Below are 54732 nucleotides of genomic sequence, written 5' to 3' on the forward strand. Positions count from 1 at the left end.
CAACTCGCTACGACAAGCTGGCCGAAAACTTCCTCGCCATGGTCCAACTGGCCTCAATGCGGCTGTGGCTCCGTGTTTATGAGTCTACAGCCTAGCAACACTGCTCCTTGCGCAATCCGCCATCCAGAAGTTTTCCCTTAACCTGATCCAGTTAGGCAGTGTTGTGCGTTAAGTTTGGGGGTGGCAGTGAAGACTTCGTTGGCTCTTGCTTTGGTTGGTTCTTGCTTGATGGCGGTGCCATCTTGGCAGGCTGTTGCTACGACAGCGGGGGACTCGAGCCCCAACCCGCTCGCTTCGCGGTTGGTCGCCCTGACATTTCCAGCCGAAATGATCCGGCGAGACACCGCAACGACTTATGCGACAAACTTCCGCGCATCCATGCTGCGAAACCCTCAGGTGCAAGCGGCCATGCAGCGTACGCCCGGCCTGCTCGATACAATCGTCAACGCAGTGTCCATGAAGCTGGACCAAGTGCTTACAGCCCTTATTCCATCGTTGGAGAGCAACGCTGCCGCATCCTATGCTGCCAAGATGTCGCCGGCGGAGCTTCAAGCCGCAATCACATTTTACTCTGGCCCAGTTGGCCGGAAACTGGTGACGGCCACTCCTTCGGTCGTAATGGGCGACGATGTCCGAAAAATCCTTAGTTCTGCTGAGCTTGCTGAGTTTGCGGCTTTTTCGCAGTCATCGGCAGGGCAAAAAATGGGAGCGTTGAGGCCCCAGCAAACCAACGACATGCGCATGGCGGTCAATCATGCCCTGGAAGCTGCCGAGCCTCAAATAGACGCTGCTGCTAAATCCGCTGGCCAGGCGTATATCCGTGCGCACCAGCCAAAAAATCACTGAGTCTCGTTATCGACGGCAAAGAGAAACCTGGGGCCCCATCAGCGGCCTCTGGACCTGTCCGCGCGGCCTCGTCATGATCCTGTCGCAAAGCCTGTCCAGGGCGCCCATGGCATTGGCAAAAGGATGAACCCCATGACTGTTTCGCGCCGTTCGATCCTGGCCATGGGGGCCGGCGCGGCCATGCTACCCGGCGCCCGCGCTCTGGCCAGCACCTTGGCCCAGCGCCATGGCCGCCACGCCCGGCCGGCGCATCCCCTGGTGCTGGGGCATCGCGGCGCCTGCGCGCACCGGCCCGAACATACGCTGGCATCCTATCAACGCGCGGTGGCCGATGGCGCCGATTTCATCGAGCCCGATCTGGTTCCCACCCGCGATGGCGTGCTGGTGTCGCGCCATGAACCCAATATCGTCGACACCACCGACGTGGCCGCCCACCCCGAATTTGCCGCGCGCAAGACCACCAAGGTCATTGATGGCGAGCGGCAGGAAGGCTGGTTCGTCGAGGACTTTACCCTGGCCGAACTCAAGACCCTGCGCGCCAAGGAGCGGCTGGGCACGCTGCGCCCGGAGAGCATGGCGTTCGACGGGCAGTTTCCGGTGCTGACGTTTGACGAGATCGTGGCCTTTGCCGCCAAGGCCGCGCGCGGGCGCAAGCGGCCGCTGGGGATCATTCCCGAAATCAAGCATTCCAGCTATTTCCACAGCCTGGGCCACGATATGGAGGCCAAGCTGCTGGCGGCCATTCGCGCCCATGCCTGGCTGCAACAGGCCCCGGTGATCGTGCAGTCGTTCGAAGTGGCCAATCTCAAGCGGCTGCACGGCATGCTGGCGCCCTGGCGCAACATCGCGCTGATGCAACTGGCCGATGAGCCCGAAAAGCGCACGGGTGACGCCATCGCCAGCGGCGGCATGCTCACCTATGGCGCGATGCTGTCGGCCAGTGGCCTGGCCGATGTGGCCGGCTATGCCGATTGGATCGCGCCGTGGAGCCGGACCCTGATGCCTGAAACGGCAGACGGACGCCTGGCGCCGCCGCAGCCGATCATTGCCGATGCGCACCGTGCCGGGCTGCTGGTGGGTGCCTATACCTTCCGGCCGGAACCGCAGTTTCTGCCCGCCAGCCTGCGCCAGTGCGGCACCGCGCTGCGCTGCGAAAGCGGCAGTGTGGCAGAAATCCGCGCCTATCTTGCCGCCGGGCTGGACGGGTTCTTCACCGATGATCCTGCGCTGGGCCGTCGCGCGGTCGACGGGGTCTGATCATCCAGGGCAAATCCGCCCGTCTGTAATTTCCTGCGGCTTGGCGCTGGACTTTTTGCATTGCAGCGTATTTTATTGCGCTGCGACGGGCATCGCCAGGCCGCGCGCCGGATGCGGTGCGTGCGCCCGGCTCACCACATGCCTGCGCAGGGTTCATGTGGAAGGGAATGCGGTGAGCCAGCCAGCCGTGCTGTTTGTTTGCCTGGGCAATATCTGCCGCTCGCCGTTGGCCGAGGCTGCGTTCCGGGCCGAGGCCGTCAAGGCGGGCCTGGCCGTGACCATCGATTCGGCCGGCACTGGCGGCTGGCACGCTGGCAATCCGCCCGATCCGCGTGCGCAGGCGGTGGCCTTGCAACACGGCATCGACATTTCCCGCTATCGTGCCCGCCAGGTGACCGAGGCCGATTTCACCCGCTTTGGCCAGATCTATGCGCTCGATTCGCAGAACCTGCAGGATCTACGGCGCATGGCCCCGCGCCGCACCCTGGCGCGGATGGGCCTGTTGATGGATCTGGTGCCGGGCCGGGAAGGGCAGGCGGTGATCGATCCTTATTACGGCGACGAGCAGGATTTTCTCGAAGCCTGGGACGACGTAAGCGAGGCGGCCCGCCGCCTGGTGGCGCGGATGTTGCGCTAGGTTCTGGTAGTTCCCTTATCCCTCTTGATTTGCGCCGCGAAACGCACGAAAGCACCGCCCATGCCTGCACGCATCTATCAGCGCCCGAAAAATGCCATGCAGTCCGGCAAGGCCCGGACTGCCGACTGGCTCCTGGAATTCGCCCCGGCCGAGGCCAAGCGCCCCGATCCCCTGATGGGTTGGGCCGGTTCCGGCGATACCCAGCAGCAAGTCATCCTCACGTTCGAGACCGAGGCGGACGCCCGCGCGTATGCCGACAAGTATGGCATTGCCGTGCATGTCACGCCCACGCCGCCGCGCCGGCTCAAGCTGCAAAGCTACGCTGACAATTTCCGCTGATTGATCAAGCCGGCGCTTGCAATCGGCGCGCGCCGGCGCCATAGGGCGGGCCGGGAGTCGGGCGGACGTTTGCGTTCGCCAACCTGGTCAGGTCCGGAAGGAAGCAGCCACAACGGATTGCGGCGGGTCGCCCGGCTCCTTCTTAGCCCCACATTGTAATGCGCCGCCGCCTGGTCGATCGGATCAGGTCTGGTGCCCGGATGCCTTCATCCGCTCGCGCGCCGCCTCGCGCCCTTCCGTCGCCGGTACCAGGCCCATCGCCTTGCCCAGGCCGAAAGCGGGCATGTCCACATAGATGGTTTCGCTGCCGCCGGCTGGCACGGCATAGGTTTCGTGAAAAATGCCCACGCCACCGCGTTGCTGGCGCGCTGCCTTGTTGAACGCGACCCAGGCTGGCCAATGCGTGCGGTCGCGGCTGCGGGCATAGGCTTCCAGGCTGTCGAAATCGCGCCAGTATTGCACCAGCATGATCGTGCGCAGCCCCCGCAGCATGGGCTCATACCCCAGAAAGCCGCTATCGGGCGCAGCGGAAAGCTCGGCCAGCATCGGTCCCATGGCGCGCGACACAGGCAGCCATTCGCGCACGGCGCGGAAGCGGTTGATGCGCATGCCGATCAGGAACACGACCAGCGGCGTGGTGGTCTGGGCGGTGCGGCGGCCGGGCAGGATCGTGGGCATCACAAATTGGTATCAAATCAGAATCGCGGCGCAAGCTTGCGGGAAACCGCCTTGCCCCCGTTCGACATTTGCAGCCTTTGCGCCTACCTATGGGCGCGATGGCCGATTCAACCGACATGTTTGGGCACGAACCCGAAACCCCCGATGCCCCGCCGCAAGAGGCTGCGCCCAGCGCGGCCGAACTCGAAGCGGCCGGCCAGGGCGCGATGTTCGGCGATCCCGCGCCCGTGGCCAAGCCTGCGCCCGTTGCGCCCCAGCCTGTGCCAGCGCCTGCCGCTAAGCCAGCACCGGCCGCTGCGCCGGCACAGCCCTATCGCGTGCTGGCGCGCAAGTATCGCCCGCAAACCTTTTCCGCGCTGATCGGCCAGGAAGCCATGGTGCAAACCCTGGCCAACGCGATCCGGCGTGACCGGCTGGCCCATGCCTTCTTGATGACCGGCGTGCGCGGGGTGGGCAAGACCAGCACCGCGCGCCTTATCGCCAAGGCGCTCAACTGCATCGGCCCGGACGGGCAGGGCGGCCCGACGATCGACCCGTGCGGCCAGTGCGAACCGTGCCAGGCCATTGCCGAAGGCCGCCATATCGACGTGATCGAGATGGACGCGGCCAGCCACACCGGCGTGGACGACGTGCGCGAGATCATCGAGGCGGTGCGCTATGCCGCCGTCTCGGCCCGCTACAAGATCTACATCATCGACGAAGTGCACATGCTTTCGCGCAACGCGTTCAACGCGCTGCTCAAGACGCTGGAAGAACCGCCGGCGCATGTGAAGTTCCTGTTTGCCACCACCGAGGTGGACAAGCTGCCGGTCACGGTGCTCTCGCGCTGCCAGCGGTTCGATCTGCGGCGCATCCCGACCGCGCTGCTGGCCGATCATTTCGGCCACGTCTGCAAGGCCGAAGGGGTCGAGGCCGAGGCCGAGGCCCTGGCTATGGTCGCCGCCGCCGCCGAAGGCTCGGCGCGCGACGGGCTTTCGATCCTCGATCAGGCGATCAGCCATGCCGATCTGGCGGGCAGCGGCGATGGCTCGGTGATCACGGTTTCGGCCGCGCAAGTGCAGGACATGCTCGGCCTGGCCGACAAGACGCTGCAACGCCGCCTGTTTGCCGCCATGCTCAAGGGCGATGGCGCCGCGCTGCTGGCCGAAGTGGCACATCAATATTCCTTGGGGATCGAGCCGGTGGCCATGCTGCGCGCGCAGCTTGATCTGGTCCACAAGGTCACCGTCACCCAGATCAGCGGCCCTGAGGGTGAGGCCCGCTCGGCCGAAGAGGCTGCGGCGCTGCAGGGCTGGGCCGGCGATCTGGCGCCCGGGCAGTTGCACCGCCTGTGGCAGTTGCTGCTTAAGGGCCATGACGAGGTGAAGACCGCGCCCGATCCGCTGGTGGCGGCGCAGATGGCGCTGCTGCGCGTGCTGCACGCGGCCGACATGCCCGATCCCGGCGGCCTGGTGCGCAAGCTGGAAGAAATGCTGGCGCAAGGGCCCGCCCTGGCCGCGAGCATGGCCGCGCAGCCCGCGCCCGATGGCGCCCCGGCTGCAGCGATGCCGTCGGCGCCCGCCACGGGTATCGCCATGGATTGGCAAGCCCTGGTGGAGCAGGTGGAAGAAGTCTCGCCGCTCACCGGCGCCACCATGCGCCTGTCGGTCCGCCTGATCGAATTGCGCATGGGCACGCTGCGCTACCAGCTGGCGCCTGGCCTGCCGGGCGATCCCACGCCCGATATCAAGAAAGCGCTGCAGAACATCACCGGCCAGGCCTGGCTGTTGGAACGGCTCGACGGCGAAGCTGCCCAGGGTGCGCAGCCCAGCCTGGTGGAAGCCAAGGCTGCGCTTGAGGCCGAGGCCGAAGCCGCGATGCGCGCCGATCCGCTGGTGCGCGCTGCGCTTGAAGCCTTTCCCGGCGCTGAAATTCTCGACGAATCCAACCCCGCCACGGCTGAACGCCGGCCGTGGTCGCCTGCGCGGAGCAGACAAGCATGAAGTCCATGGAAGAAATGATCCAGGCGGCACAGAAGGCCGCCGAAACCATCCAGAAGCAGATGGAGGATGCCCAAGGCCGCCTCGACGCGATCGAGGTGGAGGGCGCTGCTGGCGGTGGCCTGGTCACCATCAAGGCTTCGGCCAAGGGCCGCGTGATCGGCGTGTCGATCGATGACAGCCTGCTTGTTCCGGCCGACAAGGGCATTCTCGAAGACCTGGTCGCTGCCGCCTTCAACGATGCGCGGGCCAAGGCCGATGCGGCCGCTGCCGAAGAAATGCAGAAGGTGCAGATGGCGGCCGGTATTCCGCCGGGCTTCAAGCTGCCGTTCTGAGCGACGGCGCAACCTTTCAAGATTACCGTTGTTTTCCCAGGGCTGCGCGCCTGATCGGCTTTTCGTTCAGCGCCCAGTCATGGTGAGACCGACTACGGGGACATGATGATCGTATTGCTTGCCGCTGCGTTGGCCGGGACCACGCCGATAGATGATGGCGCGCCGCCGCAGCCGGTTGCGGGCAGCCCTGCCGCGTCTGCCTCTGCCGTGACCGCGCCTGCCGCTCCTGCGACCGCGTCGGCCGTACCTTCTGCCCCCGAACAAGCGCCCGCCCGCGCACCCGATGGCCAGATTCTTCCCGTCATCGTGCTGCCCACGGTCACGCCGGTTGCCGCCAACGATACCGCTGCCGAGACGCAGCCCGCTGACGAAGGCGCCATTGTCGTCAACGCGCGGCGCGGCCCGCCGCCCGGCGACCCGGTCATCGCGCTCAACAAGGTGACCTTTGCCGCCACCCAGGCGGTTGATCGCGCGGTGATCGGGCCGGCCGCCAAGGCCTATGGCTCGATCGTGCCAGCGCCCATTCGCACGGGTTTCCGGCATTTCTTCACCAACCTGACCGAGCCGGTCATCGCGCTTAACTTCCTGCTGCAGTTGAAGCCGGGCAAGGCCGCCGAAACGCTGGGCCGGTTCGCCATCAATTCCACCATCGGGGTGGGCGGCCTGCTCGATGTGGCCGTGGCCAAGCCGTTCAAGCTGCCTTATCGCCGCAACGGCTTTGGCTATACCCTCGCCTATTATGGCGTGGGGCCAGGGCCGTTCCTGTTCGTCCCGCTGGTTGGGCCCACCACCCTGCGCGACGTGATCGGCCTGGGCCTCGATCGTGCGTTCCTGCCGGCGATTGTGGGCGGCCCGCTACGCAGCCCGGCCTATGTCACCGGCAGCTTCGTGGTGCGTTCGCTCAACGATCGTCTTGACGATGACCGCCGCATCCAGGCGATGCGCAAGGCTGGCGATCCCTATCTCGCCGCCAAGGAAGGCTATCTCGCCGCCCGCCAGGAGCAGATCGACGAGCTTAAGGGGCACAAGCACAAGGAAAAGGCCGCCCCGGCGCCCGATGCGCAGACGCCGCCTGCCGCGATGACTCCCGCGGCACCGGCACCGGCGCCAGCGCCCGCCGGGCCAGCGCCCACCGGGCCGGCGCATGCCCCGGATGGCCAGGTGCTGCCCCCGATCGTGCTGCCGGCGCCCGCGCCGGCCGCTACCCCGGCAACGGCACCAGCCACCACTACCCCCTGATCGGCGCACCGCCACCCCACAGGCCAAGTCCCGCGCAAAAAGGCTGAAAACCGGCAATCCCCAACCGTCTTGGCGCTTGGGCATTGCGGGGCGGCGCCTTGCACCCCATATCTGCCTCAAGCCCTGCCGGTTTGGGTTCATGTGCGGCAGGTGGGACGGACATTTGCACTTATGACTTTGTATCCCCTGCTGCCCTTGCGCGATATCGTGGTATTCCCCGGTATGGTCGTGCCGCTGTTTGTCGGCCGCGAAAAGTCGGTTGCCGCCCTGGAAACGGCCATGGCCGGGTCCAAGGACATCTTCCTGCTGGCCCAGCTTGACCCCGGCTGCGACGATCCCGATCGCGATGATCTCTATGAAACCGGCGTGATCGCCACGGTTCTCCAGCTGCTCAAGCTGCCCGACGGCACCGTGCGCGTCCTTGTCGAAGGCAACCAGCGTGCCGAGCTCAAGACGCTCAACGCGGAAAGCTCCAGCCACGGCGACATGCTGATGGCCGAGGTCGAGCCGATCGAGCCGGGCAGTGTCTCGGGCACCGAAGTGTCGGCGATGATGCGCTCGGTGGTCGATCAGTTCGCCGAATATGCCAAGCTTTCCAAGAAGCTGCCGCAGGATGCCGGGCAGCAGCTGGGCGATATCGAAGATGCCGGCAAGCTGGCCGATGCCGTGGCTGCCAACCTGGCGGCCAAGGTGGCCGACAAGCAGGCCGTGCTTTCGGAAAGCGACGCGCTCAAGCGCCTGGAAATGGTGCTTTCCTTCATGGAAGGCGAACTGGGCGTGCTCCAGGTGGAGCGCAAGATCCGTGGCCGCGTGAAGCGCCAGATGGAAAAGACCCAGCGGGAATACTACCTCAACGAGCAGCTCAAGGCGATCCAGTCGGAACTGGGCGGCGGCGACGGCGAGGAAGCCAACGAGATCCAGGAACTGCAGGACAAGATCGACAGCCTCAAGCTGTCGAAGGAAGCCCGCGCCAAGGCCAATGCCGAGCTGAAAAAGCTCAAGACCATGCAGCCGATGAGCGCGGAAGCCACTGTGATCCGCAACTATCTCGATGTGCTGCTGGGCCTGCCGTGGGGCAAGCGCTCCAAGCTCAAGAAGGATATCCCGGGCGCCCAGGCGGTGCTTGATGCCGATCACTACGCGCTGGACAAGGTCAAGGATCGCATCGTCGAATACCTGGCCGTGCAGGCGCGCACCAACAAGCTCAAGGGGCCGATCCTGTGCCTCGTTGGCCCGCCGGGCGTGGGCAAGACCTCGCTGGGCAAGTCGATCGCCAAGGCCACCGGCCGGCAGTTCATCCGCCAGTCGCTGGGCGGCGTGCGCGACGAGGCCGAAATCCGTGGCCACCGCCGCACCTACATCGGCTCGCTGCCGGGCAAGATCGTCACCAACCTGCGCAAGGCTGGTGCATCCAACCCTCTGTTCCTGCTCGACGAGATCGACAAGCTGGGCCAGGATTTCCGCGGTGATCCCGCTTCGGCCCTGCTCGAAGTGCTCGACCCCGAACAGAACGCCAAGTTCCAGGATCACTACCTGGAACTGGACATCGACCTGTCCGACGTGATGTTCGTGTGCACGGCCAACAGCCTCAACCTGCCGCAACCGCTGCTCGATCGCATGGAGATCATCCGCCTCGAAGGCTATACCGAGGATGAGAAGGTCGAAATCGCCGAGCGGCACCTGGTGAGCAAGCAGGTGGAAGCACACGGCCTGCGCAAGGGCGAGTTCACGCTGACGCAGGACGCGCTGCGCGATCTGATCCGCTATTACACCCGCGAAGCGGGCGTGCGCACGCTGGAGCGCGAAGTGGCCCGGCTCGCGCGCAAATCGTTGCGCAAGATCCTGGAGGGCAAGGAAAAGAGCGTGACCATCACGCCTGAAAACCTGGCCGAGTTCGCCGGCGTGCGCAAATTCCGCCATGGCGTTTCCGACGAGGAAAACCAGGTTGGCGCGGTAACGGGCCTGGCCTGGACCGAAGTTGGCGGCGAATTGCTGACGATCGAAAGCGTGACGGTGCCCGGCAAGGGCGCGGTGCGCACGACGGGCAAGCTGGGCGAAGTGATGAGCGAAAGCGTCCAGATGGCGTTCAGCTTCGTCAAGGCGCGCAGCCCTGCCTATGGCATCAAGCCGTCGATCTTCCAGCGCAAGGATCTGCATATCCACCTGCCCGAGGGCGCCGTGCCCAAGGACGGGCCGAGCGCGGGCATCGGCATGGTCACTGCGATGGTTTCGACGCTGACCGGTGTTCCGGTGCGTGCCGATGTGGCGATGACCGGGGAAGTGACGCTACGCGGCCGTGTGCTGGCGATCGGAGGATTGAAGGAAAAGCTGCTCGCCGCGCTGCGCGGTGGCATCAAGACGGTCCTGATCCCCGAGGAAAACCGCAAGGATCTGGCGGAAATCCCCGCCAATATCCGCGAAGGGCTGGAGATCGTGCCGGTGTCGCATGTCGACGAGGTGCTGGCACGCGCGCTGGTTGCCCCGGTGGAAGCGATCGAATGGACCGAAGCTGACGACCTTGCCACGCAGCCGGCGGCGGCCCCCCTGGGCGGCAGCCCGGCAGCGGCACGCACCGCGCACTGAGCGCAGTTTCTACCGTAGTTTGACGGGAGCCGCGCGCAACATCGTTGCGCGCGGCTTTTGCTTGCCCACAAGGTCGGCCACTATCGGGGATAAATTGCGGGTTTTGCGTGCTTTTGCCTTTGACAGCGCTTTTTTTCTCGGCTCTTTTCCGCCGCACCCGAAATCACGATTTTCCAACATTTGCTGTCCAGTAGATTGGTAGGGGGTTTCCGCACATGAACAAGAACGATCTGATCAGCGCCGTCGCCGATGTCAGCGGCCTGTCCAAGGGCGATGCCATCAAGGCTGTCGAAGCCGTGTTCGAATCGATTTCCGGCGCGCTGGCCAAGGGCGAGGAAGTGCGCCTGGTCGGCTTCGGCACGTTCTCGGTTGCCAAGCGCAAGGCGTCGACCGGCCGCAACCCCCGCACCGGCGAACCGATGGCCATCAAGGCTTCGGCCCAGCCCAAGTTCAAGGCCGGCAAGGGCCTTAAGGACGCGGTGAATTGACCCCATCGCGCCGCAAGGCAAAAAAAGAGGCCGCGTCGCATGCCGACGCGGCCTTTTTTGTGGAAAAAGAATTCCCGTGTTCCGCACAAAGGCGGTTCAGTCGTCCACGCCCGGGCGCGTGGCGGCGGCATAGAGGGCAATGGCGGCCGCGTTGGAGACATTGAGGCTTTCGATCGCACCGCTGATCGGCAGGCGGGCAATGGCATCGCAATGCTGCATCACGTTGTGCCGCATGCCTTCGCCCTCCGCGCCCAGCACCAGGGCCACCGGGCCGGCGGGCAGGGCATGGGGAAATTCCGCCTCGCCTTCGCCATCCAGGCCGATTCGCCAATAGCCGGCCTCGGAAATCGATTCGAGCGCGCGTGCCAGGTTCACCACCCGCACCCACGGTACCGATTCCAGCGCGCCCGATGCCGATTTGGCCAAAGTGCCTGATTCGGGCGGGGCATGGCGATCCTGCGTGATCAGCGCGGCCACGTCGAACGCGGCACAGCTGCGCAGGATGGCGCCCACGTTGTGCGGGTCGGTCACCTGATCCAGCAGCACCAAGGTGCGGCCCTCGGCCTCTTCCAGCACATCGTCCAGCGCCACGTCGTCCAGCGGCAGGCATTCCAGCACCAGGCCCTGGTGCGGCGCATCACGCGCCACCAGGCGCCCCAGATCCACCGCCTGGGCATATTCAACCGGCAGATCGCGCGGCAGCTCGGCGTCATGATCGTCCAGCATTTCCTGGATCGCCTCGCGCGTGCCCCACAGCTTCTTGGCGGTGCGGTTGGGGTTGGTCAGCGCTGCTTCCACGGCATGGCGGCCCCACAGCCGCACCGTGCCGGTGCTGCCACGGCCCGATCCGCGCCCACCCTGGTTGCGCCCGGCCCGGCCGCGCAATGAGCGGCTCTTCTTGCCACTGTCGTGGCGCTTGTCTTGGTCATCATCGTGGCGGGGCATTGCGAACACCTGTGCATAAAAATCGAAAACTGCATCGCCCTTAGCCAGCCCCCCCATTGACAGGCAAGCGATGGTTCGCCAAAGGGCCTCTCACTCGGCCGGACGGACCGGATCGCTTGCAGCGAAACGGCCCATTCAAATGCAGGAAAGCCTTGGAAAAGGCGCTCCTCGCACCGGCAAATCTGGTGTGGACAGGTGGCCGAGTGGTTAAAGGCAGCAGACTGTAAATCTGCCCGCGCAAGCGTACGCTAGTTCGAATCTAGCCCTGTCCACCACCAGTACTCAATTTCCTTAGTTTTCACGGGATATACCTCGTTTTGAGGCGGGCCTCACGGCCGCCCCGGCCTTTGCGGCAGCGTCACCTGCGGGTTTGGCGTGGCGCTGGGCACCAGGCCATAGTCGTAGGTCTCGCTGGCTTTCCAGGTATGGCCGCAAACCACATTGGTGCACTGGTAATAGATCTCGCGGTGGGTGTCGGTAACCGGCCGGCTCGATCGCCGTTGACCCGGTTGGTGGCAATGGGGGCAATGCAGGCGCCCGGTGCGCGGCTGCCCCGTGGTGGGGGATGGCATGGTGGATCTCCATTTATATCGATAAATCTATAATGCACCAATCTATCGTCTGGGCAATAGATAAATGAATTGCCGATTTATAGTTTAATCTATAAACCTCTATCCATGACACTGGGTGATCGCATTGCCGCGCGAATCAGCGCGTTGGGCCTGTCGCAGGCGGAACTGGCGCGCCGCGTCGGCATTTCACAGCCGAGCGTGAACCACCTCATCCGCAAGGGGGCGCAAGGGTCGCGCCATATCCACGCCATAGCCCGCGCTCTCGAAACGAGCGTGGAATATCTCACCGGTGAAACCGATGACCCCGCCAACGATGGTCGCCGTGCGCCATCGGTTTCGGTAGTTGCCGGAGCCATGGGCCTGGTTGCCGTGCGCGAGGTCGATCTGGCGATCGGCCTGGGCGCCGCCTATATCGACCAGCCTATCGCCGATGTGCAGCGCATGTTTCCGCGCGAATGGCTCGATCTCTATACCCGTGCCCCGGCGGAAAGTCTGATCATTGCGCGCGGTTCCGGGGACAGCATGATCCCCACTATTCTCGATAACGATCTGCTGCTGATCGATACCAGCCAGGCGGTGCCGCGCCTGGCCGATCAGGTCTGGGCGGTCAGCTATTGCGGGCTGGGCTGCGTCAAGCGTCTGCGGCCCAGCAAGGATGGCGGCTGGCTGCTGATGGCCGATAATCCTGCCATTTCCCCAATCACCGCCTATGACGGGGAATTGCACGTGCTGGGCCGCGTCGTGGCCTATTTCCGCAAGATGTAGCACGCCATGGTCCGTGCCAGCCGGGGATAGCCGGGCAGGGCCAGCGCCATCGCCAGCAGCGCTGCTGCGGCCGGCTGCCATTGGTGCAGGCCGGCATAGCAGGCTGCCACCGTGGGAAATACCGGCAGGGCGAGGCATTCGCGCCATACCAGCCCATGCCGGCCGGCGGGCCAAAGGCGCAGCCCCAGCCGGGCAATCGTGATCGTGCAGGTCGCTGCCAAGCTGATCAGCCAGCAGGGCCAGAACGGGGTGTGAAGGGGGATCATTGCGTGGTTCCTTTTGCGGTTGCCTCACCACAAAAGCCCAATTTGCCGCCCGGCGCGATGCCACCCTGTTGTGCAGTTTCCTTATACAACAAGGCTTTGCATGTAGTTGGGACGGCGCTGGTCGATCCCTGACAGCGGTTGGTGGCACTGGTGTGCGCCATACGCTTGCCGCGCGACGCGCCAGCGCCTAGACCGGCGGCATGCCTGGTGACATTTTTGACAATCGCGGACGCGGCAATGCCGGTTGGTCCTGGCCCTCCATCCATCCCGAAGGACGCAAGTTCGGCGCCATTGCCGGTGGCATCGCGCTGATCGCGGCCATTTTCGGCGGCAGCATCGTGGCCTGGCCGTTCGTGTTCCTCACGCTGGGGGTGCTGGCGTTCTTCCGCGATCCGGTGCGCGTGACCCCGCGTGACGATCGCTTTGTGGTGGCGCCGGCCGATGGCCTGATCACGCTGATCCAGAAGGTGGCCCCGCCGCGCGAGCTTTCGGCCGACGATGGCAGCGGCCTTGCCGCCATGGACCCGACGCCGGTTACCCGCGTGTCGATCTTCATGTCGGTGTTCGACGTGCACGTGAATCGCACCCCGATCGGTGGCACGATCCGCCGCGTGGTCTATATTCCTGGCAAGTTCCTCAATGCCGATCTCGACAAGGCGAGCGAGGAAAACGAGCGCCAGCACTTCCTGGTGGAACGCAGCGACGGCGTGAAGATCGGCTTTACCCAGATCGCCGGCCTGGTTGCGCGGCGCATCGTGCCGTTCGTCAAGAGCGGAGACATCGTCGCCGTGGGCCAGCGGGTTGGCCTCATTCGCTTTGGTAGCCGCGTTGACGTTTACCTGCCCGTCGGCACGGAGCCCAAGGTGCTGATCGGCCAGCGCGTGGTGGCCGGCGAAACCATCCTGGCCGAAATCGGCGATGCACCGCTGATCGAGGGCATCAGCCAGTGACCTTGCCGGCAGAGGACGAAGAGGCATTTTCGGGTGAAGACTTTGGCCGCCACCGGCTGCCGCGCGGGCTTACCCTGCGCGCGCTGGTGCCCAATGCCATTACCTCTGCTGCGCTATGCTGCGGGCTGACCGGTATTCGCTTTGCCATTGGTGGTGATTTCCGCGGCGCGGTGCTGGCGGTCATTCTTGCCGGCATGCTCGACGGCATCGATGGCCGTGTGGCGCGGCTGATGAAGGCGCAATCGCGCTTTGGCGCCGAGCTGGACAGCCTGTCTGACGCCATCTCGTTTGGCGTGGCGCCGGCGCTGATTCTCTATTTGTGGTCGTTGCAGCAGATGCCGCGCTTTGGCTGGTTTGCTGCGTTGGCGCTGGCGGTATGCTGCGCCCTGCGCCTCGCCCGCTTCAACGCCCGCATCGACATGGAAGAGCAGCCCCACAAGTCTGCCGGCTTTCTTACCGGCGTTCCCGCCCCGGCCGGCGCCGGCCTGTCGTTCCTGCCGCTTTACCTGTGGGTGGCGAGCGGCCGCGACGAGTTTCGCCAGCCGATCTTCGTGGCGATCTGGGCCGCGCTCATGGCCTTCATGATGATTTCCAACTTGGCGACGCCGGGCTGGTCATCGTTCCGCCCGCGCAAGACTATCCGGTTGGAACTTATCGCGCTGACCGGGCTGGTCTTTGCGGCCTTACTGACCGAACCCTGGCTTACGCTGGTGGGAATTTGCGCACTTTATCTGGTGCTCATTCCGGTTGGCGTGGTGCGCTATGCCCGGCTCAAGCGGCAGCGCGCCGCGCCGCTTTCGTAACCACGCCAGCAGCCGGGCGCGGCGAGGGGCGGCGCACCGTGCTGCGCACCATCGGCGGCAGGGCAGGGGTCGCCGGCGCTGCAGTGGCCAGCGGGCTGTCGATCAGCCGCGCCAGGAAAGCGCGATCGAGTTCCAGCGCATCGGCCTGTTCCAGCGCGCGGGCATCGGCCAGCAACTGGCGAATGGCGCCAAGCTGGCCGCGCCAGGTGGCCGCAACGGCAACCAGGGCTGCAACGCCGGCGCCGGCAATGACGAGCGAAGCGAGAATGGCGAGCATGGCGATGCCTTTCCGAAGACAAGAGGGCAGGTGCCAAGCAGGGCGTCCTGTGCCCAAGGCTTGACAGCAAGCGCTTGTGTTGTGGATAACTCGATCGTTCCTGAACGGTTCCTGTTTGGCCCGTCGACGCCCCAAATGTTCCACTTTTGTTCCGGTGCGTCAACTGGAATTTCAAACACATCTGCGCTCATGCTAAGTGTTTGTGCTTATGTCGAAAATCGATGAAACAGTGTTCGCGGCGCGGTGATTCGGGCGTGGAACAGCTGCGCCAGGGCGTGTTTTGCCTGCGCCGGGCAGGTTATCCCCGCGAATCACTGCTAAGGGCATTTCCGGTGGCATTGCCGCTTTGCGCGCGCTATGGGCGCCGCAGCCCAGCGGTGATTCGCGGCATTTCCGCCGCCATCATGACAGCAGGGCCAGTCCACATGGGGCGCGCACATACCGGTGCCAGCTGCGGGTTCTCCGCGCGGTTCCAGCGCTCCAGAGGTGAAACCGGAAGGAAATGATTATGGCGGCTCCCGTCGTCACCATGCAGCAACTGATCGAGGCCGGTGCCCACTTCGGCCACCAGACCCACCGCTGGAACCCGCGGATGAAGCCGTACATCTTCGGCGCCCGCAACGGCATCCACATCCTCGACCTGTCGCAGACCGTTCCGCTGATGTCGCGCGCGCTCGAGTTCATCTCGGCCACCGTGCAGGCCGGCGGCAAGGTGCTGTTCGTCGGCACCAAGCGCCAGGCGCAGGAACCGATCGCCCAGGCCGCCCGCGCTTCGGGCCAGCACTATGTCAACCACCGCTGGCTGGGCGGCATGCTCACCAACTGGAAGACCATCTCGGGCTCGATCAAGCGCTTCAAGGCGCTGGAGGAACAGCTTTCGGGTGACACCGCCGGTCTCACCAAGAAGGAAGTGCTCCAGCTCACCCGCGAGCGTGACAAGTTCGAATTGTCGCTCGGCGGTATCCGCGACATGGGCGGCATCCCCGACGTGATGTTCGTGATCGACGCCAACAAGGAAGAACTGGCGATCAAGGAAGCCAACGTGCTGGGTATCCCAGTCGTGGCGATCCTCGACTCCAACGTTTCGCCCGAAGGCATCGCGTTCCCGATCCCGGCGAACGACGACGCCAGCCGCGCCATCCGCCTCTATTGCGAAGCCGTGGCCGCCGCTGCCACCAAGGGCGGCCGTGACGCTGCCTATGCTTCGGGCGTGGACCTGGGCGCGCTGGACGAGCCGGTTGCCGAAGAAGCCGTCGAAGGCTGATTGCAGGCTGACATGACGGGGGCGGCGCCGCGATCGGCGCCGTCACCGAATTGTCCCGTTTCATGAAGTAGGGCCGCGGCGCGTGCAGCCGCGGCCGCACCGTTTCAGACAAAGGACAAACGCGATGGCTTACACCGCCGCTGACGTGAAGAACCTGCGCGAGCGCACTGGCGCCGGCATGATGGACTGCAAGAAGGCGCTCGACGAAGCTGCCGGCGATTTCGAAGCCGCGGTTGACGCGCTGCGCGCCAAGGGCCTTGCCGCCGCCGCCAAGAAGTCGAGCCGCACCGCCGCCGAAGGCCTCGTGGGCGTGGCCGTTTCGGGCACCAAGGGCGTCGCCGTCGAAGTGAACTCGGAAACCGACTTCGTCGCCAAGAACGACCAGTTCCAGGACTTCGTGCGCAAGTCGACCGAAGTGGCGCTGGAAACCGGCGCGGCCGACGTGGAAGCTCTCAAGGCTGCTGCCTATCCGGACGGCGGCACCGTGGCCGACAAGCTGACCAACAACGTTGCCACCATCGGTGAAAACCAGCAGCTGCGCCGCATCAAGCACGTCGCTGTGTCGAACGGCATCGTCGTGCCCTACATGCACAACGCCGCTGCCACCAACCTCGGCAAGATCGGCGTGCTCGTCGCGCTCGAATCCGAAGCTGGCGCCGACGTGCTCGAGCCGCTCGGCAAGCAGATCGCGATGCACATCGCCGCTGCTTTCCCGCTGGCGCTCAATGCCGAAGACCTCGACGCCGAGCTGATCGCCCGCGAACGCAAGATCGCGGCTGAAAAGGCAGCTGAAAGCGGCAAGCCCGCCGAAGTGCAGGCCAAGATGGTCGATGGCGCCGTGGCCAAGTATGCCAAGGAAAACGCCCTGCTGTCGCAGCTGTTCGTGATGGACAACAAGACCCCGATCGCCCAGGTCGTCGAAGCGGCTGGCAAGGCTGCTGGCACCAAGATCGCCCTCGTTGACTACGTCCGCTTCCAGCTGGGCGAAGGCATCGAAAAGGAAGAGACCGACTTCGCCGCCGAAGTGGCGGCCGCTGCCGGCATCAAGTAAGCATCGCTTTTCGCGTCCCCGCGCAACCGGGGCCTGGCCTTGCCCGTGCGGCAATGCGCCGGGTTCCTGTTGCAGCGGGGACGTTTGCGTTTGCGAAAACCGCAGCGGCGCCCTTGGCAGGGCCTGTGCGCTGCGTATAAGGGCGCGACCAGGGGTGGAGGGGCCGCCGGTTGCGCGCCAACCCGCCTTCATCCCGACCCTTTTTTGCGAGACCCGGACGCCCCATGACCACCCCTGCAAAGTTCAAGCGCATCCTGCTCAAGCTTTCCGGCGAAGTGCTCATGGGCAACCAGCAGTTCGGCATCGATACCGATTTCGTCGCCGCGCTCGCCGCCGAAGTGAAGGCTGCCAAGGAAACCGGCCTCGAAATCTGCCTGGTTATTGGCGGCGGCAACATCTTTCGCGGGATGGCTGGCGCTGCCAAGGGCATGGACCGCGCCCAGGCCGATTACATGGGCATGCTGGCCACGGTGATGAACGCACTGGCGATGCAGTCCGCCCTCGAAAAGCTGGGCGTCGACACCCGCGTGCAATCGGCCGTGCAGATGGACCAGGTGTGCGAACCCGTCATCCGCCGCCGCGCCGAACGCCATCTGGCCAAGGGCCGCGTGGTGATCTTTGCCGCCGGCGTTGGGGCGCCCTATTTCACCACCGATTCCGGCGCAGCGCTGCGTGCGGCCGAAATGCAGTGTGATGCGCTGTTCAAGGGCACCAGCGTCGATGGCGTCTATAATGCCGATCCCAAGAAGGACGCGGCGGCCAAGCGCTTTGACACCATCGACTATGACACCGTGCTGGCGCACAACCTGCAGGTGATGGACGCCTCGGCCGTGGCGCTGTGCCGCGACAACAATATTCCCATCGTCGTGTTCTCGATCCGCGAGCAGGGCAATCTTGCCCGCGTGCTGGCCGGAGAGGGCACGCAGACCATCGTTCGGAAGGAAGCCTGATCCATGGCAAAGTATGACAAAGGCGATCTTGAGCGCCGCATGAAGGGCGCTGTCGAATCGCTCAAGGGCGATCTCGCCGGCCTGCGCACTGGCCGTGCCAACACCGCGCTGCTCGATCCGATCACGGTCGAAGTCTATGGCAGCCACATGCCCTTGAACCAGCTGGCCACCGTTTCGGCGCCCGAACCGCGCCTGCTTTCGGTGCAGGTGTGGGACAAGTCCAACGTCGGCCCGGTGGAAAAGGCGATCCGGTCTGCCGGCCTTGGCCTTAACCCCATCAACGACGGCAACAACCTGCGCCTGCCGATCCCGGACCTGACCGAGGAACGCCGCAAGGAACTGGCCAAGCTGGCCAGCAAGTATGCCGAAGGCGCCCGCATTGCCGTGCGCAACGTGCGCCGCGATGGCATGGAAGCCTTGAAGGCTGACGAGGCCAAGAAGGAAATCTCGGAAGACGAGCGCAAGCGCCTGGAAACCGAAGTCCAGAAGCTGACCGACGAGACGATCAAGGCCGTGGACGACGCTGCCGCCCATAAGGAAAAGGAAATCCTGGGCAAGTGAGCGCCGCGCCGGTTCCCGTGCCGCAGGTTCGCGACGGGGGCGATGGCGCCCCCTTGGCCCGCCACGTTGCCATCATCATGGATGGCAACGGGCGCTGGGCCAAGAAGCGGTTCATGCCCCGTGCGTTTGGCCACAAGCGCGGCGTGGAAGCCGTGCGCGCGGCCGTGCGCGCCGCGGGCGACCTGGGGCTCGAGGCGCTGACGCTCTATGCCTTCAGCTCAGAGAACTGGAAGCGCCCGGCCGACGAGATTTCCGATCTCATGGGCCTGCTGCGCGCGTTCATCCGCAGCGATATCGACGAGATCGACCGCAATGGCGTGCGGCTCAAGATCATCGGCGAATATCGCGCGCTAGCGCCCGATCTGGTGCAACTGATCGATGATGCCGTGGCGCGCACCGCCGGCAATACCCGGCTCACGCTGGCAATCGCGCTCAACTATGGCTCGCAGCAGGAAATTGCCCGCGCCGCCGCCCGCGCCGCTGCCAAGGGCGAGATCACGCCCGAAACCATCGCGGCCGAGCTTGATACGGCAGACCTGCCGCCGCTCGACCTGCTGATCCGCACTTCGGGCGAGGTGCGCCTGTCGAATTTCCTGCTGTGGCAGGCCGCCTATGCCGAAATGGTGTTTACCCCGGTGTTGTGGCCCGATTTCACCCCCGATCACTTGCGCGCCGCGCTTGATCAGTTTGCCGAGCGGGAGCGGCGCTTTGGCGGACGTTGATCCCGCCGTGGCCGCACAACCGCAACCGGCCAAGCGTTCCGACCTGCCCGTGCGCCTGGCATCGGCCGTGGTCATGCTGGGCGTGGCTGGCCTGGCCGTGTGGCGCGGCGGGGTGGCGCTCGATGCCTTCATCGCGGCTGTCGGCCTGGTCGTATTTGGCGAATATGTTCGCCTGGTGGCACGCATCGCGCCCGATCCGGCGCGCATGGTCGCCGGCGTCATTACCGGCGCGGTCTATATCGGCTGGGGCGCCCTGGCGCTGATCGTGATGCCCACGCCCTTGCTGGTGGCGGTCATGGGCCTGGTGATCTGCACCGATACCGGCGCCTACTTCACCGGCCGTGCGCTCGGCGGCCCCAAGATTGCGCCGCGCATCAGCCCGTCGAAAACCTGGTCGGGCCTGGCTGGTGGCATGGCCGCTGCCGGGCTGTGGACCGGGCTGTTCACGCTGGGCGGCGCCTGGCTGATCAGCGGCCTTGGCCCCACCGGGCCGAGCCTGGCAGAGGCGTTGCACATCGCGAACCTGGGTGTGGCAGCCCTGGCCGGCGCCGTGTTGGCCGTGGCGGCGCAGGCGGGCGATTTCTACGAATCGTGGCTCAAGCGGCGGGCGGGGGTCAAGGATTCCTCGCGCCTCATCCCGGGGCACGGCGGCTTTTTCGATCGCGTTGACGGGCTGTTGCCGGTGGCCATCATCGTCGGCACGGCCTGGGCGCTGGGGGCACCGGCATGACCGCGCAACGTTCCATCACCATCCTGGGCGCGACCGGTTCGATCGGCACGTCGACGCTCGATCTGGTGCGCCGCAATCCGGCCGAGTTCCGTGTCGAGGCGCTGACCGCGCATGCCCAGGTGGCCGAACTGGCCGCGCTCGCCCGCGAATTTTCCGCGCGCCTGGCCGTGGTCGGTGATCCTGCCCGCCTGGCAGAGCTGCGTGCGGCGCTTGCCGGCACCGATGTCGCGGTGGCCGCCGGCCCCGACGCGTTGGTCGAGGCGGCCGCGCGTGGCGCCGATATTACCGTGGCCGCGATCGTTGGCTGTGCCGGCCTGGCGCCTACCATGGCGGCGATCGAATGTGGCCGCACCGTGGCCTTGGCCAACAAGGAAGCGCTGGTTTCCGCAGGCGAGGTGATGACCGCGGCCGTGGCGCGCAGCGGCGCAACGTTGCTGCCGGTCGATTCGGAGCACAACGCGATCTTCCAGTGCCTGGCGGGCAATGCGCCCGAGCACGTGCGGATGATCACGCTGACTGCCAGTGGTGGCCCGTTCCGCGATTGGGCGGCCGATCGCCTGCCCCATGCCACCCCGGCCCAGGCGGTAAAGCATCCCAATTGGTCTATGGGCGCCAAGATCAGCGTCGATTCGGCCACGATGATGAACAAGGGGCTCGAGTTCATCGAGGCGTTTCACCTGTTCCCCGTAGGCGTGGAGCGCCTGCGCATCTTGGTCCATCCGCAATCGATCGTGCATTCGATGGTCGAATATCGCGATGGCTCTACCCTGGCGCAGCTTGGTCCTTCAGATATGCGCGTGCCGATCGCCTCGTGCTTGGCCTGGCCGGCGCGGATGGACACGCCCTGTGCGCCGCTCGATCTTGCCGAGATCGGCGAACTCACGTTTCGCCAGCCCGACGAATCGCGCTTTCCCGCCACCCGCCTGGCGCGCGAGGCGGTGATCGCCGGCGGCGCTGCGCCGGCCGTGCTCAATGCCGCGAATGAAATCGCGGTGGCTGCGTTCCTGGCTGGTAAGATCGGGTTCACGCAAATCGTGGCATGTGTACAGGCTGTGCTGGATCGTGGCCTGCCGCCGCCGCCTGCCTGCCTGGCAGATGTGATTGCGGTTGACCACGAAGCCCGCTTGCGCACACATGCGCATATGGAGCCCGTTCGTTGATGCAGACCCCCGGCCTATTGATCAGTTTTCTGGGCTTCGTGCTCGTGCTGGGGCCACTCGTCTTCCTTCACGAACTGGGTCACTATCTGGTTGGTCGCTGGTGCGGGGTAAAGGCCGATGTCTTTTCCATCGGCTTTGGCCGCGAACTGATCGGCTGGACCGACAAGCGCGGCACGCGCTGGAAGCTCTCGCTGCTGCCGCTGGGTGGTTATGTCCAGTTCGCCGGAGACATGAGCCCGACGAGCAAGCCGACGTCGGAATGGCTGGCATTGCCGGCGGCAGAGCGCAACCGCACGTTCCAGGCCAAGGCGCTGTGGCAGCGCGCGCTGATCGTGCTGGCGGGCCCGGTTACCAATCTGCTCGTCGCGCTGGTCATCCTGTCGGGCTTTACCATGGCCTATGGCAAGCTCGTGGTGCCGCCCGTGATCGGCGTGGTGCAGCCCGGCTCGGTGGCGGAAAAGGCTGGCGTGCGCGTGGGCGATCGCGTCGTGGCGATGCGCGGAAGCGCGGTCGATACTTTCCTCGACGTCAAGATGACCGTGGCGCAGCATCCCGGCGAACCACTTGACCTGGTGGTGGAACGCGGTGGCAAGCGCCAGACGCTGCCCGTGGTTGCCGGCACCCGCGCGGATTCCGATCGCTTTGGCAACGTTCAGAAAATCGGATTTATCGGGGTGGGCCCGGCCAGTGTCGAACTGGTCCGTGTCGGCCCGCTGGCGGCAGTGGCCGATGGCGCACGGCAGATGCGCGGCATTGTCGACACCATGGTCACCGGCATCGTGCAGATCGCAACAGGTCGGCGCGAGGTGAAGGAACTGGGCGGCCCGATCAAGATCGCCAAGTTTTCCGGCGAGCAGTTGGTCTCGGGCTGGCAGCCATTCGTGTTCTTCGTCGCGCTGATTTCGATTAATCTGGGATTCATCAATCTCTTGCCAATTCCCGTGCTCGACGGGGGGCATCTGGCCTTCTACCTGGCAGAGGCGGTGCGCCGCCGGCCGGTCAGTGCGCGCGGCCAGGAATGGGCGTTTCGCACCGGCCTGGCGCTGGTGGTGGCCCTGATGCTGATCGTCACGGTCAACGATGTTGCCTCGCTCGACCTGTTCGGTGCGCATGGCCTGTTTGGAGCAAAGGTTTTCGGCGGCTGACCGGTTTGGTTGGCGCCGCATGGGCGCAGGATGATCGGCCAGCGGCCGGGCAGGGGGCTCGGCAGGCCGAAGGCGCATTATTTTCCACAATATGCGGGGTGAATGCGGTGCCTTGCACCATGCTTGCTTGATTGGCACAGCGGCATCGGGCACAGGGCTGCGGTGCCGAAAATCCGGCAACCGCCATCGTGGCGGAACATTACGAATTCAGACGGGATGGCGCTTGGTGATGAATGAACGGTACGCGAGCCTGACCGCCCCCGCCGCAGCGCGGGCATCGAACCCGGCAACGGCGCGGGTTTCGACTCTCGCGGTGGCGCTGCTTGCCTCGACCACGCTGGGCAATCCGGCCCTGGCGCAGAGTGCGCCCAAGGCAAAGGCCGCGTCTGCTCCGGCACCTGCCACTGCCCCGGCCAACGCTCCGGCCGCGCCCGCCGTGGCTGCGCCGGCCGAACCGGTGCAACTGGTGCGTTCGATCACCATCGACGGTGCCCAGCGCCTCGAACCCGATACGATTCGCTCCTACATCCGCCTGCGCGAAGGCGATCGCTATACCCAGGCCGCGGCCGACCAGGTGCTCAAGGACCTGTTCGCCACTGAACTGTTTGCCGACGTGCAGGTGCGCAACAACGCGGGCGCGGTGACCATCCAGGTCAAGGAAAACCCGGTCGTCAACCGCATCATCCTGGAAGGCAACAAGCGCCTCAAGGAAGACAAGATCCTGCCCGAGATCAAGCTCTCGGCGCGCCAGATCTTCACGCGGTCCAAGGTGCGCGCCGACGTGTCGCGCATCATCGAGCTGTACAAGCGGCAGGGCCGATTCGCCGCCTCGGTCGAGCCCAAGATGGTCATGCTCGACCAGAACCGCGTCGATATCGTGTTCGAGATCACCGAAGGGCCCAAGTCCAAGGTTCGCCAGATCAACATCATCGGCAACCAGCAGTTTTCCGATACCGAACTGCGCACCGAGATGGTGACCAAGCAGGCCCGCGCGTTCCGCCTGTTCTCGTCGGGCACCAGCTACGATCCCGATCGCCTCGCGTTCGACCAGCAGAAGCTGCGCCAGTTCTACCTGACCAAGGGCTATGCCGATTTCCGCGTGGTTTCGGCCGTGGCCGAACTGACGCCGGACAAGAAGGACTTCATCATCACCTACGTGGTGGAGGAAGGGAAGCGCTACAAGTTCGGCGACGTGAAGGTGGACAGCCAGCTGCGCGAGATCGACGGCGACAGCCTGGTCAAGAAGCTGCCGATGAAGGCGGGTGACTGGTACAACGCCAAGCTGGTCGAAGACACCGTCGACAGCCTGAGCGAGACGGCCGGCAGCCTGGGCTATGCCTTTGCCAACGTGCAGCCCGATTTCGCGCGGAACAAGGATGACCTCACCATGGGCATCACGTTCCGCATCGCTGACGCGCCGCGCGTCTATGTTGAACGTGTCGATGTCAACGGCAACACGCTGACCCAGGACAAGGTGATCCGTCGCGAATTCCGCCTCGCGGAAGGTGACGCGTTCAATTCCTACCAGATCAAGCGCTCGTCCAACCGCATCAAGTCGCTCGGCTATTTCCAGGAAAAGTTCGAGGTTGAGCAGAAGCCGGGCACCACGCCCGATCGCATCGCGCTCGAAGCCAACGTGGAAGAAAAGCCCACCGGCGAACTGCAGCTCTCGGCCGGTTTCTCCAGCCTGGAAAGCTTCATCTTCCAGGCCTCCATCCGCCAGAACAACTTCCGTGGTCGCGGCCAGACGCTGGGCCTCTCGGTCGATTATTCCTACTATTCGCGCAGCGTCCAGCTGAGCTTTACCGAGCCCTATCTGTTCGATCGCAACATCTCGATGGGCGTTGACGTCTATCGCCGCGATTACAACAGCTTCAACTACCTCAATTCCAACCGCAACACGACGTACAAGCAGACCACGACCGGCTTCCAGATCCGCGCCGGCGTGCCGCTGACCGAGTACATGTCGCTGATCGGCCGCTACACGTTCAACATCGATGACGTGACGCTGGACGAGGCCACCTATTACCTCAACGGCACCTGCAGCCCGCTGCTGGCCGGTCGTTACCTGTGCGATGCCATTGGCCACCGCACCAGCTCGATCTTCGGCACCTCGGTGGTCTACGACACGCTCGACAACCGCCTGCGTCCCACCAAGGGCACCTCGTGGCTGCTGAGCGGCGACATCGCGGGGCTGGGTGGCTCGGTCAAGTATGCCCGCATCACCGCCAATGCTGCGCACTATTGGCCGGTGGGCAAGGGCTTCGTGTTCAGCCTGCGCGGCGAAGGCGGCGCGATCGAGCCGCTTGCCAGCCGTTCGTCGGATCCCACCGTGGACGATGTGCGCCTGACCGACCGCTTCTTCCTCGGCCAGCCGCAGATGCGCGGCTTCGACATTCGCGGCGTGGGCCCGCGCGTGCTGCGCAAGTACTACTCGCGCAATTCCGATGGCACGTTCGGCGCGATTACCACCGACCGCAATTCGTGGGCGGACGACGCCCTGGGCGGCCGTTACTACTATATCGGCCATGCCGAGCTTGAAATTCCGCTTGGTGCCGGTGCCCGCGAAATGGGCCTGCGTCCGTCAATCTTCATGGACGCCGGTGCGGTGTGGGGCGTGCGTCGCCCGGCCACCAGCACGGGCGTGGTGCTCTATACCGATGCGCTTACCGGCAAGATCACCACGGCCGCCAATGCCTCTGACGGCACGGCCAACAGCACATACCAGAAGTACGACGAAGTCTTCGTTGGCAACTCGCCGCAGCCGCGCATTTCGATCGGCATCGGCGTTAACTGGAACTCGCCCTTCGGCCCGTTCCGCATCGACTTCGCCAAGGTCTTGAAGAAGGTCGACGGCGACGACACCCAGCCCATCACTTTCAACGTGGGAACCCAGTTCTGATGAAACTCCGCATTGCCTCGGCCCTGATCGCGGGCCTGATGATCTCGGCTGCCCCCGCAGCCATGGCCGCAGCCCCCGCCGCCGCGTCGACCGCTCCGGTTGCCAACGGCATCGCCTATGCCAATCCGCAGGCGATCGTCGGTTCGTCGTCGGCCTATCAGACCGCGATGCAGCAGCGCCCGGTCACCTACAAGGCCCAGATCGACCAGGCCAAGACCCGCAGCGACCAGATCAACGCCCAGCTCAAGCCGCTGGCCGACAAGTTCCAGGCTGATCAGAAGAACCCCAAGGCCGATCGCGCTGCGCTCGAAGCCGAAGTGGGCCAGATCCAGCAGATCCAGGAAGACGGCAAGCGCGAGATCCAGCAGATCCTCGCCCCGCTGAACCTGGCTGAACAGTATGTGATCGAGCAGATCTCCGACAAGCTGGACGAAGCCACGCAGCGCGCGATGGCCAAGCGTCGCGCCACCATCGTGCTCGACGTGCAGGCTGTGGTGAAGGGCGATCCGGCCTCGAACATCAGCCAGGACATCCTGACCGAACTCAATGCCCTGATCCCCACCGCGCAGCTCGTGCCGCCGGCTGGCTGGATGCCGCGCGCCCAGCGTGAAGCGATGGCGCAGCAGCAGGCCCAGCAGGGCGCCGCGCCCGCCGCTTCGGGCGCCAAGGCGCCGGAAGGCCGCTAAGGCAAGGCATACGGGGATCCAATGACGCAGGAAGTCCAGGCCGAAACGGCCGCGCCGCTCTCGTTCGACGTGACCAAGGTGATGGCGGCGCTGCCGCATCGCTATCCCTTGCTGCTGGTCGATCGCGTGGCCTCGCTCGTGGTGGGTGAACGCATCCATGCGATCAAGGCCGTGACTATGAACGAGCAGTTCTTCCAGGGTCATTTCCCCGGCCGGCCGATCATGCCCGGCGTGCTCCAGATCGAGGCGCTGGCCCAGGCGGCCGGCGTCCTCGCGGTGGAAACGCTCGGCCTCGCGGGCTCTGGCAAGCTTGTCTATTTCATGGCGATCGAAAACGCGAAGTTCCGCACGCCGGTAGAGCCGGGTTGCCTGCTCGACCTGCACGTGGAATTCACGCAGATGCGTTCGCGGGTGTGCAAGTTTGCCGGCAAGGCCATGCTGGGTGACAAGATCGCCACCGAGTGCAGCTTTACCGCAATGATCGCCGATAGCTGAGTTAGTCAGCGCTTACGGTACATGACTCGACAAGCGGCGCCCTTTCCATTAGGGGCGCCGCTTTCGAGTTTACATCTCTCGTTTCCCAGCCGCCGGTCGGAACCGGCGGCACATCGGAGCAGTCCCATGAAGGCCAACATCCACCCCGACTACCACTTCATCAAGGTGCAGATGACCGACGGCACCGTGTTCGAAACCCGCTCCACCTGGGGCAAGGAAGGCGACACGCTGGCTCTCGACATCGACCCCACCTCGCACCCGGCCTGGACCGGTGGCAACCAGCGTCTGATGGACCAGGGTGGCCGCGTGGCCCAGTTCAACAAGCGCTTCGGTGGTCTCACTCTCAAGAAGTGAGCGGCCGCGATCGGGCAGGGCCACGTGCCTTGCCCGCGCGAGCGCGAACCAGGGGCGGCTTCGGCCGCCCTTTTTCGTATCTGCCGCGCCCGCCGCGTCTGCGGCTGGTGAAATCCATGGCCAAGGGTGCTTGCCATGGCCGGGGGGAGCCATAAGGTAATACCATGCAACCAACGCCCTCTGCCCCCGGTTTGCCGGCCACTTCGCTCGATCGCCTGCTCGGTTATCAGTTGCGCCGTGCCTCGGCCGTGATGATGGCTGATCTGGCCCGCGAACTGGCCGATCTTGAAATGCGCCCGGCCGAAGTGACCGCGCTGCTGGTGATCGGCGAAAACCCCGGCTGCTCGCAAACCGAAGTGGGGCAGGTGCTGGGGATCAAGCGCGCCAACATGGTGCCGATCATTTCGCGGCTGATGGATCGTGACCTGATCGATCGCGAACGCGCCGATGGGCGCAGCCATGCGCTGCGCGTCACGGAAACCGGGGCGGCGGTAGTGGCCGATGCCCTGGCGCGGATCGAGCGGCACGAGGCGCGCTTTTCCGACCTGTTCGACACGGCCACGCTCGATGCGCTCCACGCCGCGTTGCCGCTGATTCGCGGGCAGCGGGACGAGGCCGAGGGCTGACCTTGGCTGCCTGACGCTCCCGGCGTCCAGGCCGGGTTGCCTCGAAAGCGGATTGGCTTGGCTCCAAAGCGGCGCCGGCCCTGCTTGCCTGGGCCGCGCCCTGGGCGCAATTCCACCGCATGAACCGGGCGCTGCTGCCTGCGGCGGAGGCAGGCTTTTCTCTGGTGGAACTGATGGTGGCCCTGGCAATCGCCGGGTTGGCTGCCACGGCCGTGATTCTCAATCTGCCGTCCACTACGGCCACGCCCGCGATCGCTGCACAGCGCCTGGCCGTGCGGCTGGCCGCCGCGCGCGACATGGCGGTGATCGCGGGCCGGCCGGTGGCGGTCACGCTCGATGTGACCGGCTATGCCTTTGCCCAGCGCCGAGATGGCGCCTGGGTCGATCCGGCTGATCGCCGCCTGCGCCGCCAGGCCTGGCCGGCCGGGGTCGCCCTGGCCCCATCGGCGGGGCAGGGCAGCGCGCGGCATCTGGTGTTCGATGCGATGGGCATGGCCAATGCGCCGCTGGCCATCACGCTTTCGGCCGGAAATGGCGCGGCCGTGGTGCGCGTGGCCCGCGATGGCGCGGTGGCGGTTGGCGGGGCCAAGCCGTGATGACGGCGCCACATGCCCAGGCCGTGCCGCCCAGCGAGGCCGGCTTTTCCCTGCTCGAGGTCATGGTCGCGCTGGCGGTCTTCGCGATCGCTGCGCTGGCGCTGTTGCGGCTGGAGGCGGCAAGCCTGGCTGGCAGTGCCACGCTCGACCGGCGCTTCCTGCGCGAGGTGGAGGCAGGCAACCAGGCGACGCAATGGCGTACAGACCCGGGCGGTGGCGCGCCTGGCATCGCGGGCGGCATCGTCGTCAACGGCGGTCGGCGCCTGGCCTGGCAGCGGGTGGTGCGCCGCGATGGCGCGGTGCTGGTGGCGCAAATCTCGGTGCGTGCGCTCGATGCTCCGCAAGAGGTGGCCGTGGCGCGGGCCGCGCGCGCTGCGCCATGACCGTTCTGCCGCCCGGCGAGCGGGGCTTCAGCCTGGTCGAGATGCTGGTTGCCCTGGCGGTCTTCGCCCTGATCGCCACGGCGGCGCTGGCCTTGCTGCGCGGCACGGCAAGCAGCGAACGCACGCTGCGCCATCACGATGCTGCGGCTGGACAGCTGCGCCGCATGGTTGCGCTGTGGCAGGCCGATCTGAGCCAGGCCGAGCCACGCCTTGGCCTGGCCACCGGGGGCGATGGCGTGCTGCTGGCCCTGGTGCGCGATGGCTGGGCCAACCCCGACGGATTGCCCCGGCCGCCGCTGGAACGCCTGGAATACCGCTGGACCGGCCAGGCGCTGGTGCGGCGTAGCTATCCCCAACTGGCGGGCGCTGCTGCAGATATCGATCTGGCCGTGCTGCCGCTCACCACGCCGCCGCGCCTGCGGCTGCGCGACGCGGCGGGGCAATGGCATCAGGGCCAATGGACAAGGCCCGATTTCCCCGTGGCCGCCGAACTGGTCATCGCGCCTTCGGGCCTGGCGGGCCCTTTGCGCCTCGTCTCGCCGTTGGGGCAGCCGTGAGCGTGGCACAGCCCCCGCCGCACGAACGCGGCGCGGCGCTGCTCGGTGTGCTGCTGCTGGTGGCGATCATGGCCGTGCTGGCCGGCCTGATGCTCGATCGGCTGGGTCTGGCCACGCGGCTGGCGGGCAATGCGCAGGCGCAGGCAGCCGCTCGCCGCGCCCTGGCCGAAGGGGAAGTGCGGTTGCTCGCCAGGCTTGCCCAGCTCGGCGGCGCGCTTCACCGGGCCGAGCGCGGCGGTTGGGCGGTGCCGCGCGGGCAGATTGCCTGGCAACTGGCGCCCGGCGGCAATTGCTTCAACGTCAACGCCTTGGTTGATGCGGCGCCCGATGGCGCGCTGCGCGCGCGCCCGGCCGGTCTGCTCGAACTGCGCGCGCTGATGGCCTCGCTCGGCATACCGGCAGACCAGGCCGGGCCCTTGGCTGCTGCCATGGCCGATTGGATCGATAGCGACGCGCTATCCTTGCCCGATGGCGCAGAAGATGTCGACTATGCCCGCTTGGCCACGCCCTATCGCACGGCCGGGCGACCGCTTGTGGCGGTGGGCGAACTGCGCGCGGTGCGCGGCATGACTGGCGCCTTCTATGCGCGGCTTGCCCCCTGGCTCTGTGCCTTGCCCGAGGTGGGCAGCTCACCCATCGCGCTGGGCAGCCTGGTGCCGGGGCAGGGGCGCCTTCTGGCAATGTTCGCGCCCGATGCGCTGAGCGTGGCGCGGGCCGAGCAGATCATCGCCCAGGCGCCACCCGGCGGCTATCGCGATCTGGCCTCTGCGCTGGGCCTGGCGCAGGGCCTCGCCACCGGGGAAATCGTGCTCACCGATCGCTGGCTGCGGGCGCGGCTGGTTGCCACGATCGATTCGCAAGCCTTGGAAGAAGAGCTGCTGATCGATGCCGGCACCACCCCGCCACGGATCGCCGGGCGCAGCTGGGGCGAGGCGGCTGATCGCTGAAAAAGTTATCCCCCGATGCAAGTTTTCCCTTTTCAAGGCGGCAGGATTGTTGCAAGGGCGGCCACCCGAACGGAGCACGCATTTGCAGCTTCGCTCGGAACGCGGAACAACGCCCCAGGGCGCCGCCGTGGCGATCGTAGCTCAGTTGGTTAGAGCGCCGGTTTGTGGTACCGGAGGTCGGGGGTTCGAACCCCCTCGATCGCCCCATTTCTCCCGACATGACAAGACATTCCCTGCGGGGGGGCGGCGCGGCATTGGGGTGCCCGTTTCATCCCAAGGTTCAAGGCCTTCGCGCCGCTGTTTTGCTTGCCCTTGATCTGGCGCAATGGCACAGCATGCGGGCCGGGCCATGCCCGGTGGAGAAGGATCCCAAGTTCAAAAACATGCACGGTTTTGCCAATCCTGCCCGTTTCCTGCGGCTTGCCCGCTGGCTTATGCCGCTGTTGCTCGGGGTTGGGCTGGTCCTGGCCTTCGGGGCGCTGGCCTGGGGCCTGCTGATGGTGCCGCCCGACCGGCTGATGGGGCAGACCGTGCGCATCCTGTTCATCCACGTGCCCTGCGCCTGGCTGGGCATGGCGGGGTGGACCACGATCGCGGTATCGAGCCTGGTCGAGCTGGTCTGGCGCCACCCGTTGGCGGCCATTGCGGCGCGCGCGGCGGCGGTGCCGGGCGCAGCATTCACGGCCATGTGCCTGATCACCGGATCGATCTGGGCACGGCCCACCTGGGGCACCTGGTGGGTGTGGGATGGCCGCTTGACCAGCTATCTCATTCTGCTGTTCCTCTATTTCGGCTATATCGCGCTGGCTGGCGCGGCGCAGCGCGATGCCGCCGCTGGCAGCGGGGCCAGCCGCGTCACCGCTATCTTCGGCATGGTTGGCGCGATCAATATCCCGATCATCAACCGTTCGGTGGTGTGGTGGAACAGCCTGCACCAGCCCGCCTCGATCACGATGGGCAAATCGGCCATCGATGCCACGTTCCTGTGGCCGCTGCTGATCGGCGCGCTGGGCTTTTCCTGCATTTTTGGCGGTGTCGTGCTGGCGCGCATGCGCACGCTTCTGGCCGATATCCAGGCCGAGGCGCGCCTGCGCCGCAAGGCCATGGCCTGATGTTGCACCGCGCGAAGCTGCCCCACGGAAACCCGCATCATGCATGAACGACTTGATCAATGGCACTATGTGGCGGCGGCCCTCACCATCGGGGTGGTGGGCACGCTGCTGCTGGTTGGCATCACGCTGTGGTCGATGCGGCGGGCAGAGGCCCGGCGCGACGCGGTGCGCGGCGGAACCCGCGCCCAGGCACGAAAGAACGAGGCATGAGCGCGATCAAGGCCAAGCATCAACGGTTGGTCCTGCTGGTGATCGCGCTGGCGGCGCTGATCGGGGCAGGGCTGCTGGCCGCCTGGGCCTTGTCCAAGCAGGCCAGCTATTTCTATGTGCCGAGCGACCTGGTGGCCCACCCGCCCGAACAGGGCCGCGCCGTGCGGCTGGGCGGCATGGTGCAGCGCGGCTCGATCAAGACGATGCCCGATGGCGTGACGATCACGTTCGTGGTCGGCGATGGCAAGGCCACCGTGCCGGTGCGCTATGCCGGGATCACGCCGGACCTGTTCGTCGAAGGATCGGGCGTGGTCGCCGAAGGCCGCATGGAGGGAAAAACCTTCGTGGCCGACAATCTGCTGGCCAAGCATGACGAGAAATATGTCCCGCGCGAGATGAAGGACATGACAGAAGGGCAGGCCAAGGCCGTGGTGGCAGAAACGAAATGATCGCGGAACTCGGTCTTGCCATCCTGTGGATGGCGGCGGCGCTGGCGGTGCTGCAACTCGTGGCGGGCGCCCTGGCGCTGCGGCCGCAGGGCGCGGCAATGCTGGGCGTGGTGCGTCCGGTGGCGGTGATGCAGGGCATTCTGGTGGCGCTAGCCTTTGCCGCGCTGATCACCCTGTTCGTCACCACCGATCTATCGGTCAAGCTGGTGGCGGAAAACAGCCACTCGGCCAAGCCGCTGATCTTCAAGATTGCCGGCACCTGGGGCAACCACGAAGGCTCGATGCTGCTGTGGGTCACGATCATGAGCCTGGCGGGCGGCTTCGTGGCGCTGGTGGAACGGCGCCTGCCGGAAAAGACGCTGATGGCGACGCTCGCGGCGCAGGCTTTCGTCAGCCTGGGGTTCTATGCGTTCCTGCTGCTTGCCTCCAATCCCTTTGCCCGCCTGCCGCAGCCCGCGCCCGAAGGCGCCGGGCTCAACCCGTTGCTGCAGGATATCGGCCTCGCGTTCCATCCGCCCACGCTCTACGTCGGCTATGTCGGGCTTTCGATCGCGTTCAGCTTTGCCGTTGGCGCGTTGATCACCCGCGATGTCGGCCCCGCCTTTGCCCGCGCCATGCGGCCCTGGGTGCTGGGCGCGTGGATATTCCTGACCATCGGCATCACCGCAGGCTCCTATTGGGCCTATTACACGCTGGGCTGGGGCGGCTGGTGGTTCTGGGATCCGGTCGAAAACGCCTCGCTCATGCCCTGGCTCGCGGCCACCGCATTGCTTCATTCGGTCTCGGTGCTGGCGGCGCGCAATGCCCTTCGCGCCTGGACGGTGATGCTTGGCGTGATCGCCTTTTCGATGTCGATGGTCGGCACGTTCCTGGTGCGCTCGGGCATTCTCACGTCGGTCCACGCCTTTGCCGTCGATCCGGCGCGGGGCAGCTTCATCCTGGCGCTGCTGGCGATCTACATCGGCGGTGCGCTGCTGCTGTTTGCCCTGCGCGCCAGCACCGTGACCGAAGGCGCGCGCTTTGCTTTCGTCAGCCGCGAGGCGGCCTTGGTGTTCAACAACGTGATGCTGTGCGGCATCCTCGGCATCGTGCTGCTCGGCACGCTCTATCCGCTGCTGACCGAGGCGTTCGGCGTCAAGGTTTCGGTGGGTCCGCCCTATTTCAACCCGGTGGCGGCGATCTTTGCCTTTCCGATGATCGTGGTCATGGCTGTGGGGCCGCTGCTGCGCTGGAAGGATGATCGCGGCGGGCGCATCGCGCCAGTCCTCGCCGTGCCTGCGCTGGTGGCCATCGCCGCCGGTGGCGCGGCGTTTGTCGCCGGGGTGAGGGTGCTGCCGGCGTTGGGCCTGGCGCTGGGCGCCGGGCTCGCCATCGCCAGCCTGCTGCCGCTGCGGGGGCGCAATTTGCGCCGCACGCCGCTGCCGATCTGGGGCATGGTCATTGCCCACCTCGGCATTGCCGTGGCGGCCCTGGGCATGGCCAGCGAAAGCGCGTTTTCCACCGAAACCCTGGCCGCGCTCAATCCGGGCGAAACCCGCCAGGTCGGCCCCTATGCCCTCACGCTCGATCGCATCGATCCGGTGGCCGGGCCCAATTGGACCGCGCTGCAGGCCACGTTTTCGGCCCGCTATGATGGCGGCGATGCCACGCTGCTGCAGCCCCAGGCGCGGGTCTTTGCCAATCCGCCGGGCACGCGCACCGAATCCGCGCTGAAAACCCGCTGGAACGGCCAGCTTTATGTCGTTCTGGGTGAAGAAGGCCAGGATGGCCGCTGGCAGATGCGCTTCTGGTGGAAGCCGTTCGTGCCGCTGATCTGGCTGGGCGGCCTGCTGGTGGGCTTGGGCGGCCTGCTGGCGCTGATCGGCCGGGTGGCGCGCGATATGAAGCGCCTGGTCGCGATCGACAAAATCGCGTTCCGCCGGGAAAGGCAGGGACGATGAGCACGCAGCCTGCTTCACCGGCGCGCCGGCCTGGCCTCGCGCTGTGGCTGCCGCTGGTGCTGTTCGGCGGTTTCCTCGCGCTGGTGGTCTATGGCCTGGTGCGGCCAGACAATCGCGAGGTGGCCAGCACGTTCATCGGCAAGCCCATCCCGGCCTTTGCCCTGCCGCCGGCCAGCGATGACCGGCCGGGCCTGAGCAATGCCCAGTTCGTGGGTGGCAAGCCGCGCCTGCTCAACATCTTTGCCTCGTGGTGCGGCCCTTGCGCGGTCGAATCGCCGCAACTGGCGCAACTGGCCAAGGCTGGGGCAGAGATCGACGGCGTGGCGATCCGCGATCGCAAGGATGATCTGGCGCGGTTCCTGGCCGCCAATGGCAATCCCTTTGCCCGCATCGGCCAGGATGATCTCAGCAAGGTGCAGATCGGCATCGGCTCGTCAGGCGTGCCGGAAACTTTTGTCGTCGATGCCCATGGCGTGATCCGCCACCAGCATATCGGCGCGATCATGCCCGAAGACGTGCCGGTGATCCTGGCCAAGCTCAAGGAAGCCGAACAATGAAACGGGACCGTTTCATTTTCGCCGCCGCGCTAGCACTGCTGCTGCCGCTGGCGCCGCTGGCCGCGCAAGACAGCCTGCCGCCCGCGCCCTATGCCTATCGCCAGCTGCCCGATCCGGCGCAGGAGGCCAAGGCGCAGGCGCTGATGGAAACGCTGCGCTGCCTCAAGTGTCAGAGCCAGTCGATCGCCGATTCCGATGCCTCGATGGCTGGCGACATGCGCAACGAGGTGCGCACCCGCATTGCCGCCGGCGAAGATCCCGAGGCGATCCGGCAGTGGCTGATCGATCGCTATGGCGATTATGTCAGCTATACACCGCAGGTGAAGCCTTTGACCTGGCCGCTGTTTGCCGCACCAGTGGTGTTTCTGGGCGTTGCCGCCCTGCTGCTGCGGGGCCGTTTCCGCCGTGGAAAACGGGCCGATGCGGCCCTGCGCAAGGACAAGCCATGACCTGGGTGATCGTTCTGGGCGTTGCCGCCATCGTGTTTGCCGCGCTCGTGCTGGTGGGGCGGCTGCCGCGCGCCGGATGGGAAGTGACCGGCGCTGCGCTGCTGTTCGGCCTGGCGGGTTATACCCTGCAGGGGCATCCGGCGGAGGCTGGCGCACCCACCCCGGCTGTGGAAAACGCGGCCGTGGCGGACGCGGCACTGCTCAAGGAGCGCCAGGCCATGGGCAGCGCCTTTGGCAAGGGGCGCAGTTGGCTGATCCTGGCCGATGGCCTGACCCGGCAAGGGCAATATCGCGCCGCGGCCGATGTCTTGGCCAAGGCCGCGCAGGAAAACCCCGACGATGCCGATATCGAGGTGGCGCTCGGCAATGCCCTGGTTGGCCATAGCGAGGGCCTGATCACCCCGGCCGCGCAATATGCGTTCCGCCGCGCGGCGATGATCGATCCCAATCACCCCGGCCCGCCGTTCTTCATGGGCCTGGCCATGGCGCAATCGGGGCGCCTTGCCGATGCCCGGGCGCTGTGGGCCGATCTGCTCGCCCGCTCGCCGGCCGATGCGCCCTATCGCCAGGATCTGGCGATGCGGCTGACGCGGCTGGACCAGATGATGGCGGCCAGTGGCATGCCCATCCCGCCGGCACAGCCTGAGGCATCGGGACAGGCGCAAGCCGCCAAGGCCCCGTCTGGTGCAGCAACCCCCGCACCCAAGCCCGCCGCTCGGTGAAATATCGGGAACCGCTTGCCACAGATGGCGGTTTGGTCACCATTGCTTCAGGTTGGGCGCCGGTGCTAAGCGCCGCCCCGATTCGGCTCTATCGCGGGCCGGACAGTGCAATGGGGCCGAAGCGGCCGGGGGCAGTCTCGCCATGAACAATGCCGTGGGTGATGCCGTGGGTAACGCCGGAACCGCAGGGAATCCGTCCACGGTCAATACTGCCTCGCCCGTTGCGGGCCATGGTCATGCGCATGGCCAGGGCCGTGGACAGGCCAGCCTAATCAAGATGGCGGTCGGCGCTGTCGGCGTGGTCTTCGGCGATATCGGCACCAGCCCGCTCTACGCCTTGCGCGATACCTTTGCCGGGCATCATCGCCTGCCGCTCGACCAGACGCATATCTATGGCATCGTCAGCCTGATGTTCTGGTCGATGATGATCATCGTGACGCTGAAATACGTCTCGGTGATCATGCGTGCCGACAACAAGGGCGAGGGCGGCAGCCTGGCGCTTTTGGCGCTGATCAACCAGCACACCGCCGGCAAGCGCTGGGGCCGTGGCATCGTTCTGCTGGGCGTCTTTGCCACCGCGCTGTTCTATGGCGATTCGATGATCACCCCGGCGGTGTCGGTGATGGGCGCGATCGAGGGGCTTTCGGTCTATCAGCCCAGCATGCAAAGCTGGGTGGTGCCGATGGTGGTGGCCATCCTGATCGCCCTGTTCCTGATCCAGAGCCGGGGCACCGAGCGCGTCGCCACGTTCTTTGGCCCGATCATGCTGGTCTATTTCGCCACGATCGCGGTGCTGGGCGCCATGAGCATTGCCCTGCTGCCCGAGGTGATCGGCGCGCTGTCTCCGCATCACGCCGTGGCCATGTTTGCCGCCGATCCGTTTCGCGGTTTCCTGGCCATGGGCGCTGCCGTCCTGGCGGTGACCGGGGCCGAAGCGCTCTATGCCGACATGGGCCATTTCGGACGCAACCCGATCCGCGTGTCGTGGCTGGCGCTGGTGCTGCCGGCGCTGGTGCTCAACTATCTGGGCCAGGCCTCGTTGCTGATGCGCGAAGGCTCTGCTGCGCTGGTCAGCCCGTTCTATTTCCTGGCGCCCGACTGGTTCCAGTGGCCGCTGCTGATCATTGCCAGCCTGGCGGCGGTCATCGCCAGCCAGGCGGTGATCTCCGGCGCATTCTCGGTCACCCAGCAGGCGATCCAGCTGGGGTTCATCCCGCGCATGACGATCCGCCATACCAGCACGTCGGCCGGGCAGATCTATATCCCGGTGATCAATTCCGCGCTGATGGTGGCAGTCATCCTGCTGGTGCTGATGTTCCGCCATTCGTCGAACCTCACGGCCGCCTATGGCATCGCCGTGACCGGCGCGATGATGATCGACAACGTGCTGCTGGGCGTGGTGCTGATCAAGCTGTGGCACTGGCGGCCGGTGCTGGCCACGGGCCTGCTGGCGCTGTTCATGGCGATCGACCTTGGCTACCTGGGCGCCAACCTGACCAAGATCCCCGATGGCGGCTGGGTGCCGCTGGCGATGGGCATCACCATCTTTACGCTGCTGACCACCTGGTCGCGTGGGCGCGCCCTGATGCGCGCCGGGATGGCCGAAGGGTCCATTCCGCTGGAAGTGTTCACCAAGTCTGCCCATTCCAGCGCGGCGCGGGTGGCCGGTACGGCGATCTTCATGGCCTCGGCCTCCAACGGCGTGCCCTCGGCACTGTTGCACAACATCAAGCACAACAAGGTGCTGCACAACCGGGTGGTGATCCTGACGGTGCAGATCCAGGACGAACCCTATGTCGATCTGGCGCAGCGGTCAGCGGTCAAGGATTTCGGCAACGGCTTCTATCGCCTGACGCTGCGCTTCGGCTTCCTGGAAGAGACCGACGTGCCCGCCGCGCTCAAGACCATCACCACCTGCGGCGAACCGTTCGACATGATGAAGACCAGCTTCTTCCTCTCGCGCCAGACGCTGATTCCGTCGGACAAGCCGGGCATGGCGCTGTGGCGGGAAAAGCTGTTTGCCTGGATGCTGCGCAATGCGGCGAGCGCCATGGAATTCTTCCGCTTGCCGACGAACCGTGTGGTCGAACTTGGCAGCCAGCTGCGGATTTGATCGAAAGCGGCGCCGTGCAGGGCTTGCCGCTGCGGCGTGGCATGCCATGCCATGCCATGCTCTGTAAGCTGCGCAATCTTGGGGCGCCCTGCGCGTGACTGAAGCTGATATCCTCCGCGATATTCTCGATACCCAGCTGGATATGCTGTGCCGGTTCACCGCCGATGGCACGATCCTGTTTGCCAACACCGCCTATGCCCGCATGATGGAAAGCCCGCGCGCCGCGCTGACCGGGCGCAACGTGTGGAAGTTCATCCCCACGAGCGAGCACGCCACGATCCAGCGCGAGATGGCGCTGCTGACCCCGGAAAACCCGTCACGCACCATCGAAAACCGCCTGGAGGCGGCCGATGGCAGCGTGCGGTGGACGCTGTGGCGCAACCATGCGCTGGAATTCGATGCCCACGGCCGCTGGCAGGTGATGCAATCGACCGGGATCGACATTACCGAGCGCAAGATCCTGGAAGACCGGCTGCGCCTGCTGATCGAAGAGCTTAACCACCGCGTCAAGAACTCGCTGATGGTGGTTCAGGCCATGGCCTGGCAATCGTTTCGCGGGATCGAGCAGCCCGCCGCGGCGGCCGTGGAGAATTTTACCGCCCGCCTGCATGCCCTGGCGGCAGCGCATACCATCCTCAGCCGTGGTCAGTGGGCTGGCGCGCCGCTGGCCGATGTGGTGCGGCAGGGGCTGACGATCTGCGCAGGCAGTGTGCAGGGCGATGGTGGCGCCCAACGCTTGAGCCTTGGCGGGCCTGATGTGACGGTGGGCGCGGCGGCCACGGTGTCGCTGGTCATGGTGCTGCACGAGCTGGCCACCAACGCTATCAAGTATGGCGCGCTGTCTAACGCCGAAGGCACGGTGACAATTGCCTGGGAGGTGGGCGATGATGGCGCGGTGGCGCTGGAATGGCGGGAGCAGGGCGGACCGCCGGTGGCGCCGCCCGCGCGCAGTGGCTTTGGTTCACGCCTGATCCGCGATGCCATCACCCGGCAGCTTTCGGGAGAGGCGCAGATCGATCACGCGCCTGATGGCGTTGTTGTGCGCCTGGTGTTGCCGGCCCAGCATTTTGAAGCGCCTGCCATTGCCCCGATCTGGTCAGACGCGACGAAGGACCCTGCATGACCGACCGCGCCCAATCGCTGTCTGGTCGCCGCATATTGGTGGTGGAGGACGAGTTCATCGTCGCTGCCATGCTGGCCGATGTGCTGGAGGACGAGGGCGCGCAGGTGATCGGTCCGGTGGGGACGCAGGCAGAGGGCATCGCGGCGGCTGCGACAGAATTCCTCGATGCAGCGGTGCTGGACTGGAACCTCAATGGGCAACCCGGGGCACCAGTGGCGCGCGCCTTGCGCGAGCGGGGCATCCCCTTCGTCATCGCCACCGGTTATGGCGCGGTGGAGGCAGAGTTCGCCGATGTACAGATCATGCACAAACCCTATGCCCCCGCTCAGTTGACCGCTTGCCTGGGAGGCTTGCTGGCCGGCTGAGCCGGGGGCACGGAGCCTGCGTTCAAGATCAGTGCTTGAGCGTGTCGGACGCTTCGTCGGCGCCCTGCTTCACGCGATTGCCAAACTTGTCGGCGGCGGTGCCGGCCTTGTCGGCCGCCTTGTCGATCTTGCGGCCAGCGTCGTCGGCGGCCTTGTCAGCGGCCCGGCTGGCATTGTCGAGCGCCTTGTCGGCGGCGGCACCCACGCTATCGGCAGCCTTGTCAGCGGCGCGGCCGGCATCCTTTGCGGCGTTCTGCGCATCGTTGGCGGCCGAGTCGGCAGCGGCGGCCGTCTTGTCCTGGGTCTTTTCCGAGCAGGCGGCAAGGCTGGCGCCGGCCAGCATCAGGGCGGGAAGGGCAAGGAAAATACGGCGCATGTGACGGTCACTCCCGTTCGTGGTGGTTTGCCAAGGCCAACGCCGAACGCGGCTTGGCGTTCCCCCACGCGGTGCGATCAATCGTGTGGCGTGTTGGTCTCGGCCTCTTCCACGCCCTGTTCGCTGCCCAGGCCATGGCGCAGCAGCATCGGGATCTGGGCAAAGGTGAACAGGAACGACAGCGCGCTCACGCCCCACAGCTTGGCCGTCAGCCAGCCATCAAAGGTCAAGGTATGGCGCAGCACTTCGTTGAGCACGGCCAGGAACAGGAAGAACCACGCCCAGTTGCGCGACAGCTTGCGCCAGCCGGTTTCATCCAGCCCGTCGAACGCGCTTTGCAGCAGCATGCGCAGCACCGCCTTGCCGCGCGCCAGGCCGATGAACAGGCCGGCGGCAAACAGCAGGTAGATCACCGTGGGCTTAATCTGGATCCAGAACGGATCGCCCAGGAACACGGTAAGGGTGCCAAAGCCCAGGATCAGCGTGGTGGACAGCCACAGCATCGGCGAAACCTTGCCCAGGCGCCATTTCGACGCGATCAGCGCGGCCACCGTGGCGATCATGAACACCACGGTGCTCTTGGTGATCGCCACCACTGCGCCAACGCCAGCATCGCTGCTCTTGTCCGGGCTGAAATGGCGATAGGCCAGGAAGAACACCAGCAGCGGCCCATAGTCGACCGCCAGGTTCACCCAGGATGATTTGGGCTGCGATTTGGGCTGGGCCTGGTCCGCGCTCATTGAAACACCCCTGCAATCACCTTGGCCACCAGATCGGGATCGAACGGCCGAAGGTCGTCGATGGTTTCGCCAACGCCGATGGCGTGGATCGGCAGGCCATACTGTTCGGCGGCCGCCACCAGCACGCCGCCGCGCGCCGTGCCATCCAGCTTGGTCATGATCAGGCCCGATACGCCGGCCACATCCTTGAAAATCTCGATCTGCGACAGCGCGTTCTGGCCATTGGTGGCATCGAGCACCAGCACCACGTCGTGCGGCGCCTCAGGGTTCAGGCGGCCGAGCACGCGGCGCACCTTGGCCAGCTCGTCCATCAGTTCGCGCTTGTTCTGCAGGCGGCCGGCGGTGTCGACGATCAGCACGTCGGTGCCAACATCGGTGGCTGCCTTGACCGCGTCGAACACGATCGAGGCGGGATCGCCGCCTTCGGGGCCGGTGATGATCGGCACGCCCAGCCGATCGGCCCAGACCTTGAGCTGGCCGATCGCGGCGGCGCGGAACGTGTCGCCTGCGGCCAGCATCACTGAATAGTCCAGTTCCTGGAACAGGTGCGCCAGCTTGGCGATGGTCGTGGTCTTGCCCGAACCATTGACGCCGATCACTAGGATCACCTGCGGCCGTGGAAAGGCCACGATATCGAGCGGCTTGGCCACGCCGCGCAGGATCGCGGCAATTTCGTCGGCCACGGCGCCGCGCAGGGTGGCATCATCGAGCCCCTGCTCGAACCGGGCACTGGCCAGCTTGGCGCGGATGCGCGCCGCCGCGCGCGGGCCCAGGTCCGACATGATCAGCGCGTCCTCGATCTCGTCGAGCTGGGCCTCGCTCAGGCGCGTGGCGCCGCCAAAGCCCGCCAGGTTGCCGGCCAGCCGCTCCGAGGTCTTGCGCAGCCCGCCTACCAGGCGATCCGACCAGCTGTCGCTACTCATGCCAGCATTCCTTCTTCGATTCTTTCAGGTGTCAGCGTCACCAGGCTGCCCGGCACAGTGCCGGCAGGCAGGCGATAGGGCGCGAAATCCGGGCCATGGCCGGTGCCGTCGCGTTCGGCAAGCACTTGTGCAAGGCGGCCGACCAGGCCTTGCAGCCAGGCCGCACGGGTTTGCGCCACGGCGGCACGCAGTTGCGCGGCGCGTTCGCGCACCACCGGCGGCGGCACCTGCGGCATGCGCGCGGCGGGCGTGCCGGGGCGGGGGGAATAGGGAAAGACATGGCCGTGGACGATGCCGGCCTGCGCCACGATGCTCAGGTTCTCGGCATGCATGGCGGCGTCCTCGGTGGGAAAGCCGGCGATCAGGTCGGCGCCGATCGCCATGTCAGGGCGATGCCGCCGCAGGGTTTCAACCAGGGCCAGCGCCTGGCCACGGCTGTGGCGGCGCTTCATGCGCTTGAGCACCATGTCTGCGCCTGATTGCAGCGACAGATGCACGTGCGGCATCACGCGCGGCTCGTGGCACAACAGGTCGAGCAGCAGCGGATCGATCTCCACCCCGTCGACCGAAGATAGCCGCAGCCGGGGCAGGGCAGGGAACGTGCGCAGGATCGCCGCCACCAGATCGCCCAGGCGCGCCGGTTCTGGCAAGTCTGCGCCCCAGCTGGTCAGGTCAACGCCGGTCAGCACCACTTCGGCCACGCCGTGGGCCAGATGGCCGGCCAGGGTATGCAGCACCTGCGCCACAGGCACCGACCGGCTGGCCCCACGCCCGGCCGGAATGATGCAGAACGTGCAGGCGTGGTCGCAGCCGTTCTGCACCGCCACGAACGCGCGGGTATGCCGCTCGGATGCGGCGACCGGCACGGCCGGGGCAGGCACCTGCCAGCGGGCGGGATCGAGCTTGGCTGCGTTGGGCACCACGCCATCCACCTCTGCCATGGCAGCAAAGCCGGCGGGATCGATCGTGGCGGCGCAGCCAGTGACGAGCAGGCGTGCCCCGGGATGATCGCGGCGCAGGCGGCGCACCGCGCGGCGCGACTGGCGCACCGCCTCTGCCGTGACGGCGCAGGAATTGACCACCACCGTGGGCGTCGGCGCGGCGGCCAGCAGATGGCGGATCGCCTCGCTTTCCGACAGGTTCATGCGGCAGCCCAGCGTCACCACGCCAGCCGGATCGGCCAGCACAGAACCGGTTGCCACGTCAGGCGCAGAGGCTGCTTGGGCCAAGGCCGGCCTCAGAGCGGGTAGAGCGCGTCGTCGAATGCGCCTTCAAAGCTGGTGATGGCAGGGCCGGTCATGACGATATGGCCGCCTTCGGGCCAATCGATCCGCAACGCGCCGCCGGGCAGATCGACCGTCACGCTCCGTCCCACCAGCTTGCGGCGCATCGCCGCCACTGCCGTGGCGCAGGCGCCGGTGCCGCAGGCGCGGGTCAGCCCGGCGCCACGCTCCCACACCCGCAGCGAGAGGTGATCGGGGCCGACCAGGCTGGCCACGTTGACGTTGACGCGTTCGGGAAAGACCGGGTCATGCTCGATGATCGGGCCGAGCCGGGCCAGGTCCACTGCGGCGGCATCGGGCACGAAGAACACCGCGTGGGGGTTGCCCACGTTGACGGCCACGGGGTTTTCCAGGTCTTCCCAGGCCAGCGGCATGGCCAGGGTATCCATGGCATAGGCGAGCGGAATGGCATTCCAGTCGAACCGGGGGGCGCCCATGTCCACCGCGATGCCGGCATCTGTTGCCTGCGCCTCGATCAGGCCGCCGCCGGTTTCGATCCGGGTGCGGCCCGCTCGTTCACCGCCCAGCAGCAGGCCCACGGCGCGGCTGGCGTTGCCGCAGGCGCCGACTTCGCTGCCATCGGGATTGAAGATGCGCATCTTCACGTCGGCCTGGTCCGACGGTTCCAGCACGATGAACTGGTCGCAGCCGATGCCGGTGTGGCGATCGGCCAGCGCCGCGGCGCGCGCGGGCGAGACCGGCAGCGCGGTTTCGCGCGCGTCGATCACCACGAAATCGTTGCCCAGGCCATGCATCTTGATGAACGGAATACGCATGGGCGCGATCTAGGCGGCAAAGGGCGGCGGCGCAATGGTTGCGCCGCTTGTCACACCGGGTTCAGCCGAGCGCGGCGCGGTTCTGGCCTGGCGTTGCCGGCTCTTGCGCGGCTGCATCGGCCGGGGTGGCGTTGCCGATCAGCAGGTCGTCTGCGGCCAGTGCGGCGCGCACCGTCTGGGCATCCTGCGGATGGCCATAGAGAAAGCCCTGGCCCTTGAACGAGCCCAGCTTGCGCAGTTCTTCGAGCACGCCCTGGGTTTCGATCCCTTCGGCGGTCAGCGGCAGATCCAGCCCCTGGCCGAGCGAGGTGATCGCGGCCACGATCGTGGCGCTGTCCTTGCAGCTGTCGAGCGTGGAGACAAAGCTGCGGTCGATCTTGATGCGGTCAAACGGCAGCGAGCGCAGCTGCGCGATCGAGCTGTAGCCGGTGCCGAAATCATCGAGGCTCAGGCGGATGCCCTGGTTCTTGAGGCTGGCGACCAACGAGCGGACCAGCGGCAGGTTTTCGTGCAGGCAGGTTTCGGTGATTTCCACGTCCAGCCGGTGCGGGGGGAAATTGGCCTCGACCAACAGCTTGAGCAGGCGCTGTGCAAACCAGGGATCACGCAGTTGCAAGGGCGAGACATTGACCGACAGCGTGAGCGAGGGATCCCATTCGCGGGCATCGACCAGCGCCTGGCGGATCAGCGACTCCGAAAGTTCGGCAATCACGCCGATTTCCTCGGCCACGGGAATGAACACGTCGGGTGCGATCAGGCCATGGCGTGGCGATTGCCAGCGGGCCAGCATCTCGAAACCGGAAAGCCGGCCGGTGTCGATGTCGATCTGCTTTTCGTAATAGGGCACGAATTCGCCGCGCGCGATGCCTTCGCGGATGCCGGTTTCCAGCTCGGCGCGGAACCGCAGTTCCTTTTCCATCGTCGGGTCGAACCAGCAGAAGCGATTGCGGCCGCCGCTCTTGGCCTGGTACATGGCGAGGTCGGCATGATGTTGAAGGCGGGCAGCGATAGTCGCGTCGTCGGCCTGGTGCGGCATGGTGCCGCCATCGCTGCGCGCCAGGCCGATCGACCCGGAAATATCCACCTCGCAATCAGGCAGGCGCACCGGCTCGCCCAGCGTGGCGTTGAGCTTTTCGGCCAGTTGCTCGACCATCGCCGTGCGTGCCGGGTCGAACCGGATGGCGCAGGTGAATTCGTCGCCACCGATGCGGGCGATGATCGCGCCTGCCGGCAATGTTGCGCGCAGGCGATCGGCCGTTGCCACGAGCACCGCGTCGCCGGTCTGGTGGCCATGCAGATCGTTGGCGCGCTTGAACTTGTCGAGGTCGAGCATGAACAGCGCCACGGCGTCGCCATGGGCGCGGGCCTCGGCCACCAGGGCTTCGATCGCACCATCCAGGCTGCGGCGATTAAGGCAGCCGGTCAGCGGATCGGTAAAGGCCAGGGTACGCGCTGTTTCCTCGGCCCGGCGCCGCTCGCGCACTTCGCCGGTCAGTTCCACATACCGGCGCCAGCCAAAGATGATCAGCGCGATATTGAGCAAGAGCGCATTGGCCAGCACCGAATCGACACTCGCCCCGCCGAACAGCACATGGCGCAAGGCGCGGGTGAGCACTGCCGAACCGGACCCCACGAACAGGATGATCGCTGCGGTGATGATGCCCAGGGCGACGACATCGCGCTCGGCACGGGCGATGCCGGTTGGTGCCGCTGATGCGGGTTGGCCGCTTTCCATTGCCGCACTTGCCATACCGTTACCTGCTCGTTTCCCCCGGGGGGGCAGCTTGCATGCATGCCCTGTTACCCACCTGCGGGAAACTACGTGCAGGCTGTTGAAAGATTGGTTAAGGGGCCCAAAGCCCCCGCTTGGCCGGCATTTTTGCCGCAGGAGGGCGCGGCGCAGGGTTGCAATCGGGCAAGGGCGCGGGTAAGGGCACCGCTCTGCCAGAGCCGGGATTCGCCGGCGCTTGCGCAGAGTCGTTTTGTACGCCCCCTGTTGGATGGCGCACGCTGGTCGGCGAGGTTTCGCCCACCGGCGTTTTTCGCGTTATCGGCTGGCGGCGCCCGTTTTGGCAATGGAGCAGCGCGTGTTCGACAGTCTTTCCGACCGGCTTGGCGGTGTATTCGACCGCCTGCGCGGGCGCGGCGCGCTTTCCGAGGACGATGTTCGCGCCGCCATGCGCGAAGTGCGCATCGCCCTGCTGGAGGCCGACGTGGCCTTGCCGGTGGTGCGCCGCTTCATCGATCGCGTTACCGAAGAAGCCGTTGGCCAGTCGGTCCTGAAGTCGGTCACGCCGGGCCAGCAGGTCGTCAAGATCGTCAACGACGCGCTGGTTGAAATGCTGGGCAGCGAGGCCGCCGATCTCGATCTGGCAGCCGCCCCGCCGGTGGTGATCATGATGGTCGGCCTGCAGGGTTCGGGCAAGACCACCAGCACGGCCAAGATCGGCAAGCTGCTCAAGGAAAAGCGCGGCAAGAAGGTGATGATGGCGTCGCTCGACGTCAATCGCCCCGCCGCGCAGGAACAGCTGCGCGTGCTGGGCGAGCAGGCCGGCGTTGCCACGCTGCCGATCGTGCCGGGCCAGTCGCCGGTGGAAATCGCCACGCGCGCACTGCATTCCGCGAAGCTTCAGGCCGTGGACGTGCTGCTGCTCGATACCGCTGGCCGTCTCCACGTCGACCAGGCGCTGATGGACGAGATGAAGGCAGTCGCTGCCATCTCCGTGCCCAAGGAAACCCTGCTCGTCGTCGACTCGCTGACCGGCCAGGACGCGGTCAACGTGGCGCAGGCGTTCGCTGGCGAGGTTGACCTGACCGGCGTGGTGCTGACCCGCATGGATGGCGATGCCCGCGGCGGTGCGGCGCTGTCGATGCGCGCGGTTACCGGCAAGCCGATCAAGTTTGCCGCCACCGGCGAAAAGCTCGACGCGATCGAACCGTTCCAGCCCGAACGTGTTGCCGGCCGCATCCTGGGCATGGGCGATATCGTCTCGATCGTCGAAAAGGCGGCGGCGACGATCAAGCAGGACGAAGCTGAAAAGCTCGCCGCGCGCATGGCCAAGGGCCAGTTCGACATGAACGATCTGCGCATGCAGTTGCAGCAGATGCAGCGCATGGGCGGCCTGGGCGCGCTCGCGGGCCTGATGCCGGGCATGAAGAAGGCCAAGGCGGCGATGGCGCAGTCGGGCATGGACGACAAGGTGCTGCTGCACATGGATGCGATCATCGGTTCGATGACGGCCAAGGAGCGCACCAAGCCCGAACTCTTGAACGCCAAGCGCAAGATCCGCGTCGCCAAGGGGTCTGGCACCACGGTGCAGGACGTCAACAAGCTTCTGAAGATGCACATGGAAATGGCCAAGGCCATGAAGCAGATCAAGAAGATGGGCGGCCTCAAGGGCCTTGGCGCGCTGTTCGGCAAGGGTGGCCTGGGTGCCGCGATGCCGGGCCTTGACCAGCAGGCCGGCCCCGGTGGGCTCGGCGGCGGCATGGGCGGCGGCCTTGGCGGTATGGGCGGCGGTGGCGGCCTTCCCGGCCTGCCCGGCATGGGCAGTGGCGGCTTGCCGTCAAACCTGGCTGACCTGCTCAAGAAGAAATGATTTTATCCTGATTTTTCAGTTTGTTTGAAAGGTAGTCGAATGTCTGTTTCTCTGCGTCTGTCGCGTGGCGGTTCCAAGAAGCGCCCCTATTACAAGATCGTTGCTTCGAACAGCCGCGCCCCGCGCGATGGCAAGTATCTGGAGCAGGTGGGCACCTACAACCCGCTGCTCGCCAAGGACGCCGAAGACCGCGTGCGCCTGGTCGAAGACCGCGTGCGCTACTGGCTTGGCGTTGGCGCCCAGCCGACCGACCGCGTTGCCCGTCTGCTCGACAAGGCCGGCATCAAGGAACGCGCCCCCACCAACAACCCGCAGGCTGGCGAACCCGGCAAGAAGGCCAAGGAACGCGCTGAAGATCGCGCTGAAAAGGCCGCTGCTGCTGCTGAAGCGGCCGCTGCTGCCAGCGCCGAACCGGCTGCCGAAGCGACCGAAGCCTGAGGTTAGGCAAGCGGCATGACGCACGATCGTCCGGTCACGCTTGCGGCCATCGCCGGCGCGCATGGCGTGGCCGGCGAAGTGCGCCTCAAGCTGTTTGGTGAAGGCGTGGCGGCGTTGAAAGCCTACAAGGCGTTCAACGGCGGCACGCTGACCCTTGAAAAGCTGCGCGACGACGGCAAGGGCGGGGCAATCGCCCGCTTTGCCGAAGTCACCACGCGCAATGCGGCAGAAGGCCTGCGCAGCACGGCACTGACCGTCCCGCGTTCGGCCCTGCCGCCGCTCGCCGACGGCGAATATTACCATGCCGATCTGATCGGCCTGCCGGCTCATTCCACCGACGGCGCCGTGCTGGGCACCTGCGTGGGCGTGGACAATTATGGCGCGGGTGACGTGCTCGATATCGAGCGGCCCGATGGCAAGCGCTTCATGGTGCCGATGCGCGCCGAAGCGGTGCCCGAATGGAACGCGGACCGCCTGTTGATTGACGCTCTCTACGCGGACTGATTAGCTGCGCGTCGGCATTACACAGTACACAGTGCCGGACCCAGGAGGTCGGGGCTTGCTCGTTCTATCCATTGTCGGCGGAAATTTGCTCGTTGCATTGGCGGCGGCATGGCTCGTCGGTCGCTGGCGCTCGCATTGGCCCCGGGCGCGGTGCGCCGTGTTGGCGTCTTCCCTGTTTCCCGGTATCTTGGCGGCGATGATTACGCCGTCTTTGGTGTTTGCCGCCTGGCGCGACGAATGTGGTCAGGATGGCTGCACATTTGCTGCGGTTGCCTGCATCGTGTTGTTCTTCGTAGCAGCAATTCTGTTTGGAATGGGCGTGGTCGTGACGCTTTACCTGCTGGGTCAAACATCGCATCGACCGCCGGATCGACATCGCTATCGATCAGATACTTGATTGACGCTTTGGTCGGCGCTGTATATACATTTTGTATATACAGGAGTGTGCCGTGACCGAGCAGTTCAACGCTAAAAGCTTCATGTCCGGCAACTCCGTGGCGCTGCGCCTGCCCAAGGGGCTTGGCGTGGACCCAGGCTTGGACTGGACTGTCGAATGGCGCGGCAACGATCTGGTGTTTCAGGCCAAGGATCGCCCCAAGCGCAAGTTCAATATCGACAAGGTCTGGGGGATCGGCGCTGGCTTGGGCCTGCAATTGCGCAAACCCGAAGATCGTGTGTTCGAACCAAGTCGGCGCGTATGGGACGAAACGCCTGACCAGCCAGCATGAAGTATCTGCTCGATACCAATGCCATCATCATGGCCCTGGAGGCGCGAAGCGAAGGTCTGCGCGCGCGACTGTCGGCTTGCGAAGAGGGCGATCTTGCAACCTCGGCTATCGTCCATGCCGAGATTTTGCTGGGCATAGAAGCTGGGAAGCCACCGCTGCGTGAGGTTTTGGCCATCTTCTCTGAAGAAGTGCCGGTTTTGCCGTTCGATGCTGCCGCAGCCGAAGTCTATGCCCGCCTGCCATTCCGGCGCGGCAGTTTTGATCGCCTGATTGCCGCCCATGCGCTGGCGCTCGATCTGGTGCTGGTGACCGACAACGTGGGTGACTATGCCGACGTGCCAGGGCTCAGGGTCGAGAACTGGGTGCGTTAAAGCGCGCCTTGCCAAGGCCGCCTGGTCACGCCAAGGCCCCTCCACCAGCCTGCGGCTGGTCCCCCTCCCCGTGTCGGGGAGGATCGAGCAGGACTTTTTGTAGATGACCTTCCACGCTGCCGTTCTCACGCTTTACCCCGAGATGTTTCCCGGGCCACTGGGCGTGAGCCTGGCCGGGCGCGCGCTGGGGGAGGGGAAGTGGACGCTCGATCCCGTGCAGATCAGGGATTTTGCTACCGACAAGCACCGCACCGTTGATGATACGCCCGCTGGCGGCGGGGCGGGGATGGTGCTGCGCGTGGATGTGCTGGCCAAGGCAATCGATCATGCGCGGGCGAGAATGGCGGAGAGGGTGGGATACGAACCATCCTTAGACGAGGACAGCCCCCTCCACCAGCCTGCGGCTGGTTCCCCTCCCCCGGCGGGGGAGGAGCTTGTTGATCCTCCCCATGCAATGGGGAGGGGGACCGCCGGCGCAGCCGGTGGTGGAGGGGCCTCGACCATTCCCGTCATCGCGATGACGCCGCGCGGCAAACCGCTGACCCAGGCGCGGGTACGCGAGCTGGCGGCGGGGCCGGGCGTCATTGTCGTCTGCGGCCGGTTCGAGGGTTTTGACGAGCGCATATTCGAGGGCCGCCAGGTGGAGGAAGTCTCGGTGGGAGACATCATCCTGTCGGGCGGCGAATGTGCCGCGCTGATGCTGCTCGATGCTTGCATTCGCCTGCTTCCCGGCGTAATGGGCGCGGCTTCTAGTGGGCATGAAGAGTCGTTCGAAAACGGGCTGCTCGAATATCCCCACTATACCCGCCCCCAGGAATGGGAAGGGCGCACGATCCCGCAAGTGCTGCGATCGGGGGATCATGCGAAGATCGCGGAATGGCGGCAACGCCAGTCCGAAGATGACACACGGTTACGCAGGCCGGATCTTTGGGAGCGCCACGTCGGCGTTCGGGTCCAGTCTGCCTCTGGCGCGCGGCAAAAAAGTGCAGGACGTTTGAAAAATGAACCTGATTCAGCAGATTGAAGCTGAAGCGATCGCCGAATTCAAGGCGTCGAAGACCATCCCCGAATTCCGCGCTGGTGATACCGTGCGCGTCGGCGTGCGCGTCGTTGAAGGCGAGCGCACCCGCGTTCAGGCCTATGAAGGCGTCGTGATCGCGCGTTCGAATCGCGGCATGGGCTCCAACTTCACCGTTCGCAAGATCTCGTTCGGCGAAGGCGTGGAACGCGTGTTCCCGCTCTACTCGCCCAACATCGATTCGATTACCGTCGTCCGTCGGGGCGTGGTGCGTCGTGCGAAGCTGTACTACCTTCGCGGCCGTACCGGCAAAAGCGCCCGTATTGCCGAGCGCCGTGACACGCGCCCCGGCCAGGAAGGCTGAGAAGCCGCCGCCGCGACACGGAAATGACCGTGAAAAAGGCGTCCTGGCATATCCGCCAGGGCGCCTTTTTTGCTTATCGGGAACATCCCCTTGCCATGCAATTCCGCCTTCACCTGCTTGCCACGGCGCTGGTCTGCGCCCCTGTTCTTGCCCATGCAGCCCCTGCTGGAACAGCCCCGGTGACCGCGCCCAGCGCCGCCCCCGTGCTAACGCTCGAACGGGTGTTCGCCAGCCCCTCGCTCAACGGCCCAACCCCGCGCGGCGTGCAGCTGTCGCCCGATGGGCGCTATCTCACCCTGCTCAAGAACCGCGCCGACGATCGCGAGCGGTTCGACCTGTGGGGCTTTGATCGCAAGACCGGCAAGTGGTCGATGCTGGTCGATTCGCTCAAGCTGTCGTCGGGTCGCGTGCTGAGCGAGGCGGAAAAGATGCAGCGCGAGCGCCAGCGCATCGGCGATCTCAAGGGTATCGTCAGCTATGACTGGGCGAGTGACAGCAAGACCGTGCTGGTGCCGCTCGATGGCGATCTGCTGCTCGCCGGGCTGGATGGCAAGGTGCGCAAGATTGCCGGCACCACCGGGGGCGAGTTGAACCCGCGCCTGGGGCCGCAGGGCGATACCCTGGCGTTCGTGCGCGATCGCCGGCTGTGGATCGCGCCGGCCGATGGCAAGGCGCCGCCGCGCGCGATCACGCCCGAGGAAAGCGCCGAAACCGTCCACTGGGGCGAGGCAGAGTTCGTTGCCCAGGAAGAACTCAACCGCATGAGCGGGTTCTGGTGGGCGCCCGATGAAAAGCGCCTGGCCGTGGAACGCTTTGACGAGGCGGCCGTGGGCGTGGTGACGCGCGCGGCGATCGGCGCCGATGGCACGCGCACTTATGACCAGCGCTATCCCGCAGCCGGCGGCGCCAATGCCGATGTCTCGCTGTGGCTGATGGATGCCGATGGCGGCCATCGCGTTCAGGTGGACCTGGGAGCGGACAAGGACATCTATGTGGGTCGCGTCGATTGGGCGAGCGATGGCAAGACGCTCTATGTGCAGCGGCTGGACCGCGCGCAGACCCGGCTCGATATGCTGGCGGTAGACCCCGCCACCGGTGCTTCGCACGTGCTGTTCACCGAACAGGCGCGCGAGAAGAGCTGGATCAACCTGTCGAGCAACTATCGCTTCCTCGATGATGGCAGCCTGATCTGGTGGTCGGAACGCGATGGCTTTGGCCATCTCTATCGCCGCTTCAAGGATGGCCGCTGGCAGCAGCTGACCAAGGGCGACTGGGTCGTCACCGACCTGGTTGGCGTGGACCAGAAGACCGGCCGCGTCTATTTCGCCGGCACGCGCGACGATGTGCTGGCCGGGCAAGTCTATGCCCTGTCGCTCACCGCGCCCGACACGATCACGCGGCTGACCGACCTGGCGTTCGACAACAAGGCGAGCATGGACGGCAAGGGCCAGGCCCTGATCGTAACGCGCAGCGCCGATGCGCAGCCGCCGCAATCCTATCTGGCCGATGCCCATGGCAAGCGGCTGGCGTGGATCGAGGAAAACAAGGTGGACGCGGCCCACGCCTATGCCCCCTATCTTGCCGCGCATCGTCCCGCCACGTTCGGCACGATCGCGGCGGCGGATGGCACGCCGCTGCACTATATGATGATCACCCCGCCGATGGAGCCGGGCAAGCGCTATCCGGTGTTTACCTATCACTATGGCGGCCCCACCGCGAACGTGGTGCACAAGGGCTGGCAGGGCGCGCTGGCCCAGGCGATCGTGGCCAAGGGCTATATCTACTTCGCGCTGGACAACCGTGGCTCGGAAAACCGTGGCGTCGATTTCGGCAGCAAGATCTGGCACGCGATGGGCACGGTCGAGGTGGAAGACCAACTGGCGGGTGCGCAGTGGCTCAAGACCCAGCCCTATGTCGATCCCGCGCGCGTCAGCACGTTTGGCTGGTCCTATGGCGGCTACATGACGGTCAAGATGCTCGAAGCGCATCCCGGCGTCTGGGCGGCAGGCATCGCCGTGGCGCCGGTCACCAAGTGGGAGCTGTACGACACCGCCTATACCGAGCGTTATCTCGGCAATCCCAAGCAGGTGCCCGAAGTTTACAAGGCCGCCGGCGCGCTGGAGCAAACCGGGCAGATCCGCGATCCGCTGCTGCTGGTCCACGGCATGGCCGACGACAATGTGGTGTTTGAAAACAGCACCGCGCTGATCGCCAAGATGCAGGGCGAGGCCATTCCGTTCGAGATGATGCTTTATCCCGGCTACACCCACCGCATCAGCGGGCCCAAGGTGAGCCAGCATCTCTACGAGACGATGTTCCGCTTTCTCGACCGCAACGGCGCGGGCAGCGGCAAATAAGACGTTTGGGGGGCAAAAGCCCCTTTCGCTTGGCTGGTTGGAACCAGCCGCTAAGGAACGGGCGCGCGCAAGGCGCCCGCAAGGGAGTGACAGGTATCATGGGTTATCGGGTTGTAGTGGTGGGTGCGACGGGCAATGTTGGCCGTGAGATGCTCAACATCCTGGCCGAGCGCGAATTCCCGATCGACGAGATCGCCGTGCTGGCCTCTTCGCGCTCGCAGGGCAGCGAGATCGATTTCGGTGAAACCGGCAAGAAGCTGAAAGTGCAGAACGTCGAGCATTTCGACTTCACCGGCTGGGATATCGCGCTGTTTGCCGCAGGCTCGGCGCCGACCAAGATCTATGCGCCCAAGGCCGCATCGCAGGGCTGCGTGGTGATCGACAACTCGTCGCTCTATCGCATGGACCCGGACGTGCCGCTGATCGTGCCCGAAGTGAACCCCGACGCGATCGACGGGTACAAGGCGCGCAACATCATCGCCAACCCCAACTGCTCCACCGCGCAGATGGTGGTGGCGCTCAAGCCGCTGCACGACAAGGCCAAGATCAAGCGCGTGGTCGTGGCCACCTACCAGTCGGTGTCGGGCGCCGGCAAGGAAGGCATGGACGAACTGTTCGAGCAGAGCCGCGCGATCTTCGTGGGCGACCAGGTCGAACCCAAGAAGTTCACCAAGCAGATCGCCTTCAACGTGATCCCGCACATCGACAGCTTCCTGGATGATGGTTCGACCAAGGAAGAGTGGAAGATGGTGGCCGAAACCAAGAAGATCCTCGATCCCAAGGTCAAGGTCACGGCAACCTGCGTGCGTGTGCCGGTGTTCATCGGTCACTCCGAAGCGATCAACCTGGAATTCGAGGACGAAATCTCGGCCGTCGAAGCCCAGGACCTGCTGCGCGAGGCGCCGGGCGTGATGCTGATCGATAAGCGCGAGGACGGCGGCTATGTCACGCCGGTGGAATGCGTGGGCGATTATGCCACCTATGTCTCGCGCGTGCGCGAAGACTCCACTGTCGACAACGGCCTGTCGCTGTGGTGCGTGTCTGACAACCTGCGCAAGGGTGCGGCGCTCAATGCCGTGCAGATTGCCGAACTGCTGGGCCGTCGCCACCTCAAGAAGGGGTGAGCTGGTACACCTTGTGGGTATAGAAAAGGCCCCGGTATCCGCGCTGGATACCGGGGCCTTTTTGTTTGTGGCTACGCAGATTACTGCGTGACGCGGGTGGTGGTGGTCACCGTGCTGGCGGCGGAAGCCGTGCGCACCGGGGTATGCGTGGTGCGGCGGGCCACCTTGCGCACCGTGACCTTCTTCACCGGCGCGCGGGCTGCGCCCTGCGTGGTGACGGTGGTTTCCACCGTGGCCGGGGCGGGCTGTGGCGTGGTCAGCGCCACGGCAGCGGCCTGGCGGGCAGCGGCGGCGTCAGCTGCCGAAGACTGCGCGGCCGCGGTGGCCACATCGGCACGGGCGTTGGCGGCATCGGCCTGCTGCTGCGCGGCGTCGGCCTGGGCCTGGGCATTAGCGACGGCTGCGGCCGACTGGCGATCGGCCATCTCGGCCTTGTGCTTCTGCATCATGCCGATCGCCGTGTCGGCAAGGGCCGAGGCGTGGATGGCGTCATCGATCGCTTCCGGCTTGTGGCCGGCCGACAGATTTTCCTGGGCATGCGCCAGTGCTGCCTTGGCCTGCGCGGTTTCGCCGGGGCGGAATTCGGCGGTGCCGAGCTGTTCGGCGGTATCGATCTTGGCCTGCGCGGCGGCAATGGCCTGGCGGGCGCGTTCGGCCTTGCCGGTGGCATGGGCGGGGGCCGAGAAACCGGCGATCATGGCAGTGGCCGCCAGCAGCGGCGCGACGAGCTTGGTCTTGGTCATCGAACGATCTCCACTATGGGATGGCCGTGTGCGGCCGTGTTGGCAGGGGGAACCGCAAGCGGCGCATTTGCGTTCCGCCGCGCTTTCGGTTCATCGTCAACGCAACGCGGTTTGGCGCAGAGGCGTGCCTGCCGTGCGGCAAAGCGAGTGATGCGGGGTTGCGCTGGGCCTGCGCAAAAGAAAGAATGCCAACCCCGAAACTAGAGATTGGCGCTATAGGCATTGCCGAAGCGCACCCCACGCCAGTATGGCCGCCGTCA

61 protein-coding genes, 2 tRNA genes, 1 other RNA gene and 1 pseudogene are annotated in these 54732 nt (G+C 65.8%); 53 read left to right on the plus strand and 12 right to left on the minus strand.

Features of this window, described 5'->3' with window-relative positions:
- The 6 genes and pseudogenes from FHW97_RS19935 to ffs all read left to right on the plus strand — a co-directional run.
- Positions 1-95 (plus strand): annotated as a pseudogene (locus FHW97_RS19935) (IS5/IS1182 family transposase); the annotation flags it as partial.
- Between the two features lie 313 nt (positions 96-408).
- Positions 409-846, plus strand: coding sequence for a DUF2059 domain-containing protein (locus FHW97_RS19940; RefSeq protein ID WP_171799596.1), 438 nt, complete (start codon positions 409-411; stop codon positions 844-846).
- A 132-nt stretch (positions 847-978) separates the two neighbouring features.
- Positions 979-2103 (plus strand): glycerophosphodiester phosphodiesterase family protein, encoded by a 1125-nt coding sequence (locus FHW97_RS19945; protein WP_253941909.1) that lies wholly within the window; start codon positions 979-981, stop codon positions 2101-2103.
- A 172-nt stretch (positions 2104-2275) separates the two neighbouring features.
- On the plus strand, positions 2276-2740 hold the full coding sequence (locus tag FHW97_RS19950; RefSeq protein WP_028658140.1) for a low molecular weight protein-tyrosine-phosphatase: 465 nt from the start codon (positions 2276-2278) through the stop codon (positions 2738-2740).
- Positions 2741-2800: 60 nt separating this feature from the next.
- Positions 2801-3079, plus strand: a complete 279-nt coding sequence (locus FHW97_RS19955; protein ID WP_022677337.1) for an ETC complex I subunit — start codon at positions 2801-2803, stop codon at positions 3077-3079.
- A gap of 50 nt (positions 3080-3129) precedes the next feature.
- Positions 3130-3224, plus strand: an RNA gene (gene ffs, locus FHW97_RS19960) — signal recognition particle sRNA small type.
- A 38-nt stretch (positions 3225-3262) separates the two neighbouring features.
- Here ffs and FHW97_RS19965 read toward each other — a convergent pair.
- Positions 3263-3757, minus strand: a complete 495-nt coding sequence (locus tag FHW97_RS19965; protein ID WP_171799599.1) for a DUF4188 domain-containing protein — start codon at positions 3755-3757, stop codon at positions 3263-3265.
- 98 nt (positions 3758-3855) lie between these two features.
- Between FHW97_RS19965 and FHW97_RS19970 the strand changes: the two genes are divergently transcribed.
- The 5 genes from FHW97_RS19970 (at position 3856) to FHW97_RS19990 (ending at position 10381) form a co-directional block, all read left to right on the plus strand.
- Positions 3856-5739 (plus strand): DNA polymerase III subunit gamma/tau, encoded by a 1884-nt coding sequence (locus tag FHW97_RS19970; RefSeq protein WP_253941910.1) that lies wholly within the window; start codon positions 3856-3858, stop codon positions 5737-5739.
- Entirely contained in the window at positions 5736-6071 is a 336-nt protein-coding gene (locus tag FHW97_RS19975) for a YbaB/EbfC family nucleoid-associated protein (protein ID WP_022677334.1), read from the plus strand. The genes FHW97_RS19970 and FHW97_RS19975 overlap by 4 nt, the downstream gene beginning before the upstream one ends.
- Before the next feature lie 102 nt (positions 6072-6173).
- Positions 6174-7310 carry a VacJ family lipoprotein gene (locus FHW97_RS19980; protein WP_171799600.1) on the plus strand — a complete coding sequence of 379 codons (1137 nt, stop codon included), beginning with the start codon at positions 6174-6176 and terminating at the stop codon, positions 7308-7310.
- 171 nt (positions 7311-7481) lie between these two features.
- Positions 7482-9893: an endopeptidase La gene (gene lon, locus FHW97_RS19985; protein WP_028658138.1), complete on the plus strand. Its 2412-nt coding sequence runs from the start codon at positions 7482-7484 to the stop codon at positions 9891-9893.
- A 215-nt stretch (positions 9894-10108) separates the two neighbouring features.
- Entirely contained in the window at positions 10109-10381 is a 273-nt protein-coding gene (locus FHW97_RS19990; RefSeq protein ID WP_022677331.1) for an HU family DNA-binding protein, read from the plus strand.
- Positions 10382-10477: 96 nt separating this feature from the next.
- Here FHW97_RS19990 and rlmB read toward each other — a convergent pair whose 3' ends face one another.
- Complete coding sequence (rlmB, locus tag FHW97_RS19995) at positions 10478-11326, minus strand: 23S rRNA (guanosine(2251)-2'-O)-methyltransferase RlmB (RefSeq protein ID WP_171799601.1); 849 nt, start codon at positions 11324-11326, stop codon at positions 10478-10480.
- Positions 11327-11515: 189 nt separating this feature from the next.
- Between rlmB and FHW97_RS20000 the strand changes: the two genes are divergently transcribed.
- Positions 11516-11601 (plus strand) — tRNA-Tyr (locus tag FHW97_RS20000).
- A 54-nt stretch (positions 11602-11655) separates the two neighbouring features.
- On the opposite strand, the gene FHW97_RS20005 is transcribed toward FHW97_RS20000, so the two are convergent.
- A complete protein-coding gene (locus tag FHW97_RS20005; protein WP_082209206.1) occupies positions 11656-11898 on the minus strand; it encodes an ogr/Delta-like zinc finger family protein in 243 nt (80 codons plus the stop codon).
- A 105-nt stretch (positions 11899-12003) separates the two neighbouring features.
- Here FHW97_RS20005 and FHW97_RS20010 point away from each other — a divergent pair, with 105 nt between their 5' ends.
- Positions 12004-12663 (plus strand): S24 family peptidase, encoded by a 660-nt coding sequence (locus FHW97_RS20010; RefSeq protein ID WP_022677329.1) that lies wholly within the window; start codon positions 12004-12006, stop codon positions 12661-12663.
- Here FHW97_RS20010 and FHW97_RS20015 read toward each other — a convergent pair.
- The gene (locus FHW97_RS20015) at positions 12645-12929 is read right to left on the minus strand and encodes a hypothetical protein (protein WP_171799602.1); all 285 of its coding nucleotides are present in this window, start codon (positions 12927-12929) and stop codon (positions 12645-12647) included. The two genes, FHW97_RS20010 and FHW97_RS20015, sit on opposite strands and share 19 nt — an antisense overlap.
- Before the next feature lie 200 nt (positions 12930-13129).
- Here FHW97_RS20015 and FHW97_RS20020 point away from each other — a divergent pair, with 200 nt between their 5' ends.
- Together FHW97_RS20020 and FHW97_RS20025 are read left to right on the plus strand one after the other, a co-directional pair.
- Positions 13130-13879 (plus strand): phosphatidylserine decarboxylase, encoded by a 750-nt coding sequence (locus tag FHW97_RS20020; RefSeq protein WP_022677327.1) that lies wholly within the window; start codon positions 13130-13132, stop codon positions 13877-13879.
- 2 nt (positions 13880-13881) lie between these two features.
- Positions 13882-14682: a phosphatidylcholine/phosphatidylserine synthase gene (locus FHW97_RS20025; protein ID WP_168352909.1), complete on the plus strand. Its 801-nt coding sequence runs from the start codon at positions 13882-13884 to the stop codon at positions 14680-14682.
- Here the strand turns inward: FHW97_RS20025 and FHW97_RS20030 are convergent.
- Positions 14651-14959 (minus strand): hypothetical protein, encoded by a 309-nt coding sequence (locus FHW97_RS20030; RefSeq protein WP_168352831.1) that lies wholly within the window; start codon positions 14957-14959, stop codon positions 14651-14653. The genes FHW97_RS20025 and FHW97_RS20030 overlap by 32 nt on opposite strands.
- Before the next feature lie 508 nt (positions 14960-15467).
- Here FHW97_RS20030 and rpsB point away from each other — a divergent pair.
- From rpsB to FHW97_RS20170, 28 genes are all read left to right on the plus strand, one after another.
- Positions 15468-16223, plus strand: coding sequence for a 30S ribosomal protein S2 (rpsB, locus tag FHW97_RS20035; protein ID WP_062784960.1), 756 nt, complete (start codon positions 15468-15470; stop codon positions 16221-16223).
- A gap of 124 nt (positions 16224-16347) precedes the next feature.
- Positions 16348-17274: a translation elongation factor Ts gene (gene tsf, locus FHW97_RS20040; RefSeq protein ID WP_107718250.1), complete on the plus strand. Its 927-nt coding sequence runs from the start codon at positions 16348-16350 to the stop codon at positions 17272-17274.
- A gap of 224 nt (positions 17275-17498) precedes the next feature.
- Positions 17499-18224: a UMP kinase gene (pyrH, locus tag FHW97_RS20045; protein WP_022677323.1), complete on the plus strand. Its 726-nt coding sequence runs from the start codon at positions 17499-17501 to the stop codon at positions 18222-18224.
- Between the two features lie 3 nt (positions 18225-18227).
- On the plus strand, positions 18228-18785 hold the full coding sequence (gene frr / locus FHW97_RS20050; RefSeq protein WP_022677322.1) for a ribosome recycling factor: 558 nt from the start codon (positions 18228-18230) through the stop codon (positions 18783-18785).
- A 77-nt stretch (positions 18786-18862) separates the two neighbouring features.
- Positions 18863-19507 carry a polyprenyl diphosphate synthase gene (gene uppS, locus FHW97_RS20055; RefSeq protein WP_051146413.1) on the plus strand — a complete coding sequence of 215 codons (645 nt, stop codon included), beginning with the start codon at positions 18863-18865 and terminating at the stop codon, positions 19505-19507.
- Positions 19494-20237, plus strand: a complete 744-nt coding sequence (locus FHW97_RS20060; protein ID WP_062784958.1) for a phosphatidate cytidylyltransferase — start codon at positions 19494-19496, stop codon at positions 20235-20237. The genes uppS and FHW97_RS20060 overlap by 14 nt, the downstream gene beginning before the upstream one ends.
- Positions 20234-21397, plus strand: coding sequence for a 1-deoxy-D-xylulose-5-phosphate reductoisomerase (locus tag FHW97_RS20065; protein ID WP_171799603.1), 1164 nt, complete (start codon positions 20234-20236; stop codon positions 21395-21397). The genes FHW97_RS20060 and FHW97_RS20065 overlap by 4 nt, the downstream gene beginning before the upstream one ends.
- Positions 21394-22542, plus strand: a complete 1149-nt coding sequence (rseP, locus tag FHW97_RS20070) for an RIP metalloprotease RseP (protein WP_171793861.1) — start codon at positions 21394-21396, stop codon at positions 22540-22542. The genes FHW97_RS20065 and rseP overlap by 4 nt, the downstream gene beginning before the upstream one ends.
- 229 nt (positions 22543-22771) lie before the next feature.
- Positions 22772-25444 (plus strand): outer membrane protein assembly factor BamA, encoded by a 2673-nt coding sequence (gene bamA / locus FHW97_RS20075; RefSeq protein ID WP_171799604.1) that lies wholly within the window; start codon positions 22772-22774, stop codon positions 25442-25444.
- Positions 25444-26130, plus strand: coding sequence for an OmpH family outer membrane protein (locus tag FHW97_RS20080; RefSeq protein WP_022677316.1), 687 nt, complete (start codon positions 25444-25446; stop codon positions 26128-26130). The genes bamA and FHW97_RS20080 overlap by 1 nt, the downstream gene beginning before the upstream one ends.
- A gap of 21 nt (positions 26131-26151) precedes the next feature.
- Positions 26152-26625, plus strand: a complete 474-nt coding sequence (gene fabZ / locus FHW97_RS20085) for a 3-hydroxyacyl-ACP dehydratase FabZ (protein ID WP_022677315.1) — start codon at positions 26152-26154, stop codon at positions 26623-26625.
- Between the two features lie 126 nt (positions 26626-26751).
- Positions 26752-26979, plus strand: a complete 228-nt coding sequence (gene rpmE, locus FHW97_RS20090; RefSeq protein ID WP_171799605.1) for a 50S ribosomal protein L31 — start codon at positions 26752-26754, stop codon at positions 26977-26979.
- A gap of 164 nt (positions 26980-27143) precedes the next feature.
- Positions 27144-27605: a MarR family winged helix-turn-helix transcriptional regulator gene (locus tag FHW97_RS20095; protein ID WP_171799606.1), complete on the plus strand. Its 462-nt coding sequence runs from the start codon at positions 27144-27146 to the stop codon at positions 27603-27605.
- A gap of 119 nt (positions 27606-27724) precedes the next feature.
- Complete coding sequence (locus FHW97_RS20100) at positions 27725-28201, plus strand: GspH/FimT family pseudopilin (protein ID WP_171799607.1); 477 nt, start codon at positions 27725-27727, stop codon at positions 28199-28201.
- Positions 28201-28584, plus strand: a complete 384-nt coding sequence (gene gspI, locus FHW97_RS20105) for a type II secretion system minor pseudopilin GspI (RefSeq protein WP_171799608.1) — start codon at positions 28201-28203, stop codon at positions 28582-28584. The genes FHW97_RS20100 and gspI overlap by 1 nt, the downstream gene beginning before the upstream one ends.
- Positions 28581-29141 carry a type II secretion system protein GspJ gene (locus FHW97_RS20110; RefSeq protein WP_171799609.1) on the plus strand — a complete coding sequence of 187 codons (561 nt, stop codon included), beginning with the start codon at positions 28581-28583 and terminating at the stop codon, positions 29139-29141. Before gspI ends, FHW97_RS20110 begins: the two co-directional genes overlap by 4 nt.
- A 2-nt stretch (positions 29142-29143) precedes the next feature.
- Positions 29144-30088, plus strand: coding sequence for a type II secretion system minor pseudopilin GspK (gene gspK, locus FHW97_RS20115; RefSeq protein WP_171799610.1), 945 nt, complete (start codon positions 29144-29146; stop codon positions 30086-30088).
- A 130-nt stretch (positions 30089-30218) separates the two neighbouring features.
- Positions 30219-30295, plus strand: a tRNA-His gene (locus FHW97_RS20120).
- A 176-nt stretch (positions 30296-30471) separates the two neighbouring features.
- Positions 30472-31200, plus strand: a complete 729-nt coding sequence (gene ccmC / locus FHW97_RS20125; RefSeq protein WP_171793855.1) for a heme ABC transporter permease CcmC — start codon at positions 30472-30474, stop codon at positions 31198-31200.
- 39 nt (positions 31201-31239) lie between these two features.
- Positions 31240-31410, plus strand: coding sequence for a hypothetical protein (locus FHW97_RS20130; protein ID WP_168352837.1), 171 nt, complete (start codon positions 31240-31242; stop codon positions 31408-31410).
- Complete coding sequence (ccmE, locus tag FHW97_RS20135; protein ID WP_168352838.1) at positions 31407-31859, plus strand: cytochrome c maturation protein CcmE; 453 nt, start codon at positions 31407-31409, stop codon at positions 31857-31859. Before FHW97_RS20130 ends, ccmE begins: the two co-directional genes overlap by 4 nt.
- Positions 31856-33799, plus strand: a complete 1944-nt coding sequence (locus FHW97_RS20140) for a heme lyase CcmF/NrfE family subunit (protein ID WP_171799611.1) — start codon at positions 31856-31858, stop codon at positions 33797-33799. Before ccmE ends, FHW97_RS20140 begins: the two co-directional genes overlap by 4 nt.
- Positions 33796-34356 (plus strand): DsbE family thiol:disulfide interchange protein, encoded by a 561-nt coding sequence (locus FHW97_RS20145; RefSeq protein WP_022678375.1) that lies wholly within the window; start codon positions 33796-33798, stop codon positions 34354-34356. Before FHW97_RS20140 ends, FHW97_RS20145 begins: the two co-directional genes overlap by 4 nt.
- Complete coding sequence (locus FHW97_RS20150; protein ID WP_171799612.1) at positions 34353-34805, plus strand: cytochrome c-type biogenesis protein; 453 nt, start codon at positions 34353-34355, stop codon at positions 34803-34805. Before FHW97_RS20145 ends, FHW97_RS20150 begins: the two co-directional genes overlap by 4 nt.
- On the plus strand, positions 34802-35527 hold the full coding sequence (locus tag FHW97_RS20155; RefSeq protein WP_171799613.1) for a tetratricopeptide repeat protein: 726 nt from the start codon (positions 34802-34804) through the stop codon (positions 35525-35527). The genes FHW97_RS20150 and FHW97_RS20155 overlap by 4 nt, the downstream gene beginning before the upstream one ends.
- Before the next feature lie 277 nt (positions 35528-35804).
- Complete coding sequence (locus FHW97_RS20160) at positions 35805-37640, plus strand: potassium transporter Kup (RefSeq protein ID WP_157088929.1); 1836 nt, start codon at positions 35805-35807, stop codon at positions 37638-37640.
- 94 nt (positions 37641-37734) lie between these two features.
- Complete coding sequence (locus FHW97_RS20165; RefSeq protein ID WP_171794993.1) at positions 37735-38763, plus strand: HWE histidine kinase domain-containing protein; 1029 nt, start codon at positions 37735-37737, stop codon at positions 38761-38763.
- Positions 38760-39128: a response regulator gene (locus FHW97_RS20170; RefSeq protein WP_107718271.1), complete on the plus strand. Its 369-nt coding sequence runs from the start codon at positions 38760-38762 to the stop codon at positions 39126-39128. The genes FHW97_RS20165 and FHW97_RS20170 overlap by 4 nt, the downstream gene beginning before the upstream one ends.
- A 28-nt stretch (positions 39129-39156) precedes the next feature.
- On the opposite strand, the gene FHW97_RS20175 is transcribed toward FHW97_RS20170, so the two are convergent.
- The 6 genes from FHW97_RS20175 to FHW97_RS20200 form a co-directional block, all read right to left on the minus strand.
- Complete coding sequence (locus FHW97_RS20175; protein ID WP_022678369.1) at positions 39157-39504, minus strand: hypothetical protein; 348 nt, start codon at positions 39502-39504, stop codon at positions 39157-39159.
- A gap of 77 nt (positions 39505-39581) precedes the next feature.
- Positions 39582-40244 carry an inner membrane-spanning protein YciB gene (locus FHW97_RS20180; RefSeq protein ID WP_022678368.1) on the minus strand — a complete coding sequence of 221 codons (663 nt, stop codon included), beginning with the start codon at positions 40242-40244 and terminating at the stop codon, positions 39582-39584.
- The gene (gene ftsY / locus FHW97_RS20185) at positions 40241-41167 is read right to left on the minus strand and encodes a signal recognition particle-docking protein FtsY (protein WP_054132562.1); all 927 of its coding nucleotides are present in this window, start codon (positions 41165-41167) and stop codon (positions 40241-40243) included. Before ftsY ends, FHW97_RS20180 begins: the two co-directional genes overlap by 4 nt.
- The gene (locus tag FHW97_RS20190) at positions 41164-42369 is read right to left on the minus strand and encodes a MiaB/RimO family radical SAM methylthiotransferase (protein ID WP_370525484.1); all 1206 of its coding nucleotides are present in this window, start codon (positions 42367-42369) and stop codon (positions 41164-41166) included. Before FHW97_RS20190 ends, ftsY begins: the two co-directional genes overlap by 4 nt.
- Positions 42370-42404: 35 nt before the next feature.
- Complete coding sequence (dapF, locus tag FHW97_RS20195) at positions 42405-43226, minus strand: diaminopimelate epimerase (protein ID WP_171799614.1); 822 nt, start codon at positions 43224-43226, stop codon at positions 42405-42407.
- 61 nt (positions 43227-43287) lie between these two features.
- A complete protein-coding gene (locus FHW97_RS20200; protein WP_253941911.1) occupies positions 43288-44976 on the minus strand; it encodes a bifunctional diguanylate cyclase/phosphodiesterase in 1689 nt (562 codons plus the stop codon).
- Between the two features lie 337 nt (positions 44977-45313).
- Here FHW97_RS20200 and ffh point away from each other — a divergent pair, with 337 nt between their 5' ends.
- The 10 genes from ffh (at position 45314) to FHW97_RS20250 (ending at position 53729) form a co-directional block, all read left to right on the plus strand.
- Complete coding sequence (gene ffh / locus FHW97_RS20205; RefSeq protein ID WP_028658413.1) at positions 45314-46825, plus strand: signal recognition particle protein; 1512 nt, start codon at positions 45314-45316, stop codon at positions 46823-46825.
- A gap of 39 nt (positions 46826-46864) precedes the next feature.
- Positions 46865-47263, plus strand: a complete 399-nt coding sequence (gene rpsP, locus FHW97_RS20210; protein WP_022678363.1) for a 30S ribosomal protein S16 — start codon at positions 46865-46867, stop codon at positions 47261-47263.
- 15 nt (positions 47264-47278) lie between these two features.
- Positions 47279-47767, plus strand: coding sequence for a ribosome maturation factor RimM (gene rimM, locus FHW97_RS20215; protein WP_171799615.1), 489 nt, complete (start codon positions 47279-47281; stop codon positions 47765-47767).
- Positions 47768-47822: 55 nt separating this feature from the next.
- The gene (locus FHW97_RS20220) at positions 47823-48164 is read left to right on the plus strand and encodes a hypothetical protein (RefSeq protein WP_171799616.1); all 342 of its coding nucleotides are present in this window, start codon (positions 47823-47825) and stop codon (positions 48162-48164) included.
- Positions 48165-48216: 52 nt separating this feature from the next.
- Positions 48217-48495, plus strand: coding sequence for a hypothetical protein (locus FHW97_RS20225; protein ID WP_171799617.1), 279 nt, complete (start codon positions 48217-48219; stop codon positions 48493-48495).
- On the plus strand, positions 48492-48866 hold the full coding sequence (locus FHW97_RS20230) for a type II toxin-antitoxin system VapC family toxin (RefSeq protein WP_171793846.1): 375 nt from the start codon (positions 48492-48494) through the stop codon (positions 48864-48866). The genes FHW97_RS20225 and FHW97_RS20230 overlap by 4 nt, the downstream gene beginning before the upstream one ends.
- 103 nt (positions 48867-48969) lie before the next feature.
- Positions 48970-49890, plus strand: a complete 921-nt coding sequence (gene trmD / locus FHW97_RS20235; RefSeq protein ID WP_171799618.1) for a tRNA (guanosine(37)-N1)-methyltransferase TrmD — start codon at positions 48970-48972, stop codon at positions 49888-49890.
- Positions 49868-50248, plus strand: a complete 381-nt coding sequence (gene rplS / locus FHW97_RS20240; protein WP_022678358.1) for a 50S ribosomal protein L19 — start codon at positions 49868-49870, stop codon at positions 50246-50248. The genes trmD and rplS overlap by 23 nt, the downstream gene beginning before the upstream one ends.
- A 95-nt stretch (positions 50249-50343) precedes the next feature.
- Positions 50344-52605, plus strand: coding sequence for a S9 family peptidase (locus tag FHW97_RS20245; protein ID WP_171799619.1), 2262 nt, complete (start codon positions 50344-50346; stop codon positions 52603-52605).
- Positions 52606-52703: 98 nt separating this feature from the next.
- The gene (locus FHW97_RS20250; RefSeq protein WP_171796402.1) at positions 52704-53729 is read left to right on the plus strand and encodes an aspartate-semialdehyde dehydrogenase; all 1026 of its coding nucleotides are present in this window, start codon (positions 52704-52706) and stop codon (positions 53727-53729) included.
- An 80-nt stretch (positions 53730-53809) separates the two neighbouring features.
- On the opposite strand, the gene FHW97_RS20255 is transcribed toward FHW97_RS20250, so the two are convergent.
- Positions 53810-54472, minus strand: coding sequence for a hypothetical protein (locus tag FHW97_RS20255; RefSeq protein WP_169049290.1), 663 nt, complete (start codon positions 54470-54472; stop codon positions 53810-53812).
- Positions 54473-54732 lie beyond the last annotated feature (260 nt).

It is taken from the genome of Novosphingobium sp. SG754 (genome assembly GCF_013149315.1).
GTDB lineage: Bacteria > Pseudomonadota > Alphaproteobacteria > Sphingomonadales > Sphingomonadaceae > Novosphingobium > Novosphingobium capsulatum.

Coding starts and splice junctions, on each gene's coding strand:
- FHW97_RS19940 (WP_171799596.1), top strand. CDS start 409: ATGCAGCGTACGCCCGGCCTGCTCGATACAATCGTCAACGCAGTGTCC.
- FHW97_RS19945 (WP_253941909.1), top strand. CDS start 979: ATGACTGTTTCGCGCCGTTCGATCCTGGCCATGGGGGCCGGCGCGGCC.
- FHW97_RS19955 (WP_022677337.1), top strand. CDS start 2,801: ATGCCTGCACGCATCTATCAGCGCCCGAAAAATGCCATGCAGTCCGGC.
- FHW97_RS19965 (WP_171799599.1), bottom strand. CDS start 3,757: ATGCCCACGATCCTGCCCGGCCGCCGCACCGCCCAGACCACCACGCCG.
- FHW97_RS19970 (WP_253941910.1), top strand. CDS start 3,856: ATGGCCGATTCAACCGACATGTTTGGGCACGAACCCGAAACCCCCGAT.
- FHW97_RS19975 (WP_022677334.1), top strand. CDS start 5,736: ATGAAGTCCATGGAAGAAATGATCCAGGCGGCACAGAAGGCCGCCGAA.
- FHW97_RS19980 (WP_171799600.1), top strand. CDS start 6,174: ATGATGATCGTATTGCTTGCCGCTGCGTTGGCCGGGACCACGCCGATA.
- lon (WP_028658138.1), top strand. CDS start 7,482: ATGACTTTGTATCCCCTGCTGCCCTTGCGCGATATCGTGGTATTCCCC.
- FHW97_RS19990 (WP_022677331.1), top strand. CDS start 10,109: ATGAACAAGAACGATCTGATCAGCGCCGTCGCCGATGTCAGCGGCCTG.
- rlmB (WP_171799601.1), bottom strand. CDS start 11,326: ATGCCCCGCCACGATGATGACCAAGACAAGCGCCACGACAGTGGCAAG.
- FHW97_RS20005 (WP_082209206.1), bottom strand. CDS start 11,898: ATGCCATCCCCCACCACGGGGCAGCCGCGCACCGGGCGCCTGCATTGC.
- FHW97_RS20010 (WP_022677329.1), top strand. CDS start 12,004: ATGACACTGGGTGATCGCATTGCCGCGCGAATCAGCGCGTTGGGCCTG.
- FHW97_RS20015 (WP_171799602.1), bottom strand. CDS start 12,929: ATGATCCCCCTTCACACCCCGTTCTGGCCCTGCTGGCTGATCAGCTTG.
- FHW97_RS20020 (WP_022677327.1), top strand. CDS start 13,130: ATGCCTGGTGACATTTTTGACAATCGCGGACGCGGCAATGCCGGTTGG.
- FHW97_RS20030 (WP_168352831.1), bottom strand. CDS start 14,959: ATGCTCGCCATTCTCGCTTCGCTCGTCATTGCCGGCGCCGGCGTTGCA.
- rpsB (WP_062784960.1), top strand. CDS start 15,468: ATGGCGGCTCCCGTCGTCACCATGCAGCAACTGATCGAGGCCGGTGCC.
- tsf (WP_107718250.1), top strand. CDS start 16,348: ATGGCTTACACCGCCGCTGACGTGAAGAACCTGCGCGAGCGCACTGGC.
- pyrH (WP_022677323.1), top strand. CDS start 17,499: ATGACCACCCCTGCAAAGTTCAAGCGCATCCTGCTCAAGCTTTCCGGC.
- frr (WP_022677322.1), top strand. CDS start 18,228: ATGGCAAAGTATGACAAAGGCGATCTTGAGCGCCGCATGAAGGGCGCT.
- uppS (WP_051146413.1), top strand. CDS start 18,863: ATGGATGGCAACGGGCGCTGGGCCAAGAAGCGGTTCATGCCCCGTGCG.
- FHW97_RS20065 (WP_171799603.1), top strand. CDS start 20,234: ATGACCGCGCAACGTTCCATCACCATCCTGGGCGCGACCGGTTCGATC.
- bamA (WP_171799604.1), top strand. CDS start 22,772: ATGAATGAACGGTACGCGAGCCTGACCGCCCCCGCCGCAGCGCGGGCA.
- FHW97_RS20080 (WP_022677316.1), top strand. CDS start 25,444: ATGAAACTCCGCATTGCCTCGGCCCTGATCGCGGGCCTGATGATCTCG.
- fabZ (WP_022677315.1), top strand. CDS start 26,152: ATGACGCAGGAAGTCCAGGCCGAAACGGCCGCGCCGCTCTCGTTCGAC.
- rpmE (WP_171799605.1), top strand. CDS start 26,752: ATGAAGGCCAACATCCACCCCGACTACCACTTCATCAAGGTGCAGATG.
- FHW97_RS20095 (WP_171799606.1), top strand. CDS start 27,144: ATGCAACCAACGCCCTCTGCCCCCGGTTTGCCGGCCACTTCGCTCGAT.
- FHW97_RS20100 (WP_171799607.1), top strand. CDS start 27,725: ATGAACCGGGCGCTGCTGCCTGCGGCGGAGGCAGGCTTTTCTCTGGTG.
- gspI (WP_171799608.1), top strand. CDS start 28,201: ATGACGGCGCCACATGCCCAGGCCGTGCCGCCCAGCGAGGCCGGCTTT.
- FHW97_RS20110 (WP_171799609.1), top strand. CDS start 28,581: ATGACCGTTCTGCCGCCCGGCGAGCGGGGCTTCAGCCTGGTCGAGATG.
- ccmC (WP_171793855.1), top strand. CDS start 30,472: ATGCACGGTTTTGCCAATCCTGCCCGTTTCCTGCGGCTTGCCCGCTGG.
- FHW97_RS20130 (WP_168352837.1), top strand. CDS start 31,240: ATGCATGAACGACTTGATCAATGGCACTATGTGGCGGCGGCCCTCACC.
- ccmE (WP_168352838.1), top strand. CDS start 31,407: ATGAGCGCGATCAAGGCCAAGCATCAACGGTTGGTCCTGCTGGTGATC.
- FHW97_RS20140 (WP_171799611.1), top strand. CDS start 31,856: ATGATCGCGGAACTCGGTCTTGCCATCCTGTGGATGGCGGCGGCGCTG.
- FHW97_RS20145 (WP_022678375.1), top strand. CDS start 33,796: ATGAGCACGCAGCCTGCTTCACCGGCGCGCCGGCCTGGCCTCGCGCTG.
- FHW97_RS20150 (WP_171799612.1), top strand. CDS start 34,353: ATGAAACGGGACCGTTTCATTTTCGCCGCCGCGCTAGCACTGCTGCTG.
- FHW97_RS20155 (WP_171799613.1), top strand. CDS start 34,802: ATGACCTGGGTGATCGTTCTGGGCGTTGCCGCCATCGTGTTTGCCGCG.
- FHW97_RS20160 (WP_157088929.1), top strand. CDS start 35,805: ATGGCGGTCGGCGCTGTCGGCGTGGTCTTCGGCGATATCGGCACCAGC.
- FHW97_RS20170 (WP_107718271.1), top strand. CDS start 38,760: ATGACCGACCGCGCCCAATCGCTGTCTGGTCGCCGCATATTGGTGGTG.
- FHW97_RS20175 (WP_022678369.1), bottom strand. CDS start 39,504: ATGCGCCGTATTTTCCTTGCCCTTCCCGCCCTGATGCTGGCCGGCGCC.
- FHW97_RS20180 (WP_022678368.1), bottom strand. CDS start 40,244: ATGAGCGCGGACCAGGCCCAGCCCAAATCGCAGCCCAAATCATCCTGG.
- ftsY (WP_054132562.1), bottom strand. CDS start 41,167: ATGAGTAGCGACAGCTGGTCGGATCGCCTGGTAGGCGGGCTGCGCAAG.
- dapF (WP_171799614.1), bottom strand. CDS start 43,226: ATGCGTATTCCGTTCATCAAGATGCATGGCCTGGGCAACGATTTCGTG.
- FHW97_RS20200 (WP_253941911.1), bottom strand. CDS start 44,976: ATGGCAAGTGCGGCAATGGAAAGCGGCCAACCCGCATCAGCGGCACCA.
- rpsP (WP_022678363.1), top strand. CDS start 46,865: ATGTCTGTTTCTCTGCGTCTGTCGCGTGGCGGTTCCAAGAAGCGCCCC.
- rimM (WP_171799615.1), top strand. CDS start 47,279: ATGACGCACGATCGTCCGGTCACGCTTGCGGCCATCGCCGGCGCGCAT.
- FHW97_RS20230 (WP_171793846.1), top strand. CDS start 48,492: ATGAAGTATCTGCTCGATACCAATGCCATCATCATGGCCCTGGAGGCG.
- trmD (WP_171799618.1), top strand. CDS start 48,970: ATGACCTTCCACGCTGCCGTTCTCACGCTTTACCCCGAGATGTTTCCC.
- rplS (WP_022678358.1), top strand. CDS start 49,868: ATGAACCTGATTCAGCAGATTGAAGCTGAAGCGATCGCCGAATTCAAG.
- FHW97_RS20245 (WP_171799619.1), top strand. CDS start 50,344: ATGCAATTCCGCCTTCACCTGCTTGCCACGGCGCTGGTCTGCGCCCCT.
- FHW97_RS20250 (WP_171796402.1), top strand. CDS start 52,704: ATGGGTTATCGGGTTGTAGTGGTGGGTGCGACGGGCAATGTTGGCCGT.
- FHW97_RS20255 (WP_169049290.1), bottom strand. CDS start 54,472: ATGACCAAGACCAAGCTCGTCGCGCCGCTGCTGGCGGCCACTGCCATG.